Below are 57,413 nucleotides of genomic sequence, written 5' to 3'. Positions count from 1 at the left end.
CCGCCCGGATGCCGTCGAGGTCCTCGATGGTGCGGTAGACGAAACATTCGGGCCGATCGTGACCCGGCACCGGCGGCACGAAGGCGTACGAGCCGGTCGCCAGCACCACCGCGTCGTAGGCGATGGCGTCACCGTCGGAGGTGAAGACCTTGCCCGCGCCGCGATCGATGGAATCGGCCCGGACGCCCAGGCGCAGATCCACCAGTTCGTCACCGGCGTACTCGTTACCGGGCAGCGCCAACGTCGACGGATCCCACACACCCACGTAGGAGGACAGTGCGACGCGGTCGTACGCGGCGCGCGGCTCCTCGCCCAGCACCACGATCTGCCACTGGTTCTCGGTATCACGCGACCGCAGCGCCTCGACGAAACGATGGCCGACCATGCCGTGGCCGACGACCACAACGGTGCGCTGGGCGGGGATGCGCGGCACGCTCACGGGGAACCTCCTGAATTCCGGATGACCCCACGGTAGGAAACGGGTATTGCGACGATGCTGCGCGAAATGACCGTCAAATCAACGGTTGCTCACGCGCGTCGCGATCTCCCCGTGAGATACCGGCCCGTGCCCTGCTACCGGGCGTGTTGCCGCGAATGCGTTCGGGCCGAAGTGTTCCCGGCCACAGCGTCACCGAAACGCACGGTCATCGAAACCCATACGGCCCGTCCCCGCAACCCGACCGGTTCAGCGCCAGGTGTCCTCGAGCATCCGCGGCTTGCACGCCTGCCAGGCCCCGGCCAACATCACCAGCACCGCGACGGCCAGCAGCGCGAACGGCACGGTCCACCCGCCGGTCACGGTGTGCAGCACCCCGAACAGCAACGGCCCGACACAGGCCGCGCTGTAACCCACGCCCTGGCTGAATCCGGACAACGCCGCCGAACCCGCCTGCGTGCGGCTGCGCAGATTGATCAGCGTCAGCGACATCGGAAACGTGCTGGGCCCGAGCCCGAGCAGCAGCACCCACAGCACCGGCGCACTCATCGGAGCCCACAGCAGTCCGGCGAACGCGACGAAATAGCAAGCAGCACAACCGATCACGATCGGAAACGGATTGCGCACCCGGGCGGTCACGGTCGGCGCGGCCAGCGCCGCACCCAACCCGATGAACGAGAACACCGCGACCATGGTCCCGCCGAAACCCGCACTGGCCCCGGCGTCGGTGAAGATCTTGGGCAGCCAGGTGAACATGGCGTAGGTGGTCAGCGAGGTCATCCCGAACATTCCGGCCATGCCCCACGCCACCGGCGATTTCCACGCCCTGCCGTCGGCGTCCGGCTCGGGCAGCGCGGTCCGGTCGACCACCTCGCGCCCGCGCCGATCACGCAGCACCCAAAGCCACGGCAGCGCGGCGACCAGCGGCAACAACGCCCACACGCCCAGCGACACCCGCCAGCCGTCGGCATCGGCGACCGGCACCGCGATCAGGGCGGGCAGCACGGTCCCCAACTGCACCATCGTGATGTAGAGGGCGCTGAGCGTCGCGAGACGATCGGAGAAATAGCGTTTCACCAGCGGCGGGATCACGACGTTGCCGATACCCATACCGGCCAGCGCCAGCGCCGAGAACGCCAGCAACTCCCACGTCGCGGGCACCAGCGCGCGCACCGCCTGCCCGGCCGCCGCGGCCAGCATCGCCAGCAACGCCGTGCGCTCGAGCCCGAACCGGCGCACCAGTATCGGGCTGAGTACGCCCGCCGCGGCGAACATGACCGTCGGGATCATGCCGAAGACGCCGACGACGGTCGTCGAATATCCGACCTCCGCGCCGATCCGCTCGGCCAGCGGGGTGAACGCCGTCACCGCCAGACGCAGCGTGAACGCCGAGACGATGATCGCGGCGAAGACCAGCAGCCGCCCCTCGAGCAGGGAGCGACGACGTTCGGCGACGGTGTGGGCATCCGCGTGCGGCGATGCGGCGGACGCGCGGGACGGGCTTTCGGTGGTGACAGTCGGTGACACCGACAAATCATAGGATGACCGGATGATGGGAGGCAATGGATTACCCGCCGGGTACGCTGTTGCGTGTGCAACAGGTCAGGCGCACCAGCCTCATCGCCCAGGTCACCGATCAGCTTCGCGCCGAAATACGCTCCGGCCGCTGGCCCGTCGGCTCCCGCATCCCCACCGAACCGGAGCTGACCGAACTCACCGGCACCGGCCGCAACACCGTGCGCGAGGCCGTGCAGGCGCTGGTGCACGCCGGCATGCTCGAGCGTCGGCAGGGATCGGGCACCTACGTCATCGCGACCTCCGACCTCGGCGGCACCCTCGCGAAGTATTTCGCCGACGCCGTCGAACGCGACATCCTCGAACTACGTCAGGCCCTGGACACCCAGGCCGCCCACCTGGCCGCGCAACGCCGCGACGACAACGACATCGCCACCCTGCGGCATCTGCTCGACGAACGACGAAAAGCCTGGGACGACGACGATCCCGGCGCGATCCACGCCGACATCCAGTTGCACCGCGGCATCGTGGTCGCCAGCCACAACGCGGTCTACCTCGAGTTCTACGACTCGCTGCTGCCGATCATGGAACAGGGAATCCGTTCCCGCACATCCAAATCCGGCGGTTCGTACCACACCGAACACGCCGAGTTGGTGAACGCCGTCATCGCGGGCGACTCCGAACGCGCCGCCAGGGCCGCCAACTGCTTCCTCGGTTCCCTCATCGCCGAATACCCCGAACACTGACGGGTTCTACAGCAGCAGCCGGACCATATCGGCGGTGTGCGCCAGCCCGGGGAACGCCTCCGGCGTCGACCGCGGATGCAGTGCGTGCACCGCGAGCCGGAACATGACCGCTCGCAACATCATCTGCGGCCACTCCGGCAGATCCGACCACCGATGCAGCAGTCCCTCGTCCGCGCCGCCCCAGGACAGCGCGTCGACCACGATCACCCCGGCCGCCCAGGACGCGGGCCGCCAATAGGGGGTGATATCGGTCAGGCCGGGCGTGGCCGTACCGGAGAACAGCACCGTGCCGAACAGATCGCCGTGCACCAGTTGGGAAGCCGACTGCACCGGTTTGCGCAACGTGGACAGCTGCGTCAGGATCTCCAGGCTGCGCTGCCCATCGGGCGAGGTCACCGGCAGCATGCCCCCGGCCTTGAGACTGCGCAGCGGCACCTGTTCCCAGGCCGCGCGATCGGCGGCGACGAAGACGTCCACATCCATCCACGGCGCGATGGGCTGCTGCATCAGGAAACGCGGCCGCTCCAGCCGCGCGGTGGCCCGGTGCAGCCGCAGCGATACCGACACCACCTCGTCGTGCCGGGGTTCGGGGGTGCCTTCGAGGAATGTGTCAGCGCGCCAACCGGATACGACATATCGTCCGTCGGTCGCGCGGACCGGATGCGCCAGCCGCAATCCGTCCACCACCAACGTCTCACGCACATTCGCCGACCACGCCGCGCGCGCATGATCGGCGACCGGTGAGAGCACCACATCCCCGCACCGCCAGCCGCCGTCCCAATCCCCCAACCCGATCGGCGTCACCTCGCGAAGACCGAATGTGGCCCGCACGTGCTCGGGGGGTTCCACAGAAGTCACGGCCGTACCGTATACCCGCCGGGTGAACCGCTCCCGACGCCGCGCCGAGCAGTTTCCGCGTCGACATCGCGCAGCAAGAACCCCTGCTCAGGGCACCGACTCACGGCCTCGCGCCACCGGAACGCCGATCTGCCGCAACCCGCGGCGTCCGCCGCCTACCGGATGAATCTGTCCGCGGCCACCGGATCCGCTACGACCGGAGTCCCGAGCCACCTGTCACACGATCCGTCCACGGGCACCGGATCTGCCGCGCCCGAGCCGTCCCGCCGCCCACGGTGATCGCGGGCGACGGACCGGATTCAGCCCGGCTCAGTAGACCGGCAGCGAGGGATCGATCTGCTTGGCCCAGGCGATGATTCCGCCCTGCAGGTGGGTGGCATCGGAGAATCCGGCCTGCTTGAGGGCCGCGAGCGCCTCGGCCGAACGGATACCGGTCTTGCAGTGCAATACGATCGGGCGGTTCTGCGGCAGTTCGGCCAGCGCCGCACCGGACAGGATGCGGTCCTTCGGAATCAGCTGCGCGCCCTCGATCCGGACGATGTCCCACTCGACGGGCTCGCGCACGTCCACGATGGCGACGTCCTTACCGGCGTCGAGCATGTCCTTCAGCTCGCGCGCGGTGATCGTGGAACCCAGCGCCGCGGCCTGGCCCTCCTCGGACACCACACCGCAGAACGCGTCGTAGTCGATCAGTTCGGTGATCGGCGCACGTTCGGGATCCCGGCGCAACTTGATGGTCCGGTAGCTCATGTCCAGTGCGTCGTACACCATGAGCCGGCCCAGCAGCGGGTCGCCGATACCGGTGATCAGCTTGATCGCCTCGGTCACCATGATCGAGCCGATCGACGCGCAGAGCACGCCCAGCACGCCGCCCTCGGCGCAGGAGGGGACCATACCCGGCGGCGGGGCCTCGGGGTACAGGTCGCGGTAGTTGATGCCGCGACCGTCGGGGGCGTCCTCCCAGAACACCGACACCTGGCCCTCGAACCGGTAGATCGAACCCCACACGTACGGCTTACCGGCCAGCACGGCGGCATCGTTGACCAGGTAGCGGGTCGCGAAATTATCGGTGCCGTCGACGATCAGGTCGTACTGCGAGAACAGTTCCACCGCATTGTCGTTGTCGAGCCGGAACTTGTGCAGCACGACATTGATCCCGGAATTGATCTCCAGAATCGAATCGCGCGCACTGTCGGCCTTGCTGCGCCCGATATCGGATTCGCCGTGAATGATCTGCCGTTGCAGATTCGACGAATCCACCTCGTCGAATTCCACGACGCCCAGCGTGCCGACCCCGGCGGCGGCCAGATAGAGCAGCGCCGGGGAACCCAGCCCGCCCGCACCGATCACCAGCACCTTGGCGTTGCGCAGCCGTTTCTGCCCGTCCACGCCCAGATCCGGAATGATCAGATGGCGGCTGTAGCGGGCAACCTCCTCCCGGCTCAGCTCACCGGTCGGCTCGACCAGCGGCGGCAGGGGCTTCGGTGATGACACGTCCTGGACTCCTTGTATCGAATTCGCAGTAACGAAGTATGCAACACCGCCGACCGGGTCACTGTTCCCCGGGTGAGGTGGCTACCCGCGCGGGTAGGGCCACGGGTTGAAACGGCATTTCTTGCCGTCCTTGGGGACCACCCCCTGCGGGTCGAGGGCGGCGATGTCGTCGTTGCGGGTGCCGAAGGTCTGCTGCATCATCACCGGGGCCAGCCCGCCGTCCACCGCGCACGGCTGATGTTCGTGATAGCCGACGGCGTGGCCGACCTCGTGATTGATCTGGTACTGCCGGTACGAGCCGATATCGCCCTCGAAGGCCAGCGCGCCGCGCACCCACCGCACCTCCGACAGCACCACCCGGCCCAGATCGGAGTTGTAGCAGGAGGAGTCGATGGGGATGTCGAAGCCGCAGTCGGCCTCGGTGGTCTTGCGCGAGGTCAGCGAGATGCGGAAATCCGGTTCGCCCGCGTCGATCCGGCGGAAACCGAAGCGGGTGTCGTGGGTCCAGCTCTTCGGATTGGCGAGCGTCGCGTCGACCATGTGCGCCATCGACGCGTCACCGCCGTAGCCCGCGGTGTCCACACCGTCCTCGATCTCGACGGTGTAGGTGAACAGATGTTCCTGCGCGAGACCCACTTTCGCGGTGGTTCCCGGCACGATGTGCCAGGTCCCCGCGCCCGCCTCGGTGAACGCGCCGCCGTCGGGCAGCGCGCCGGTCGGCAGTCCGGCCGCGAATTTGCCGTCGCCCTTGGGCGGGACGCCGATGATGCCGCCGCGATCCGACCGCGGGCTCAGCCGCCCGACCCCGGGCAGCCCGGAACCGCCGGAGTTCCCGGCCTCCCGCACCGCGTTCACCACGACCAGCACCGTGATCACCACCAGCACCGGCAGCGCGTAGGCGCGCCAGCCGTAGGTGGACACGAAGCGCCGCACCGCGGCCCGGCCACCCTTGGCACGCGCCGGTGGCCCGCCGCCCGGCAACGCCGCGGCATGCATCGGATCCCACTGCGCCCGCAGTGGTTGCCGATCGTGATTCGCGGTGTGCCGCTCGTGTTCCCCGCCGGAAAGATCCACATCGTCCGCGACGTCCGGATCGGGCACTACCGTGCCGACGCGGCCGCGCCGAACACCGTCGTCGAATGATCCGTCCTGTTGGTCGGCCACGCCCAACAGACTCTCACAACCGCGACGCGCGCAGTGCAGGACCGGGAAGAGCGGAACGGTTGCGAGATATCTCACCACTGTGCGAGATTGCTTACGAAGACCATTTACTGACAAGTTGCCAATAGCTACCGGGATCGGCTGCGCATACCGGTCTCCGAGTTGGCCCGAGCCCAGCGACGGACAATCGGAGCGAGTATCGTTCGTGAGATACCCGTGCACACCTTTTCCGCCGGGAATCGATTGGGAGATGCCGAAATGACAGACCTCGTGGACCGGATGACGTCATCGCGACTGTCGTCCGAGACCATGGCGCCGAACAAGCGTGGAACCCGACTGCCCCGCGACGCCCGCCGGGCGCAACTACTCGCGGCGGCCAGCGAGGTCTTCGTGCTACGCGGGTATCACGCGGCGGGCATGGACGAGATCTCCCAATGCGCGGGTGTCTCCAAACCCGTTCTGTACCAGCACTTCTCGAGTAAGCTCGAACTGTATCTGGCGGTGTTGCAGAACTACATCGACGCGCTGGTCTCGAGTGTGCGCCAGGCGCTGCGTTCGACCACCGACAACAAGCAGCGCGTACGTGCCGCGGTCGCCGCGTACTTCGACTTCGTCGACCACGACACCCAGGGTTTCCGGCTGGTCTTCGAATCCGATCTGACCAGCGAGCCGCAGGTGCAGCGCCGGGTCGAGCAGGCCACCGAGGCGTGTGTGGACGCGGTGTTCGACCTGGTCGCGCACGACTCCGGCCTGGACCCCTACCGCGCCCGCATCCTGGCCGTCGGCCTGGTCGGCGCCAGCCAGATCACCGCGCGCTACTGGCTCGAGGCCGATCGCCCCATTCCGAAGGAGGAGGCCGTCGACACCACGGTGTCGCTGTGCTGGGGTGGGCTCAAGCACGTGCCGCGGCTGCCGGGCGGTTCGGTCTAAGAGGCTTCACATACGTTTCGGGGCCTCGGCACTGTGCCGGGGCCCCGAAACGTGTGCGGTTGCGATCAGACCGCGGCGAACCCCACCCGGCCGGCGGCGGCGGTGCCGATCTCCACGTAGGCCACCTTGGCCGCCTGGATCAGGAACTTGCGCCCCTTCTCGTCGGTCAGCGATACCACGCCGTCCTTGCCGGTCAGCGCACCGGACACCAGCGCCTCGACCTCTTCGGGGGTCTGCGAGCTGGTGATCACGAGCTCACGCGGGCTATCCGAGATACCGATCTTGACCTCCACGGCCAACCTCCTACTAAGTCTCAATACCGTCCTGATCAGGCTAATGCAGGGCGGGCGAGCACACGTAACGCTGTCAGCGAAACCGCGACCGCAGCTCACACGCCACGCCGAACCGATCGCATACGCCCTCGAAAAACGCAGCGCGACAAGCGATCCCGGACTCATCCGAGACCGAGCACCCGCATCCGCTCGGCGTGGCTGGTCTGCATGTGCTCGAACAGCGCGGCCACACCGTTGAGGTCACCGGTGGCCACCAGCACCAATTCGGTCAGCTCGTCGCGCTGGGCCATCACCCATTGCGCCTGGGTGATCGCCTCGCCGAGCAGGCGGCGTCCCCACAGGGTCAGCCGGTCACGCTCGGAACGGCTGGTGGCGACCGCGCGGCGGACCTCCTCCACGACGAACTGGGAATGGTCGGTCTCGGCCAGCACATCACGCACCACCGCGCCCACCTCGGGGGCCAGCGCGCTGGCCAGCACGGTGTAGAAGTCCGCGGCCAAGCCGTCGCCGACGTAGAACTTCACCATCGACTCGAGCCACGTCGAGGGGTCGGTCGAATTGTGGTACGCGTCCAGCGCGCGCACGAACGGGGCCATCGCGTCGAACACCTCGACCCCGCGATCGGCCAGGGCCCGGTTCAACGTCTCGAAATGGCCCATCTCGGCGGCGGCCATCGCGGCGACGGACACCTTGCCCCGCAACGACGGCGACAGCTTCGCCTCCTCGGCGAGCCGGTAGAAGGCCGAGATCTCGCCGTAGGCCAGGACCGCGAAAAGGTCGGTGACACCGGGATGATCAGCGGGAATGCGAACAGTGGATTCGGTCGAATCGTCCAGCGCGGCAGGCGGGTTTGCTCCCATGCCCTACACCCTAGTATCGCCCTCGGCGAGGTTGTGACAGGTCACCGCGATTTCACGGTGCTGTGCTCGAGCAGTGTCCATCGGCGGCAGCGGCTGCCGCCTCCGGGCACGGCCGGTCATGCCGCGGCGTCAGCCAGGAATTTCTCCAGGTACAGCCACGTCGTGTTGCGGGCGGCCGGGCCGGTGAGGATGCCCAGGTGGCTGCCGGGCGCGGTCTCGAAACGGACCTCGGCGGCCCCGGTGAGGGTGCGGGTGCCGTGTTCGACGGCCGCGGCCGGGGTGATCACGTCGTCCGGGCCGCCCACCAGCAGCACCGGCGCGGTCACCTCGGACAGCGCGATGCGGCGCTCGCCCAGCCGGAACTCGCCCCTACCCAGGTCGTTGGCCAGCATGCAGCGGCCCCACAGCTGGTTGTACAGGCGTCCGGGATAGCCGGGCATGCTGTCCTGGAACCGGTCGATGGTCTCCATCCGGCCCAGCGTGGCGGCGTCGGTCAGATGCGTGGCGACGAACAGCGGACGCCGCAACTCGCGCTCCCAGGACGTCACGCGGTAGGCCAGGCGCGTCAGCGGCGCGGGCACCCCGCCCGCCAGCCGGATCAGCGTGGACGCGCCGATCCCGCCGGTGAACCGCGCGACCGCGCGCACCTGCGGGACGAAATTCACCTTGTCGTAGTCCAGCGGCGCGCCGACCGCGGTGATCGAGCGGATCGGCAGCGCCACATCGGCCGCGGCGGTGAGCAACGCGAGCACCCCACCCAGCGACCAGCCGACCAGATCCACCGGCGCGCCGTCACGATCCGCGGACACCCGCCGGATCGCCTCGGGCAGGATGTCGTCGATCCAGTCCTCGAAGCCCATCCGCCGGTCCGCGAAACCGATCTCGCCGTAGTCGACCAGGTAGGGATGATGTCCGCAGTCGAGCAGGAACCGCGCCAGGCTCTGATCCGGGCGCAGGTCGAAGCAGGTGGCAGGGGCGGCCAGTGGCGGGACGAGCAGCACCGCGGATCCGGTGTCGGCCGCGACCGGTTCGCCGATGCGCTCGAAGCGATGCAGTCGGCGGTGCTCCTGATCCCACAGCACCGTGTACGGCGTCGGGGCGGGCTGCTCGATACCGTCGCCGAGGGTCAGTGCCCAGGCGTTGCGCGCGGCGAGGGTCACGGTGTCTGCCAAACTCACACCCAGCAAGATATCCCGTGACACGATGTCACACATATGTGTGATCTACCACTCTCCCGACATCGAGCCGGCCCGGCGCGGCGGCGCGCGAATTCCGTCCGATTCACGAATTATCCTGTGCCGCAGCGCACACCGCGCGGCGCGACAATAAACTCACCGAACTCCGCGACGCCCGCCGCACGCATTTCCCACGGTGCATCTCGGGCGGCGGAAGATATCACGCTACAATCTGCATGGGTAGCGGAAATTTCGACTCGTGACATCACCGCGTGACCGAGCGTAGTACCGCGGCCCGAATGGAAAATGTGCGCGCACAGATCCGCAACACCGATGCGCCGCGCCAGGTTGATACCACCACCGGTATCCCGCAGCGGCCGAGGTGGGACACACCGCGGGATATGTGGCCGAGAGTGGACCGCCGGGTCCGCCCCACACCTCGTGCGCGCGAGATGCGATACCGCGAGGAAGGCAAGAACCTGAGCAAGATCACCGTGGAAACCGAACCGGGGTTGAGCGAAAACCTGGTTACAGCAGAGCTCGACCCCACACACACCGCACCGACATTCACCGAATTGGGAGTTCGCCCGGAAATCGTCCGCGCACTCGCCGAGATCGGTATCGAACGTACTTTCGCCATCCAGGAACTCACCCTGCCGCTCGCACTGGCCGGTGAAGATCTGATCGGTCAGGCCCGCACCGGTATGGGTAAGACCTTCGGATTCGGCGTCCCGCTGCTGCACCGCATTTCCAGCGGTGATTCGGGCACCGTCGCGCTGGACGGCACACCGCGCGCACTGGTCATCGTGCCGACGCGGGAATTGTGCATCCAGGTCACCCAGGATCTGGAGAACGCGAGCAAACACCTCACCAATCAGCAGGGCCCGCTGCAGGTCACCTCGATCTACGGCGGCCGCCCCTACGAGACCCAGATCGAGGCGTTGCGCTCCGGTGTCGACGTGGTCGTCGGCACCCCGGGCCGCCTGCTGGATCTGGCCGAACAGCAGCATCTGATCCTGGGCAAGGTCGGCGTGCTGGTGCTGGACGAGGCCGACGAGATGCTCGATCTGGGCTTCCTGCCCGATATCGAGCGCATCCTGAGCATGGTGCCGGACAAGCGTCAGACGATGCTGTTCTCCGCGACCATGCCGGGCCCGATCATCACCCTCGCGCGCACCTTCCTGCACAAGCCGACCCACATCCGGGCCGAGGAGCCGCACGATTCCGCGGTGCACGATCGCACCGCGCAGTTCGTCTACCGGGCGCACGCGCTGGACAAGAGCGAGCTGGTGGCGCGGATTCTGCAGGCGTCCGGGCGCGGCGCGACGATGATCTTCACCCGCACCAAGCGCACCGCGCAGAAGGTGTCCGACGATCTGGCCGAGCGCGGCTTCGCGGTCGGCGCGGTGCACGGCGATCTCGGGCAGGTGCAACGCGAGAAGGCGCTGGACAAGTTCCGCAAGGGCCGGATCGACGTGCTGGTCGCCACCGATGTCGCCGCGCGCGGTATCGACATCGACGATGTCACGCACGTGGTCAACTATCAGTGCCCCGAGGACGAGAAGACCTACGTGCACCGCATCGGCCGCACCGGCCGCGCGGGCCGCACCGGCGTCGCGGTCACCCTGGTCGATTGGGACGAGCTGAACCGCTGGTCCAGTATCGATTCCGCGCTCGGACTGGACATTCCGGAGCCGGTGGAGACGTATTCCCGTTCCCCGCACCTGTTTTCGGATCTCGACATCCCCGAGGGCGTGACCGGAACGTTGCGCCGCAAGGTGGAGCGGGACGAGGACGCGGTCGTGGTGGAGCGCGCCGCGCGCGCACCGCGCAAGCGCAACCGCCGCCGCACCCGCGCGGGTCAGCCGATCGACGGCGTCGAAAGTGCCGAGGTGGCAACCGAAGCCGGTGATTCCGACTCCGATTCGACTGCGGCCGAACCGGATTCGACCGAGTCGGACGACGCCGCCAAGCCCGCGCGTCGCCGCCGTCGCCGCCGTTCCTCCGGTGCGAGCGCCGCCGAGAACGACGCGCAGGGCACGTCGGAGGAGTCGGCCGACACCGCGTCCGCACCGGCCGCCGACTCGGACGACCAGGCCGACAAACCGGCCCGTCGCCGCCGTCGCCGCCGCAGGCCCGCCAACGCGGACTCCACCGAGGCCACCGACGCCCCGGTCTCCGCGAGCGCCTGAGCGACAACACCGATCGAGGGGTCCCAGCTTGTTCCGGCAAGCTGGGACCCCTCGTTCCATGCGAGCCACATCACCACACACTCGGCCCGCGCCCGCGCTTCCACCGCGCTTCCTTCATCACCACACGCTCGGCCCGCGCCCGCGCTCCCCACCGCGCTTCCTTCATCACCACACGCTCGGCCCACGCCCGCGCCCGCGCTCCCACCGCGCCTCCTTCATCACCACACGCTCAGCCCGCGCCCGCGCCCGCGCTCAGCCCGCGCCCGCGCCCGCGCTCAGCCCGCGCCCGCGCCCGCGCTCAGCCCGCGCCCGGGCTCCCCACCACGCCTCCTTCATCACCACACGCTCGGCGCGCGCCCGCGCTCCCCATCGCGCTTCCTTCATCCCCGCACTCCGGGCCGCCGGATACCGCCATTCGAGCGACGTGTACTCCGCCGACGATCAACTCTTCGTTGCGCCCTGTAGTTTCGGTGAGCCCGCTGACCCGCTCGACCGCTTCCGCCGGGTACTTCGAGTCGATGAACACCCGGATCCGAGCCGGAGCGCCAGCGCGCGGAAAACCGTAGCCGCCGAACGGAAATGCGGTGGTGGGGCCGGATGCCGCGATGTCCCCATCCGGCGGGTGCGGCGGATCGACTACGCTCGCTGACGTGCTCGCACCCGAGCGGCGGACGCGCGCCGATCTCCTTGCCGCAGTCGCGATCGCCGTCGTGGTGGTGATCGCGATGGTCGTCGTGTGGTGTATCAGCGATGCGCGCGGCACGGTTTCCGAGCCCGCCACGCATGCCGCCGAACAACCCGCCGCCGCCGAGGAACTACCGGTGGCGTTGCGCGAGCTGTGGCACGCGCCAGACGGGGCCGCGGCGCGGGCGTTGACCGCGGGCGGGGTGGCCGTCGCCGGTGACGGCGGTACGGTCACCGGCTACGACCCGGTGTCCGGTAAGCAGGTGTGGAAATACCAGCGCGATATGCCGCTGTGCGGGGTGGAGGCGCAGTACGGCACCGTCATCGGCACCTATCGCGATCAGCGCGGGTGCAGTCAGACCACGATGCTCTCGGCCGACACCGGCGCCCGCCGCACCGCGCGCAGCAGCTATATGGACCGCGCGATCACCTTGACCGCGGACGGCACCTACTTCCTGGCGCAGGGTTCGGACCGGCTCGAGGTGTGGCGTTCGGATCTGGTGCGCACCCTCGAATACGGCTATGTGGACGCGCCGGTGAACGTCAAGACCCAACCGCGCTCGGGCTGCACGCTGCTGTCCTCGATCTCGGGCAGTACCCGCCTGGCGGTGCTCGAGCACTGCCCCGGTGACGGTGCGGACCGGCTGAGCGTGCTCAATCCGGCTCCCAAGGACGCGACGACCCCCGAGGAGTACGGCTCACACGTGCTGACCGAGCCCGGCGGGAACGTCGACGGCGCGCGCGTGCTCGCGGTGTCGGACAACCGGGTGCTGCTGTACCTGCCCGGAACCGGTACCACCACACCGGAATTGGCGATCTTCGACGGCACCGCGAATCTGCTGTCCACCGACCGCCTGAACGCCCCGCTCCCGCCCACCGCGACCACCACCCGCATCGGCTCGGCCTACCTGATCTACTCCGGCAACAGCGTGATCGCTTTGAACGCAAGCACATTCGACCCGCTCTGGACCGCCCCCGACGCCCTGGGCTCCCCCGCCCTGATGGCCGGTCAGATCCTGATCCCGGTGGACGGCGCGATCGCAGCCCTCAATTCCGACACCGGCGCGGAGACCACCCGAATTCCCGTGCGGCGCAGCGACTATCACAACGGTCCCATCTCCCTGGCTGTCGTCGGATCCACCATCCTGGAGCAGCGCGGCGGCCGCATCTACGGCCTCGGCCGATAATTCATCGGCTCGCGGGAGATCTGCGCACCGGCAGACTTCGCCCCTGGCGTGTCGTCGGCTCGTCACATGCAGCACCCGAAAACCTTTGCGCGGGAGATAGTTTCGATCGGATCCGAGTGAGCGCGCGTTGCACGTGCACTTGCGGGAATCCGTACCCTCGATACCGCGATACACTCGAAAACCTTTGTGCGAGATATTGTCTCGTCCGGATCCGAATGCGCGTGTCGCACGGTGCATTGCGGGAATCCGTACCTCCGATAGCGCGAACGCCCGCGCGTGGTCGTGAACCATCGCGCGGGCGTTCGGGAGACTTCGGAAAACTGTTGTGCCGTAACCCTTTCGGTCAGCCCAGGTGCGCCGACAGCAGCCAGGCGGCTACCGATTTGCGGCCGGGGCCTTCGTCCTGGATACCGCCGCCGGCGAATTCGGCGAAGGCCGCGAAGTTGTCGGGAACATTGGCGTGGATGCGGGCCGGACGGACCTCGTCGATGGTCCAGTACGCGCCGACGACCTCGCGCAACTCCTCCTCGGTCACGGCGTTGACCGGCCCCAGGGACATGGTCGCGCGATCGAAGACGAGCACGAAGTAGGACGCGCCCGGCGCCGCCGCGCGCACGATCGATTCCTGGTAGCCCTTGCGCAATTCCACCGGCATCGAGTGGAACAGGGTGCTGTCGACGATGGTGCCGAACCGGCCGTCGTAACCGGTGAACGCACTGATATCGGCGACCTCGAAACTGCTGGTGGTCACGCCGCGGGCGGCGGCCGCGGCGCGAGCGAGGTCGATGGCGGTGGGTGACAGGTCCAGGCCGACGGTGGTGAAACCACGTTCGGCCAGGTACAGCGAGGTCTCGGCCTCGCCGCAGCCCGCGTCGAGGACTTCGCCGTGGAATTTTCCGGCGTCGATGAGTGCGGCGATCTCGGGCTGCGGCGCGCCGATACTCCACGGCGGCCGGTTGCCCTGCCCGATCTCGGGTGCCTCACCCCGGTAGGCGGATTCGAACATCGCGTCATTCGATGAACTCGTCATGACCCCATTTTATGTCAACCAAGTTGATATGTGTCAATATGGTTGACATGGAAGGTCTCGAGGACAGTCCGCTCGGGTACCTCCTGTACCGGGTTGCCGCGGCGTTGCGCTCCGAGGTGGTCGCGACCGCACTGGAACCGCTGGAACTCACGTTCTCGCAATATCTCTGTCTGCGGCTGCTGTCCCAGCTCCCCGGCAAGTCCAATGCGCAACTCGCGCGCGAGGCCACCGTCTCGCCGCAGGCGATGAACAAGGTGATCCGGGAATTGCAGGAACGCGGCCTGGTCACCCGCCCGGCGACCGTATCGGCGGGCCGATCGCTGCCCGCCACCCTGACCCGCGAGGGCACGGCCCTGCTGGCACAACTCGATCCACTCGTACTCGCCGCCGAATCCCACGTGCTGGCCAAACTCAGCGCCGGTGAACGTCGCGAATTCCGCCGCCTGCTCGCCGCGGTCGGCTGACCGCAGCCACATCCGCGGCCGCGCTCCCGCTGCCGGTCATCCATATGAAGTACGGTGGCTATCGCTCAGCAACTCGAGTCGGATGCCGGGTCCGCCGCCGCCCACATCAGTGCGGGATATGAGTCTGCTGTGCATCTGCTCCAGGTCGTTGCATCCCGGACCGGCGGGGACATGCAATGGCATCGAGGTCGGGACCGCACTGCCTACGAGAGGTCATCATGAAGAGGACACTGTCCGCATCGTTCGTCGCCATCGCCGCGGGTGCGCTGCTCGCCGGACCTGTCATCGGTTCGGCCGCCGCCAACCCGGTGTTCCCGCCCGCGCCACACCAGAACAACGACTGGGGCGGGCTCAACCGCCCGGGCTACCACGACCCGCGCGACCCGTTCCACAACGACTGGCACTGCGACCGACACGGCAACTGGCACAACAACGAACACGACAACCGCGGCCACCACGACAACCGCTGCCGCACCTGGTAATCCTCAGGCAATCCCCGGGTTCCGGCGCGTTCGCCGGAACCCGGGGAGGCTCGACTCGCGTTACCCCACCGAAGCCCTCTTCGATGCCCAGGCCCGGGACCTCACCGCAGGCCGTACAGCACGGCGATGGCCGCCGAGACGAGTTCCGAGAGCAGGGGCAGCGATTCGTCCCGCCGGGGTGGGCGGGCCCACCAGCGGCCCTCGGGGGTCCGATGCCCGAAACCGGTGGGTAGCACCACATTTCCGCGATGCGGGCCGATGTCCACGCCGCGTCGTTCGAGACGGGTCAGGTGGTCGGGGGACGGATGACGATCCGCCACCACGAGGAAGGTGCGGCGAGCCGGACGGGCACGGACCAGGACCGGGCCGGGGATGCCCCGGTCGATCAGTTCGCCGAGAATCGAAACACCCAGCGGCTCAGGGGTATTGACCGCCGCGATGGAGTCGGTGAGCGGCAGTACGACGAAACCCGGTGTGGTGACGTGCACTCGGGGCAGGCCGAACAGCGATCGATAGGACGCGGCCCAATCCTGCGGTGTCACAACGTTTCCCGGCCCCGCCAGGGCGCAGTCCGGATCGTGCGGATGGCCGCGGGGACGGCACGGCAGACCCGTGTCCTCCCGGCTCACCACGCCCGCCCGCGATCGCCGCGCCACCCCGTCGCACCCTGTCCGGAACATCCCGTTCTCCCCCCTGCGCGTCCGAACGCACCGATCTCCGGCGTACCGCAGCAAAATTCGTAGATCCGCGCGTATCCGTCCACCTCGACACCCCAACCCTCGCGAGATTTCACGAGACAATAGACGCCCGAACAGACTTCGTAGTTCGATCGTATGTCGCCGACCACTCCCCCGGTGCGGATTCGAGCGAACTCGAGCGGCCGAGCAACTGATCAGCACACTTCGTCGCCCATCTCATCCTCGCACACAGGACAATTCGCCGGAATCGACCGAAGAATCATCGAATATTGTTCCCCTGCAACGTCATTCGACACCATCCGCGCGACAGCGACGAGCCGCCGACACCCGCCCCGGACCGGGCCTCACCCGCCGCCCCACCTCGTCCGGCATGATCGAGCCCATGAGTGGTTCCACGAGTGAATTCCGTTTGGTGGTGCTGCGACACGGCGAAACCGAGTGGTCGAAGGCGCACAAACACACGGGACGGACCGATATCGCGCTGACCGCCGCCGGCGAACGGCAGGCCGCGGCCGCGCGGGAGGTGCTCGCGGGACTCGCACTGACCGAACCGCTGGTGCTGTGCAGCCCCCGGCAGCGCGCGAGCCGGACCGCCGAGTTGGCCGGACTCACCGACGTGCGAACCGACGACGACCTGGTCGAGTGGGATTACGGCGATTACGAGGGCCTGACCACACCGCAGATCCGCGAATCCGCGCCGGGCTGGACGATCTTCACCGATCCGGTGCCCGGCGGCGAATCCGCCGCGCAGGTGCGGGCCCGAGCCGATCGGGTGCTGGCGAAGGTGGAACCCGAACTCCAGGTGCGCGACGTGGTGCTGGTCGGGCACGGGCACTTCTCGCGCTGCCTGATCGCGCGCTGGGCCGAATTCGAGGTGCGCGAGGCCCGCCGGTTCTACCTGTCCACCGCCGGAATCAGCGTGCTGGGCCACGAGCACGGCACCCGCACGATTCTCGCGCACAACCTCGTCCCGGCCACCACCGAAGGAGTCCGATGATCCGCCGCGCCACCCCCGAGGACGTACCCGCACTGGTCGGGCTCGTCTACGACCTGGCCGAGTACGAGAAGGCCCGGCACGAATGCGCCCTCACCGACGAACAACTGCACGCCTCCCTGTTCGGCCCCGATCCGAAGGTCTTCGCCCATGTGGCACAACGTGATTCGGGCGGCGAGGTACTCGGCTGCGCGATCTGGTTCCTGAACTACAGCACCTGGACCGGCACGCACGGCATCTACCTCGAGGACCTGTTCGTCACCCCCGAGGCGCGCGGTCTGGGCCTGGGCAAGGCCCTGCTCACCGAGCTCGCCCGCGAGGCCGTCGCCAACGGCTACCGCCGCGTGGAGTGGTCCGTGCTGGACTGGAACACCCCCTCGATCGAGTTCTACGACGCACTGGGCGCGACCCCGCAGGACGAGTGGACCGGCTACCGCCTCACCGGCGAGGCACTCACCCGACTGGCCGCGCGCTGATTTTCGCGGCACCCAGATTTTTTCTCGCGAGGTTGTCGATTCCGCCGGAGGTCGTCCGTCGAAGAGTTGAATGGTCCGAAAGGCGGGCCACACTGTTCGAAGGACGATCACCATGTCGCAGTATCTGGTCCTGATCTACCAGGACGAACGTCAGGTCACCGAGCCCACCCCGGGTAACCCGGCGATGAGCAGCCATCGGCAGTTCATGGAGGCCAACCAGTCGGCGCTGTGCGGTGGCAACGCCCTCGCCCACAGCCACAGCGCGACCAGCATCCGTCCCGACGGCGCGGGCGGTTTCACCGTGACCGACGGCCCGTTCGCCGAGACGAAGGAACAACTCGGCGGCTACTACCTGATCGAGGCGGACGATCTGGACGCCGCACTCGCGGTCGCCCGACAGGTCCCGATGGCCGAGGGCGGCGTCGAGGTACGCCCCGTACTCGTCCTGAGCTGAGCGCCTCCCCTCGACGAATTATGTTGCACTGCCACATGATTCACCAGAACCTCGAGCGGTCCCGCGGATTCGGCACGCGTGGGACCGCTCGGGGATCAACCCCGCCACCACCCGCAGTGCCGAGGTCGCAACGATGACCAACCCACCCGATACCCACGTCCTGGCGGCCGCGGCGGTCGCCGACGCGCATCGGCGGGAATGGGCGTTCGTGCTCGCGACGACCGTTCGTGTCACCCGCGATCTGGATCTGGCCGAGGAGTGTGTGCAGGACGCGTACGCCCAGGCCCTCGGAAATTGGGCGCGGCACGGCGTCCCGGCCCGCCCGGCTGCCTGGCTGACGACCGTGGCCCGCAATCGAGCCCTGGACCTGCTGCGTCACCACTCGACGATGCGCCGGGCGCTGCCGTTGCTGATCGAGGACGACCACACCGAGGACATCGCCGATGCCACCGTGACGGCGTTGACCCAGATCCCCGACGACCGGCTCCGGCTGATCTGCACCTGCTGCCACCCGGCCCTGGCCCTGGAAGCGCAGGTGGCGCTGACGCTGCGGCTCGTGTGCGGCCTGAGCACCGCCGAGGTCGCCCGCGCCTTCCTGGTCGCCGAGCCGACCATGGCCGCCCGCATCACCCGGGCCAAGAAGAAGATCGCCGCGGCCCGCATCCCCTACCGGGTGCCGGGCCCGGCCGAACTCCCCGACCGCGTCGACGCGGTGCTCACGGTCGTCCATCTGCTGTTCACCACCGGGCACACCGCACCCGCGGGCGCGGATCTGATCCGCCGCGACCTGACCGAGCGGGCCACCGACCTGGCCCGCATGCTGCACGCCCTGCTGCCCGAAAACCCTGACGTGACAGGGCTTCTCGCGCTCGTGCTGCTCACCGACGCCCGTCGCGCCGCCCGCGTCGACGCGAACGGGAGCATGCTGCGCCTGTCCGAACAGGACCGCACCCGCTGGGATCGCGCGCAGATCGCCGAGGGCATCGCGCTGGTGCGGGCCGCGCTGAACCGCACGCCGGGCCGTTACGCGCTGCAGGCCGCCATCGCCGCGGTGCACGCCGAGGCGCCCGGTTACGCGGACACCGATTGGCCCGAGATCGCCGGACTGTACGACGTGCTGATCCAGGTCTGGCCCTCACCGGTGGTGGCGCTGAACCGCGCGGTTGCGCTCGGAATGGCAGCGGGCCCCGCGGCGGGACTGACCGCGCTGGCGGAGTTGTCCACCGAACCGCAGCTGGCCGGATACGGCTATCTGCCCGCCGCCCGCGCCCACTTCCTGGCCGCACTGGGCCGCACCGGCGAGGCCCGGCTCGCCTACGACGAGGCCCTGTTGCTCACCGAGAACGCCGCCGAACGCGCGTTCCTGGCCGCGCGCGCAGCCGAGCTGGACGAGTGACCAAACGTTCGCCCACGAGGCACTCAGGGGTCGTTACGGGCCCATCGCGCGACGGCGACCTATCGTGAAACGCATGACGATCACCGTCCCGAGGGCGGCCCGCCGATGTGGCCCATGTGGCGCACCCCGCGCTGACCGCGGACCCGAATCAGCCCCGGCCCGAACCGGCCGCGGCTCGAATCAGCCCCGGCCCGAACCGATTTCAGCCCGCCGACCCGATCGACGAGTCGTACCCCTGCGCCATCCAGCGCGAGGACGGCGGCGCGAACAGCAGCCCCAGCCCGGCCAGCGCGACCAGTCCGAGCGGAATCCCGAACTGCGCCTGACCGCCCTCGAGCATGTACCAGGCCACCGGCAGCAGCAGCACCTGCGCGATCACCGCGATCGCCCGGCCCCAGCGACGTCCGCGGAACAACCCGATCCCGGCCGCGAGCACCGCGGCGCCCAGAATCAGGAACCACGCCGCGGTCCCGTACGCGCTCACCTTGCTCTGATCCACCCCCGACAGACCGCGCACGACCAGCACGATCGCCACGATCACACCGGCCACCCCCTCCAGCGCCGCGAGCGCGCCCGCACCACGCACCGTGTTCGGCACCACCGTCGGCACGTCGCCCTGCGCGACGACCTGATCGTCGTCGCGCCCGTCCGAGTTCTGCATCGCCACGCGCCCAGCCTACGACCCGGCCGAGCCGGACCACGACCAGGGAATCCGACCGCGGGCACGGCCGGGGCACGGAATTCGGACGGGCGGTCAGTAGGCTCGTCGCGTGCGGACGCTGCTGATCGTGAATCCGAATGCCACCTCCACCACAGCGGCCACCCGCGACCTGCTGGCCCATGCGCTGGAGAGCCGCACCCAACTGACCGTCGCGCACACCCAGCACCGCGGGCACGCCGCCGAACTCGCGCAGTGGGCCGCGACCAACGAGATGGACCTGATCGTCGTGCACGGCGGCGACGGCACCGTCAACGAGACGATCAACGGATTCCTGCCGCTGCCGCAGATCGATGACGGGCAGGCGTGGAAACCGCGACTGGGCGTCATCCCGGGCGGCTCGGCGAACGTCTTCGCGCGCTCGCTGGGCATCAAGCCCGATCCGGTCGCGGCGACCAACCAGCTCATCGACCTGATGTCGCTGGAGAAGGATCGCCGGATCGGCCTGGGCCTGGCCGACGATCGCTGGTTCACCTTCAGCTCGGGCGTCGGGCTGGACGCGGATGTGTGCGAGGCCATCGACGAGAGCCGCGCCAAGGGGCACGCGGCCACCCCGGTCCGTTACGTCACCACGACCGTGCGGCAGTTCTTCCGGGCCCGGCGCACCGAACCGTCGGTGACGGTGCACATTCCCGGGCAGGAACCGGTGCGCGGCGTGTACTACGCGTTCGTGACGAATACGACGCCGTGGACGTATCTCGATTCCACCCCGGTACATACCAATCCGGGCACAACATTCGAGACGGGTCTGGGAGTGTTCGCGATGCGGACGATGGGCGTGGCCTCGACCCTGTTGATCACCCGGCAACTGTTGGCCGCCGAGGGAAACCCGCAGGCCCGCAGCCTGTTTCGGGATGACGACGTGCCATCGGTGCGGATCGAGGCCGACACGCCCATAGGTCTGCAAATCGATGGCGATTTCATCGGCCGTCGCAACGTGGTGGATTTCACGGCCGTGCCGCAGGTCCTCGATGTGGTCGCGCCGCAGCCGGATGTGACCCGACACAACTGAGAAACATCCCAGTTGTGCTGCGGAAACCGGTTCGAGCGGGTAAAAAGGACTCCGCAGTCCCCGTTACCGGGGTCTTAGGCGTGAGCTTCCCCACGGTGCACCACAAAGCTATTGACATCTACGGTGTTCGTGAAAGCATTCACAAGCAACCGTGCGGAAACATTCGAGTCGCACAAGTGAACGAACCACAAACTCATGGCGTGCCTTGCGGCGCGCCCAGCAAAGGAGCAGAGGAATGGACTGGCGCCACAAGGCCATCTGTCGCGATGAGGACCCCGAGCTGTTCTTCCCGGTGGGTAACAGCGGTCCTGCACTCGCGCAGATTGCCGATGCCAAGCTGGTCTGCGCCCGCTGCCCCGTCACTGCCGACTGCCTGTCCTGGGCCCTTCAGTCCGGGCAGGACGCTGGTGTATGGGGCGGTATGAGCGAAGACGAGCGGCGCGCGCTGAAGCGTCGCAATGCGCGGACGCGTACCCGGGCCGTCGTCTAACCCACGACGGTCGGCGTTACGGCCACCGATCACACGCATCAGCCCCGGCGCGTAACGCACTTCGGCCCGGCACCCGTGAGGTGCCGGGCTTCATTGTCTCCGGGACCGGATATCTCCGGTCCGGACGGCAACTCCGGCGAGACCGCAATCCGTACATTTCGGCCAGCTGTGCACCGGAATGGCGGATACCGTGCTGGACAAAACAACCGGACGGAAATTCGGCATCGCAATGTGCCAATCCGAAAATCACCCGTGTTGTGCGCCACACGACAAGTCCCGTAAACAGGAAATTCCTGTTGACGCCCCCAAGCGCACGCCGAGCAACCTGTGTCTTTGGCCTCCGCTTCGCTCCGGCAGGTTTTCGGCGCCCGTGTGGCTCGTCGTTCAGCCCTCGAGACTCGGCCTCCGACCATGCGCTTCGAGGGCTGAACGACGAGCCGCGCCGAAAACCCTTGGAGCTGGCCTTGCAGAGCCTTTCGCTTCGCGGGCAACTACCAGGCGGACGGAGACGATTCGCCGCTGGGCACCTTGGTGGTTGCGTTGGGCTTGTCGGCTGTGGAGAGATCTACCGCGTACGACGCCCCAAGGGGACTCGCAGGACCGCATCGGTGCCGACGTCGGCACCGGGGTGCAGCCCGATCGATCCGCCGAGTTCGGCGGTGACCAGGGTGCGGACGATCTGTAGGCCCAGCCGGTCCGAACCCTCCAGGCTGAAACCGTCCGGCAGGCCGCGGCCGTCGTCGCCGATGATGACGTCCAGCCAGCGCGCGGAACGCTCCGAGCGGATCGTCACCGTACCGTTCTCACCGGCGTCGAAGGCGTGCTCGATGGCGTTCTGCACCAGTTCGGTCAGCACCATGACCAGCGGTGTCGCGCGTTCGGCGGAGAACACGCCCAGTGAGCCCTCGCGGCGGACCTTGATGCGCGCGGTGTTGACCGTCGCGACGTCGGCCATGATCGGCAGCAGCCGGTCCACGACCTCGTCGAGATCGACCTCCTCGTCCACCGACATGGACAGCATCTCGTGCACCGAGGCGATCGAGGTGACCCGGCGCACCGATTCGGTCAGCGCGAGCTGCGCCTCCTCGTTCTCGGTGCGACGCGCCTGCAACCGCAGCAGCGCGGCCACGGTCTGGAGATTGTTCTTCACCCGATGGTGGATCTCACGGATGGTGGCGTCCTTGGACAGCAGCGCGCGATCGCGACGCTTGACCTCGGTGACGTCGCGCACCAGCACCGCGGCCCCGGCCAGTTCGCCGTGCGGGCGCAGCACCAGCGTGCGCAGCAGCACCGTCGCCCCGCGCGCCTCGACCTCCATGCGACGTCCGGATTTCCCCGCGAGCGCGGCCTGGATGTCGCTGACGACCTCCTGCGCGTCGAACGGGTCGGTGATCAGCGAACGTGTCGTCTGAGCCAGATCCTGGCCGTCCAGATCGGCCTGCAACCCCATCCGGTGATAGGCCGAGAGCGCGTTGGGACTGGCGTACCGCACGATGCCGTCGGTGTCGAGGCGGATGAATCCGTCCCCCGCGCGCGGACTGGAGTGCGAACCGGTCCGATCCTCCAGCGTCGGGAAGGTGCCGTCGGCCATCATCTGGCACAGATCGTCCGCGCACGCCATGTAGGCGATCTCGAGATTGCCACGCATCTTGGTGCGCTGCACCTCGAGGTCGCGGCCCAGCACCGCGATGACGTCCTCGCCGACGCGCACCGGAATCGCCTCGTGGATCAGCCGGGTCGGATTCGGGTGGTAGACCCCCGCCTGTTCCTGATCGTTGTCGAACCGCACGATCGCGCCGCCGCGCAACGCCTGGAAGACCTGTGGATGATCGTCCCGGGAGGCCAGCGAACCGACCAGATCCTCCGGATGCACGGTCGGCGCGGTGGTGGGGCGGCACTGGGCCACGCACACCACGTCGGCCCCCTCCGCGACCGGGCCGACGCCCACCCACAGTTGCAGATCCGCGAACGACAGATCCGCCAGCAGCTGCCAGTCGCCGACGACACGTTGCAGATGGTCCACGGCCGCGCCGGGCAGATCGGTGTGCTCGGCGAGCAGATCACTCAGAGTGGACATGCTAGGAGATCACGGCGATCAGGTCGCCCTTCTGTAGGACATCGCCGGGCGCGACATTGATCGAGGTGACCGTGCCCGGCCCCTCGGCCACGACGGGGATCTCCATCTTCATCGACTCCAGCAGCACCAGGGTGTCGCCCTCGGCCACCACCGCGCCCTCCCGCGCGACGATCTGGAAGACGGTCGAGACCATCTCCGCGAGCACTTCCTCAGCCATGGCACCCTTCCGGAGTTCGACGTGACGACCAGCTGACGATATAGCCAACCACACGTGGAACAATGTCGTTCGATCAGAAGGGAGAAATCATGGGAAAGCGTGGTCGTAAGAAGCGCAGCCGCAAGGGCAACGCAGCCAATCACGGCAAGCGTCCGAACAGCTGAGCTGTAATTTCGGCGTCGCCTCCGGCGCCGCGTGTTCGCGGCCCCGAAGGCTCGTCGTTCAGCACTCGAGACTCGGCTTCGCCATGCGCTTCGAGTGCTGAACGACGAGCCGGCCGCGAACGTCGCTCGTAAGACTCGCTCCCGAGTGGTTCAGCAGGGTCGAGAACTCACCCGATATCAGAGCTCGTCTATCAGAGCTCGTCGGAACGCTCGGTGACGGTGATCGACCGGCGGATCTCCACGGTCAACCGCTCACGCAGCGAGTCCGGGGCCCGATCACCGCCGCATTTGCGGTTGAGCAGCCGCTTGAGTTTCTCCTCGAGGCCGTACGCGTCGATGCACGGCGAGCAGGTCTCCAGATGATGTTGCAGCCGTTCGCGAGTGGCCTGATCACATTCGCCGTCGATCATCAGCCAGACATCGGCGAGTACCGCCGTACAGTCCAGCTTCATATCCGCATCACCCTCGTTGTGCTCGTGCCCACTCACTGGGTGACCTCCTGACGTGCCCCGTCCCCCGCCTGGTTGCGATCGAACCCCCGCTCGTGGGCCACATCCGCGAGCAGCCCCTTGAGTTGTTTGCGGCCGCGGTGCAGCCGCGACATGACCGTACCGATCGGAGTGCCCATGATCTCGGCGATCTCCTTGTACGGGAAGCCCTCGACGTCGGCGTAGTACACCGCCATCCGGAACTCCTCGGGCAGTTCCTGGAGCGCGGCCTTGATGTCGTCGTCGGGCAGCGCCTCGAGCGCCTCCATCTCCGCCGAACGCAGACCCGTCGAGGTGTGCTCGGCCGTGGCGGCCAGCTGCCAGTCGGTGATCTCGTCGGTCGGATACTGCGCGGGCTGGCGCTGCTTCTTGCGGTAGGAGTTGATGTAGGTGTTGGTCAGGATCCGGTACAGCCAGGCCCGCAGGTTGGTGCCCTCGCGGAAGGACCGGAAGCCCTGGTACGCCTTGGCGAAGGTCTCCTGCACCAGGTCCTCGGCGTCGGCCGGATTGCGGGTCATCCGCAGGGCCGCGCCGTAGAGCTGGTCCAGCAGCGGGAGCGCGTCGCGCTCGAACCGTCGCGCCAGCTCGGCCGGATCCGCCGGGGCGGTCGGCCGCTGTGCCTCCTCGCCGGTGTCCGGCTCGTCACCGGAATCCGGAGTTTCGGCCGCACCGTCCAGGCGATCGGCCGCCAAATCGTCGTCGCTCGTCACGCCCATCCCTTCGATCGCCGTAATCACAGAATCTACCGTGATCGATACGGGCAGCGGGAATCCGGTGACGGGAGGCACCGCCACGGCGACGAGCTCCGCGGACGACGCGGTGCGCGGCGGACGTTCATCGATCAGAACCGTCACCGGCGGACTCCTTCTTTCTCACGGAATGGGATGCGTATGGCGTGCAACATGCGCCGGGGCCGCTGTGTTCCCGCTGCCGGGTGGCCGCGACGCCGGACACACCGCGCCGCTACGCCGGACACACCGCCTTGGCCCGACCGGGCGGCTCGCCTAATGTGACCGGCATGGCCGGTCCGACCCCCGCGATCCGCGCAGCGGCGAAAGCCGAAGTGGCCCATCGCGTGCACACCTATCCGCACGATCCGCGCAACGATTCGTTCGGAGCCGAGGCGGTCGCGGCGCTGGCCGAACGCCTGGGCGTGCAGGCCGGGCAGATCTTCAAGACGCTGGTGATCGAGTTGTCCGGCGGGTCGGGCGGCGTCCGGTTGGCGGTCGCGGTGCTGCCGGTCCCCACGACGCTCTCGCTCAAGGCGGCCGCCGCGGCGCTGGGTGCGTCCAAGGCCGTGATGGCGGACAAGACCAAGGCCGAACGCACCACCGGTTACGTCCTGGGCGGCATCTCCCCGCTGGGTCAGAAGCGCACGCTGCCCACGGTGGTCGACGCCTCGGCGCTGGACTGGGATCGGATGCTGTGCAGCGCCGGACGACGCGGTCTGGAGATCGAACTCGATCCGCGGGATCTGGTGCGTCTCACCTCGGCCGTGACCGCTCCGGTGACCGCGGGCTGAGCATCCACAACTCGGACATCCCGGACATAGCCCCCACTGACCTGCACCGATGGAATACCACATCGGTCACCTTGCATATCCCGACACCCTGACACATACTTGCCAAGTACAACTAGTTGGAAAACTCAAGCAATTGACCGCCTCAACCAGTGTTGCGGTTCCCCGAGGAGGGCGTCCATGGACCACGACGAGGCGATCGATCTCATCGCCCTGCAGTTGATCCGACTGGGCCGAATCCGCGAACGCACCAACGCTCAGATCGCGGCCGCCTCGCACGGAGAGATCGAGGCTGCATCTTACTCGATCATCTTCCGTCTGCTCTACGACGGCCCGATGCGTTCGGGCGCGCTGGCCGAGCTGCTGTACTCCGACGCCTCCACCATCAGCCGCCAGGCCGCCGCACTGGTCAAGCGCGGACTCATCGAACGCCGCGCCGATCCGGCCGACGGCCGGGCCAGCGTGCTGGCGGTCACCGACGCCGGGCGGGAACTCGCCACCGCGCTGCGCCAACGCCGGAACGCGATGCTGGACAACGTACTTCGGGACTGGAGCGAGTCGGAACGGATCGATCTCGGGCGGATGATGAGCCGCTTCGTCGACGACTACGAGCAGGCGCGTCCGGGGATTCTCACGCTCCCCCCGAAGGATTCCGCGACCGCGCAACCCACCGCCGACGCCCAGCGAAACGGCGACGAGTAACTCAAACACGCTGTGCCACAGGGCCGAATCGGCAAATAGCCTGCGAATCCCCCGGTTGTGCGTTTACTTGACGGGCCCGTTCCGTCGATCCGAGGATGTGATGCGCATGTTCCACAGGCAGTCCGTTCGCACCCTGATCATCGCCCTGTCCGGCGGCGTGATCCTGACGTGCGGGGTCGCCACCGCCGTCGCGGCGCCCCAGCCGAAACCCGAGTTCCCGCTCGGCACCCAGCACGAATCCCCCGCTCAGCCCGGTCCCGGCGACCTCGGCGATCAGGCCGAGAAGGCGCAGGATCTGGGCGGGGACATCGTCACGCGAATCATCGATATGGGTGCGGATCTCACCAAATGCGGCCTCAATCTGATCACCCCGAGCGTCGCCTGCAAGTGATCCCACCCGAGTCCGACCGATTTCCGGCCGCACGGACCGCGGCCCGGGAATCACAGCAGACTGATCTGGCCGGGTTGGTCCTCGACCCGGTTCAGCAGTTCGGGGCCGTTGTTCCGGACGCTGTTCACCAGAGCCGGGACCTCCCGCACCACGATGTCCGAAATCCGTTCCAGCCCAGGGGTTTCCAGGAGTTCGTGCGGTGCGGGATGATCCGGGTCGAGCCAGGCGGACCACTGTTCGCGCGGCATCATCAGCGGCATCCGGTCGTGGATGGCGGTCAGCTCGCCGATCGCGTCGGTGGTCAGGATCGTGCAGGACAGCAGCGGATCCGGCTGCGGCTGGGCGCGATCACGCCAGATCGACCACAGCCCGGCCATGTAGAGCGGGGACCCGTCGGCGCGGGACATGTAATAAGGGCGCTTGACAGCTTTGCCCTTCGCCGCCGGATCACCCGCCACGACCCACTCGTACCAGCCGTCCATCGGCACCAGACAGCGACGTTTCTTGACCGCGTCACGAAACGAGGGCGCCTCGGCCGCCCGATCGGCGCGCGCGTTGAACAGCGGTTTCCCCTTGACCGGCACACCGGGTTCGGCCGCCTTGGTCCACACCGGAATCAGCCCCCACCGCATCCGCCGGATCCGCAACCGCGCGGCCTCCTCGGGATGCTCCCGATCGTGCCGCTCGACCACCGTCAACACCTGATTGGTCGGCGCCACATTGTAATTCGGATCGACCGGCCCCTCCCCGGTCTCATCGATCGCATCCAGCTCGGCCGCCAAACGGCCCGGGTTCACCGTGGTCGCATATCTGCCGCACATTCCCCCATGCTACTGAGCACCACTACGCAAAACCCACACTCGAACCACGTCAACCACAAGATCACCCAGTTCCGCAAACCCCGTTGAAGGCCGACAGCAAAGTTCGCGGCCCGGCTCGCCGGTCGGACGCGTGGCGGGTGCGAGGAACGAGTGCCCGACACGGGGCTCAGCGGTGAGCCTCAGGGGGCCGCGAACCCGCCGGAGCGGAGCGGAGGCCGAAAATACAGTTGGCCGGAATTACATGTGATGGCGGGTGACTTCATATCTAAGCTGTTCACATCTACGCTATGAGAACTTCACACGTTCACCTTCTCACAAGGGGTCGCCGTAACCATGTCCACCACCGAGCCGACAACCGCCCGACGGACCGTGCTGACCTCGGTCAACCCGGCCACGGGCGAGGTCATCGATACGCATCCGATCGCCGATGAGGAGGCGGTGGCCGCGGCCGTCGCCAAGGCCCGTACCGCCGCCGCGAGCTGGGGTGCGCTGAGCTATTCCGACCGCAAGCGGTATCTGCTGCGGTGGTCCACCCGGCTCGTCGAGAAGTCCGACGAACTGTGCGATCTGATCCACCTCGAGAACGGCAAGACCCGCGACGACGCGTTCCTGGAATTGCTGCTGACCCTCGAGCACATCTCCTGGGCCGCCAAGAACGCCGAAAAGGTGCTCAAGACCAAGAAGGTCTCCGCCGGCGCGCTGATGTCCAACTTCGGCGCGTACATCGAGCAGCGCCCGCTCGGCGTCATCGGGGTGATCGGCCCGTGGAACTACCCGATCTACACCCCCAACGGTTCGATCGCCTACGCGCTGGCCGCCGGTAACGCCGTGGTCTACAAGCCGAGCGAATTCTCCACCGGCATCGGCAATTTCGTCGCCCAGGCGTTCGCGGAGGCCAATCCCGAACTGCCCGACGGCATCTTCACCACCATCAACGGCTACGGCGAGACCGGCGCCGCGCTGGTGCGCGCGGATATCGACAAGATCGCGTTCACCGGCTCCGCAGCCACCGGCAAGAAGATCATGGCCGCCGCAGCCGACCGGCTCACCCCGGTACTGCTCGAATGCGGCGGTAAGGACGCGGTCATCGTCGCGGCCGATGCCGACGTCACCGCCGCCGCCGACGCGGTCGCCTACGGCGCGACCATGAACAGCGGCCAGACCTGCGCGGGCGTCGAGCGCGTCTACGTGGACGCCTCGGTCCGGGACAAGTTCGTCGCCGAGGTCAAGCGCATCCTCACCGACGTGCACCCGGGTTCGGACGGTAAGGCCGCCTACGGCCCGATGACCATGCCCAGCCAGATCGATATCGTGCGCCGCCACATCGAGGACGCGCTGAAGAACGGCGGCACCGCGGTGCTCGGCGGCCTGGACTCGATCAAGGGCGCGTTCATCGAGCCGGTCGTGCTGGTCGACGTGGACGAGGATTCCGCGGCCGTGCGCGAGGAGACCTTCGGCCCGACGGTCACCATCCGCACCGTGAACAGCATCGACGAGGCCATCGACCTGGCGAACGACTCCACCTACTCGCTGGGTTCGACGGTGTTCTCCCGCAAGCACGGCCTCGAGATCGCCCGCCGCATCAAGGCCGGCGCCACCTCGGTCAACTCGGTGCTCGGTTTCGCGGCCATCTCCGCCCTGCCCTTCGGCGGCGGCCGCGACTCGGGCATCGGCCGCATCCACGGCGCGCCCGGCATGCTGGAATTCACCACCCCGCACTCGATCGCGGTGCAGCGCTTCGCGATTCCGGGCATGGCGCTGATGAGCTACTCGCGCACCGCGAGCACCATGAAACTGCTGCGCCGGGTCGTGCCGATCCTGCACGGCCGCAACAAGTAGCTGTGTTGGGGTGGCCGGTGGAAAATCACCGGCCACCTGTGGGTCGAGATATCATCTGGGCATGTCCAGCCCTTTCGTCGAGCACGACCTCCCCGACACCATGACGTGGGAGGAACTGGAACGTCTTCCGGAAGAGGTCGCTTCGCAGATCGAGTTGTGGGGCGGTCATGTCGTGTGGGCACGCAGAGGGCCTGGTGAACATCAGGTATTCACAGGGAGACTCTGGAATGCGCTCGAACGCTGTGCACGCAAGGACATGACCACTCAGGACGAGCACTGCTGGCGTGCGAACTTCGAAACCAACGTCTTCTTCCGGAAGACCGACAAGAACGACTTCATGACCCCGGACTTCCTGGTGCACCGCTGTCTCGGTGCCCCGTACCAGGACCTCCACGCCGACGATATCTTCTTGGTCGGAGAGGTACTTTCTCCTTCCAACCGTCCCAAGGAAATCAACGCCAAACGCAGGCGCTACGCCGACGGCGGGATCCCCTGGTACTGGGAGGTCATCCTGGCCGACGACGCCAGCGCGATTGATACAGTGGCGATCTTCGCCCTCGAGACAGCCCCGGGATCACTCCCAGAAGGAGTGCGAGCCCTCCACAAGGCCAACTACATCCTCGTCGGCGAATGGACCCACGACGAGGAAAACGGCGTCGAGTTCACGCACCCGTTCCCCATCTCCATCCCGTGGTCCGAACTCGAATTCTGACCGCGGCCACGATCGGTGAAATCTCATAAGCCCGCGGCGATTTCCGTGCCGCGGGCTTGTGCGTTCACTGCGAGTTCGTGACCATGCGCATCCCGAATCAATCGATAGGACAAGATGGTGGGGTGAGTCTCTGGCCAGCGCCCCATACCGAGCACCCCGTCCATGCGACCGTGACCCTGCCCGGGTCCAAATCCATCACCAATCGGGCCCTGATCCTCGCCGCGCTCGCCGATCGCCCCTCGACGATCACCGGTGCGCTGCGCAGCCGCGACACCGATCTCATGATCGCGGCGTTGCGGGCGATGGGCGCCGAGATCAGCGGTGACGCCGACACTCTCGCCGTCACCCCGGCCGAACTGACCGGCGCGTCCGTCGACTGCGGGCTCGCCGGGACCGTCATGCGATTCCTGCCCCCGGTGGCGGCGCTGGCGAGCGGCGACGTCGCGTTCTCCGGCGACGATCAGGCCGCCGCGCGGCCGCTGCGCACCATTCTGGACGCGTTGCGCGGGCTCGGCGTCGCCATCGACGGGGACGCCCTGCCGTTCACGGTGCACGGCGGCGGTGCGCTGCGCGGGGGCTCGGTGACCATCGACGCGTCGGGTTCCTCGCAGTTCGTCTCCGGGCTGCTGCTGTCCGCGGCCCGCTTCACCGAGGGGCTGACCGTGCGGCACGAGGGTGCGCCGCTGCCCTCGATGCCGCACATCGAGATGACCGTGCAGATGTTGCGCCAGGCCGACGTCGAGGTCACCGCGCCCACCGATCCACGGCGCGAACAGATCTGGACGATCGCGCCCGGACCGATCCACGGGGTGGACTGGGAGGTCGAACCCGACCTGTCCAATGCGACGCCGTTCCTGGCCGCGGCCGCGGTGACCGGCGGTGAGGTGACCATTCCGCACTGGCCGCAGCTGACCACGCAGCCGGGTGACGTCATCCGGGAGATTCTGGTGCGCATGGGCGCGGAGGCGCGGCGGGCGCACGGCAAACTCGTGGTGCGCGGGCCCGAGCAACTGGCCGGGATCGATATCGATCTGCACGATGTCGGCGAGCTGACGCCGACGGTGGCAGCCCTTGCGGCACTTGCCGATTCGCCGTCGCGGCTGCGCGGTATCGCGCATCTGCGCGGGCACGAGACCGATCGGCTGGCGGCGTTGTCGACCGAGATCAACCGGTTGGGCGGCAAGGTCACCGAGACCGACGACGGGCTGTCCATCGAACCGACGCCCCTGCAGGGCGGGCAGTGGCGTTCCTACGCCGACCACCGGATGGCCACCGCGGGAGCGATACTCGGGCTGCGGGTGCCGGGTGTGCGGATCGAGGACATCGGGACCACCGCCAAGACCCTGCCGGATTTCGTATCCCTCTGGGAGACAATGCTTTCCGGTGACGGGGCGGGTGCTGCCGACGGCACGGCAGGGTCGGCGCACTGAAGCGGCGCGAGTACGACGAGTCCGATGTCCGGGTACGCCCGGGCAGGGGCTCGCGTCCGCGCACCAAGACCCGTCCCGAGCATCGGGACGCGCGCGCCGCGATGGTGACCTCGGTGGATCGCGGGCGCTGGAGTTGTGTGCTGGACGGGGATCCGGAACTGCCGATCGTCGCGATGCGGGCGCGCGAACTGGGCCGCACCCCGATCGTGGTGGGCGATCAGGTCGACGTGGTCGGTGATCTGTCCGGTAAACCCGACACGCTGGCCCGCATCGTGCGGGTGGCCGATCGCGCGACGGTGTTGCGGCGCACCGCCGATGACACCGATCCGTTCGAGCGGATCGTGGTCGCCAATGCCGAACAGCTGTTCATCGTCGTCGCGCTGGCCGATCCGCCGCCGCGCACCGGTTTCGTCGAACGCGCCATGGCCGCCGCGTATGCCGGTGGGCTGCAACCGATCCTGTGCCTGACCAAACACGATCTGGCCGCCGAATCCGAATTCGCCTCCGCCTTCGACGATCTGGACCTGACCATCGTCTACGGCGGCCGCGACGACCCCCTCGACGCGGTCCACGACCTGCTGCGCGACAAACTCACCTGCCTCCTCGGCCACTCCGGCGTCGGCAAGTCCACCCTGGTCAATCGTGTTGTCCCCCAAGCGGATCGAGCCGTAGGCGACGTCTCCGGCGTAGGCAAGGGCCGCCACACCTCCACCCAGTCCCTGGCCCTGCCCCTCACCGACGGCGGCTGGATCATCGACACCCCCGGCATCCGCTCCTTCGGCCTGGCCCACATCACCCCCGACGACGTCATCCAAGCCTTCGCCGACCTCGCGGAAGCCATCGAAGACTGCCCCCGAGGCTGCACCCACCTCGGCCCCCCCGCCGACCCCGAATGCGCCCTCGACACCCTCCCCGGCAAAGAACGCCGAGTAGCCGCCATCCGCCTCCTACTCGTAGCCCTCAACTCCAACGACCCCTGGGTCGTCGGCAACGGCTAGGCACAGCGTCAATGCCGGACTCACCGCATTCGTGTGCAGATCACACGGCATTTCGGTTGCCGCGGAGCCGATCAGGACCTCGGCACCGGTCGCCGATGATCACGAGATGGCTGCCGGGAACCATTCAGAATTCGAGTTCCGACCAGGGAATGCGGATGGGATAAGGGAAGGCGAATTCTATGGCGTCGCTGCTCTTCGGCGACCATTTACCTGCCAGGAGGTAGTTGGCACGATGCAGGGGGTGCGCTCCGGCCGGGAGAGGACCGTGGGAGGTCTCCAATGCATAGGCTCGGACGGTCTCGATCGCGCTTGTGGCTTGCTGCAAAGCCACCTCCCAATACCAGGGGATACCCGCCTTGGCATAACGAGCCTTCTTGTCGTCCATGTCGGTCTGCGTATTCGAAGGGGACAGGACCTCGCCGACCAACAGTACGTCCTCGGCGCGCACATCTTGATAAGGACGTTGGAGACACCGGTGTACCAAGAAGTCCGGCGTGACGAAGTCCGATTTTCCGGACCGACCGAAGAAGACATTCGTCTCGGTGTGCACTCGCCAGCACTGCTCCGGATCACCGGACATGTGTTCACGGGCACAACGCCGTAGGCCACTCCATATCAGGTTGGTGAACTCCTGATGCTCAGCGGGCCCGCGCCGAAGCCACACCACCCTGCCATCCCACAACTCGATCTGCGCAGCGATCTCCTCCGGGAGACGCGCAAGCTCCTCCCAGGTCATGCACTCGGGAAGATCGGGCAGGCCGACATGTGGACTCGACATGGCCTCATCGTACCGGCGGAAATCAACCGGGCAGCGCCACTCGTCACGACGTCTGGGACCAGCGACCACGCGGAGAAACGCAAACGCCCGCTCCGGAAACGGAACGGGCGTCTGTGAGATGTGGAATCAGTGGCGGCGCTTGGATTTCGGGCCGCGGTCGGCTCGGGACTCGTTGCGGGCGGCCTCGCGGCGTTCGCGGCGGGTCATGCCGGCGTCCTCGGTGGCGCCGTATTCCTGGGCGTCGCTGCTGCGGGCGGCGTGGCCGTCCTCGTCGGGGCCCGAGTAGCTCAGGCCGCGGGGGGCGGAGTTGTCGATTCCCTTGGCGCGCAGGGGGGCCGGGGCCGCGGTGCCGTTGGTTTGGGGGGCGTCGACGAGGGCGCCCACCGGGGAGCGCAGGCCCTGGCCGATCGGGGCGTCCTGCGGGGGCTCCACCTCGAACTTCACGTTGAACAGGAAGTGGACCGACTCCTCCTTGAGGCCCTCGAGCATCGCGGAGAACATGTCGTAACCCTCGCGCTGGTACTCGACCAGCGGATCGCGCTGGGCCATCGCGCGCAGGCCGATGCCCTCCTTGAGATAGTCCATCTCGTAGAGGTGCTCACGCCACTTGCGGTCCAGGACCTGCAGCAGCACCTGATGCTCGAGGGCGCGGGTGCTGCCGTCGCCGGCCAGGTCGTCGATCTCCTTCTCCCGCTGCTCGTACGCGTTGTGCGCGTCGTCGAGGATAGCCTCGAGCAACTCCTCGCGGCTCAGCTCGCCGATCTCGTCGTGCTCGTTCTCGCCGGTCAGATCCTTGTAGTCGAGGGTGATCGGGTACAGCGACTTCAGCGCCGTCCACAACTTGTCCAGATCCCAGTCCTCGACGTAGCCCTCGGCGGTCGCGCCGTTGACATAGGCGGTGACCACATCGGTGATCATCTCCTGGACCTGGCCGTCCATATCCTCGTTGCCCAGGATGCGCTGCCGCTCGTCGTAGATGATGGTGCGCTGCTGGTTCATCACCTCGTCGTACTTCAGCACGTTCTTGCGGATCTCGAAGTTCTGCTGCTCGACCTGGGTCTGCGCGCTCTTGATCGCGCGCGAGACCATCTTGGCCTCGATCGGCACATCGTCGGGCAGGTTCAGGCGGGTCATGATCGACTCCAGCGTCGCGCCGTTGAACCGCCGCATCAACTCGTCACCCAGCGACAGGTAGAACCGCGACTCCCCCGGATCGCCCTGCCGACCGGACCGGCCGCGCAACTGGTTGTCGATACGCCGCGACTCGTGCCGCTCGGTGCCCAGCACGTACAGCCCACCGGCGTCGCGCACCGCCTCGGCGTCCTCGTCGACCTCCTGCTTGACCTGCTCGAGCGCCGAATGCCAGTGCGCCTCATACTCTTCCGGCGTCTCGACCGGGTCCAGCCCCTGCCGGCGCAGCAGCAGGTCGGCCAGGATGTCCGGGTTGCCGCCGAGCACGATGTCGGTACCACGACCGGCCATGTTCGTCGCGACGGTGACCGCGCCCGGCCGCCCGGCCTCGGCGACGATCTCCGCCTCCTTCTCGTGGAACTTGGCGTTGAGCACGTTGTGCGGGATGCCGCGTTCGGTCAGCAGCTTGGACAGGTACTCCGACCGTTCCACCGAGGTGGTACCGATCAGGACCGGCTGCCCCTTCTCGTACCGTTCGGTGATGTCGTCGGCGACCGCGGAGAACTTGCCCTCCTCGGTCTTGTAGATCAGATCCGCCTGATCCTTGCGCAACATCGGCTTGTTGGTCGGGATCGGCACCACACCGAGCGAATACGTCTGGTGCAGCTCGGCCGCCTCGGTCTCGGCGGTACCGGTCATCCCGGACAACTTGTCGTAGAGCCGGAAGTAGTTCTGCAGCGTGATGGTGGCCAGCGTCTGGTTCTCGGGCTGGATCTCCACGCCCTCCTTGGCCTCGATGGCCTGGTGCATGCCCTCGTTGTAGCGGCGGCCCACCAGGATGCGGCCGGTGAACTCGTCGACGATGATGACCTCGCCGTTGCGGACGATGTAGTCCTTGTCCCGGGCGAACAGATCCTTTGCCTTGAGGGCGTTGTTCAGGTAGCTGATCAGGGGCGAGTTCGCCGCCTCGTACAGGTTGTCGATGCCCAGCTGATCCTCGACGTACGCGACGCCGGTGGTGCTCACGCCGACGGTGCGCTTCTTCAGATCGAACTCGTAGTGGTACCGACCCTCGATCTCCGCCGCGCGACTCTGCCGCTCCTGGCTGGTCATCGCGGTGGTATCGATACCCTTCATCTCCGGCGCCATGCGCGCGAACTCGGTGTACCACTTGGACGCGGTGACATCGGCCGGGCCGGAGATGATCAGCGGGGTGCGGGCCTCGTCGATGAGGATGGAGTCGACCTCGTCGACGACGGCGAAGTTGTGGCCGCGCTGCACCAGATCCTCGCGCGAATGCGTCATGTTGTCGCGCAGGTAGTCGAAGCCGAACTCGTTGTTGGTGCCGTAGGTGATGTCCGCCGCGTAGGCCACCTTGCGCTCGGCGGGGGTCATCCCGGACAGGATCACCCCGACCTCGAGGCCGAGGAACCGGTGCACGCGGCCCATCCACTCCGAGTCGCGCTTGGCCAGATAGTCGTTGACGGTGACCACGTGCACGCCGTCGCCGCCGAGGGCGTTGAGGTAGGCGGGCAGCACACAGGTCAGGGTCTTGCCCTCACCGGTCTTCATCTCCGCGACGTTGCCGATGTGCAGGGCGGCGCCACCCATGATCTGCACCTTGTAGTGCTTCTGGTTCAGCACCCGCATGGACGCCTCGCGGGCCACCGCGAACGCCTCCAGCAGGGTCTGATCCAGGAAATCCCGCTTGACCCGCAGCACGACGCGTTCCTGCTCGGCCTCGTCCTCGACACCCTCGAGGGCGTCGGTGATGTCGTCGGCGAGACGGTCCCGGAACTCCTCGGTCTTGGCCTGCAACTCGGCGTCGCTGAGATCGGCGAACTCCTCTTCCAGAGCCAGGACCTCGTCTGCGAGCTTGGAGAGCCGCTTGACGGTGCGACCCTCACCAATACGTAGCAACCTCGTCAGTGTCAGCGCAGGCACGGGTCTCGTCAGTCCTCTGGTCGGTGGTTGTCGTTCGGTCGGCATCGCCGATGCGCGGATGCGCGGCAAGGTTCATGGTAATGCGCGGCCCATGGTATGCGTCGCGCGGCGGAGCCAGCAGGATCCGCCGGTGGAAGGGGTGCGAGCGTCCGGACGGGGCTCCGGACGCGCTCAGCGCAGGCGTAGCGCGGTCAATCGGCACTCGCCGCGTTTCGCGGTGATGCGGGCCGCGACCGCGAATCGGCGACCACCGCGCTCGTACCCGCCGAAGACCTCCGCCGCACCCGTTCCGTCGGGCACCACACGCACCCCGACCAGCACCGCCGCACCCAATCGGCGATCGCCGCCGCCGGTGCGCACAAGCGTCTGCACCGCCGCGATCACAGCGGGTTCGGCCAGCGGGCGCAGCTGTGCGGCACTGCGGCGGCCGTCCAGCACCTCGAATACCAAACGCAACGCCCGCTCGGCGAATTGCTTTGCCGCCGAATGGTTTTCATCCACAACCGGCGCTGCCGCACGCGCCGCCGAACGCCCGTCGTGCGGTGTGCGACGAGCCACGGCATACCGCCGCGCGGCCCCAATCGGGTGCACCACCGACTCCACGATCGGCCCGGCCGGACCGCTGGACCGCGCCGGAATGCCCCCTGCGCACTCCAACGGCGGTTCGAAGGCCGGAACCTCCGCCAGCGACCGATCCGCACCGGCCGTCCCGGTGTCGTTCCGAGATCCGAACATTCCGCCTTCCCCCTGCTTGTCGGGTCCCCTGGACACGGATCGAAACAGCATGCCACGTGCGACGTCGCCGGTACAGGATTTCCCGTCGGTACCGCGACATGTCCCACACCCGGCACCGAACCGTTCGGAGCGCATCACAATGGAGCGAGTATCGAAAGGGGTACCGGTCAGCGTGATCACGAGACTGTCACCGCAGGACGCATCGTTCTACCGACTCGAGACGAGCAGCAATCCGATGCACATCGGATCGCTCGCGATCATGCGCGCGACCCCGGCCGAGGGCCCGTGCGGACCGCTGGACCACGACCGGCTGCTGGAACTGGTCGCCAGCCGGCTGCCGCTGGTGCCGCGCTACCGGCGCAAGGTCCGCGAGGTCCCGCTCGAACTCGGCCGCCCGGTCTGGGTGCAGGACAGCCGATTCGACCCGGCCTACCACGTGCGCCGCGCCGGCCTGCCCGCCCCCGGCACCGACGAACAACTGCTGGAACTGGTCGCGCGGCTGTCCTCGCGACCGCTGGACCAGACCCGCCCGCTGTGGGAGATGTATCTGATCGAGGGCCTGTCCGGGGATCGCTGCGCGATCTTCACCAAAACCCATTCCGCGCTGGTGGACGGCAGTTCGGCCTTCGAGATCGGGCACGTCATCCTGGACAACTCGCCGTATCCGCGCGAGGTCGCCGCCGAGGCGTGGGTCACCGGACACGAACCGGGCGAGGCCGAACTGCTGGCCATGTCGGTGATCGATCTGGCCACCCAGCCCGCCGAGGCGCTCGAGGTGCTGCGGCGCGCCGGAACCGACGCCTTCTCGTTCGTCGACGCCGCGGGAAAGGCGGCCGGACGGGTGGTCACCGCGGTCCGCACCGCCGCGAGCGGGACGCCGGTGAGCCCGTTCAACGCGCCCACCTCCCGTAACCGCCGTTTCGAGGTGGTGTCCACCGATCTCGACGACTACCGCACCATCCGCCGCGGCTTCGACTGCTCCATCAACGACGCCATCCTGGCCGTGGTGACCGGCGCGCTGCGCATCTTCATCCAGTCCCGCGGCGAGGTGCTCACCGAATCGGCGGCGGTGCGCGCGGTGGTGCCGATGTCGGTCTATGTCGAAGGGCGGCACGGGGATCGGCCGCGACCCACCAGCGAGGTCTCCTCGTTGCTGATCGATCTGCCGGTGGGCGAACCGAATCCGGTGATCCGGCTGTCGCACATCGCGCACGCCACCGAGCCGAATTCCCGGCACAAGCGCGGGGTGCGGGCGCGTACGCTCGTGCACATGGCGGGTTTCGCCCCGGCGAGCCTGCACGCGATGAGCGTGCGTGCGGCGAGTACGTTCGCCGAGCACACGTTCAATCTGGTGATCACCAATGCACCTGGTCCGCAGCAACCGATGTACATCGGCGGCGCGCGGATGCTGGAGATGTATCCGGTGTCGCCACTGCTGCGCAACCAGGCCACGAGTATCGGAATCACCTCGTACGACGGACGGGTGTTCTACGGTCTCAACGCCGATCGCGATGCGATGGCCGATATCGGTGTGCTGTCCGCGGCGGTGCACGAATCCATGGAGGAGATGCTCGGTGCCTGCGTCCAGTGAAGCCGCGGCCGGAAAAGGCAAACTGCGGGTCTACATCCCGGCGACCGTTCCGATGCTCCGGGAACTGGTGGCCGAGCGGGAGATCCGCGCGATCAACGACACCGCGTTCGCGGTCACCCCGGCGTTGCGCGAGGCGTACGCGTCGGGTGACGACGAGGAACTGGCCGAGGTCGCGATGATCGAGGCCGGTCGCGCCGCACTGCGCCTGCTGGCCCAGGAACGCGAGGCCGCGCTGCTGGCCGACGAGACCGCCGCGGACTCCGACGAGGACGGCGGCGACTACTCCGCCCCCGTCTACCGCCGCGCGGTGATCGCCGCCGACGTCACCGGCGCGACCCTGCGCCCCGACCTGGACGACGCCGTGGTCCGGCTGTCCGCGGCCGTCACCTACAAGCAGATCGCCTCGGTGCACGTCGACCTGGCCGACGCCGAACCGGCGATCGCCAAGGCGGTGGATGTCATCGATGCCGCCGACATCGGCGACGAGGACGCCGAATTCGTCCTCGGTGACGCCGAGGACCACCAGCTCGCCTGGTACGCCGCCCAGGAACTCCCGTTCCTGTTGGATCTGCTGTAATTTTGGCCTCCGCTCCGGCGGGTTTTCGGCGCAGGTGTGGCTCGTCGTTCAGCCCTCGAGACTCGGCCTCCGACCATGCGCTTCGAGGGCTGAACGACGAGCCGCGCCGAAAACCCTTGGAGCTGGCCTTGCAGAGCCTTTCGCTTCGCGGGCAACTACCAGGCGGACAGAGACGATTCGCCGCTGGGCACGTCCGAAGTTACGTTATGCGGTGCCGTGATTGATCTCAGCCAAAAATCCACCGCTAACCTACGATGCCGTAACCTTGCCTGCGACAGATGCGTCGCACCATTGATCACAGGGAAATGAGCATTCGCACGATGGTCTCGAAATCGGTACAGGGCGTTCGGGCATGGCTGGAGGCCCCGGTCGCCGAGGCGAAGATGGCCGGACGCACCCGGCTCAACGCGTTGCGTGGCGTGGCCGCCCGCGTCACGACGCCGCTGCTGCCGGACGACTATCTGCACCTGATCAACCCGCTGTGGTCCGCGCGCGAGCTGCGCGGCCGCATCGTTGATGTGCGCAAGGAGACCGCGGACGCGGTCACCCTGGTGATCAAGCCGGGCTGGGGATTCGACTTCAAGTTCACCCCCGGCCAGTACATCGGCATCGGCGTCCTGATCGAGGGCCGCTGGCACTGGCGTTCCTACTCGCTGACCTCGCCGCCCGACTGGAGCGATACCGAGGGCGGGAAGAACTCGCAACGGGTGATCTCCATCGCGGTCAAGGCGATGCCGGAGGGGTTCCTGTCCAGCCATCTGGTCAACGGCGTGCCCGAGGGCACGATCGTGCGGCTGGCCGCGCCGCAGGGCGGATTCGTACTTCCCGAGCCGCCCCCGGCGAAGGTGTTGTTCCTCACCGCGGGCAGCGGCATCACCCCGGTGATGGCGATGTTGCGCACGATGGACCGGCGCGGCGCGGTACCCGACGTGGTGCACATCCATTCCGCCCGCACCACCGAGGACGTGATGTTCGGCGAGGAACTGCGCCGCATGCACGACGCGCACCCGAGCTTCACCTCGCACGTCAACCTGACCGGCGAACAGGGCAAGTTCGATCTCACCTCCCTGGACGAGCTGTACCCGGACTGGCGCGAGCGGCAGACCTGGGCGTGCGGCCCGCTCCAGATGCTCAACGACATCGAAAGTCACTGGGCCGCAGCGGATGTCAGCGACAATCTGCATGTCGAGCGATTCGAGGTGGAACGTTCCGCGGTCGGCGAGGGCGGCACGGTCACCTTCGCCCGCAGCGGCCGCACCGTCGCGATCGACGGCGCCACCACGCTGATGCAGGCCGGTGAGGACGCGGGCGTGCAGATGCCGTTCGGCTGCCGGATGGGCATCTGCCAGACCTGCGTGGTCACCATCACCGACGGCCACGCGCGTGACCTGCGCAACGGCACCGAACACCAGGCCGGGGAGAAGATCCAGACCTGTATTTCCGCGGCCGCCGGGGACTGCACACTGGACGTGTGAACACTATTCACCGAAACCCGATACCCTCGGTGGCATCCCGGTGCACCGCGCACCCCCACCCCTGACGCGTGGAGCGAATCGAGGCAACTCAGCACAGTGGCAATCACCGATATCAAGGCGTTCGCTCATCTGACGGAAACGGATATCGAGACCCTGGGACAGGAGCTCGACAGCATCCGGCGCGCCGTCGAATCATCGCTGGGCGAGAACGACGCGAAATACATCCGGCGGTCCATTCGCGCCCAGCGCATCCTGGAGACCGCCGGACGGGTCACCCTGTTCGCCGGTAAACGGCGCACGGCGTGGCTGGCCGGTACGGCCTTGCTGACGATTGCCAAGATCATCGAGAACATGGAGCTCGGGCACAACATCAGCCACGGGCAATGGGACTGGATGAACGACCCGGAGGTCCACTCCACCACCTGGGAGTGGGATATGACGGGCACCTCCGGACAGTGGAAGCGCGCGCACAACTACTCGCACCACACCTACACCAATGTGCTGGGTAAGGACGACGACCTGGGTTTCGGCATCCTGCGCATGACCCGCGACGAGCAGTGGCGGCCGATCCACCTGATCCAGCCGCTGGCGAATCTGGTGCTGGCCGCGACCTTCGAGTGGGGTATCGCACTGCACGACCTGAAGGCGGAGAAGGAACAGCTGGGCGTTCCGCCCATGCAGGTGCTGTCCGAGCCGAACAAGGCGTTCGCGCGCAAGGCCGGTCGGCAGGTGGCCAAGGATTTCGTGTTCTATCCCGCGTTGAGCGGCCCGGGCTGGAAACGCACCATGCAGGCCAATGCCACCGCGAATCTGCTGCGCAATCTGTGGGCGTACGCGGTGATCTTCTGCGGCCACTTCCCGGACGGCGCGGAGAAATTCACCGAGGAGCAGTTCGCGAGCGAGACCCGCGGCGAATGGTATCTGCGGCAGATGCTGGGCAGCGCGAATTTCACCGCGGGCCCGGCGATGGCGTTCATGAGCGGCAACCTGTGCTACCAGATCGAACATCATCTGTTCCCGGACATTCCGAGCAGCCGCTATCCGGAGATCTCGGTCCAGGTGCGCGAACTCTGCGACAAATACGATCTGCCGTATACCACCGGTTCGCTGGGCAAACAGTATCTGCTGGCCTTCCGGACCATTCACAAGCTGGCGCTGCCGGACCGATATCTGCGCCGCACCGCCGACGACGCCCCGGAAACCTCGTCCGAACGCAAATTCGCGGCGCTGTCCCGGCACTGGCCCAGCGCGGAAACCCGTATCGATCCCGAAACCGGTGAACGTCGCGGTCTGCGATCGGCGATGGCCGAGGCGAAGGTGGCATTGCGGGAGCGCGCCCGGCAGGAGAAACAGGCCCTGCGCGAAGCCAAACTCGCACTGCAGGACAAAGCCCGCCAGGAACAACAGGCATTGCTCGAAGCAACCCAGGCGTGGCAGGACAAAGCGCGCCAGGAGCAACAGGCATTGCGCGAGGCCACCCAGGTTCTCCAGGACAAGGCGCGCGAGGAGCGGCGGCAGTTGCGGCGGCGCGCGTTGCGGGAGCGGGCGCTGTGGCGGGTACGCCGTCGGCAGCGGTCGCGACGGGACCGTTAAGCATATCCTGGTCACATTCACAATGCGGCGTACGCCACAGTTGTGAATCGATCCCGAGACAACCTACGGACCCGTAACCTACGGTAGTGTAACCCGCATGGCGATCTCGGATGTCAAGGAATACGCGCACCTCACCCCGGAGGATGTCGAAGCAATCGGTGTCGAGCTGGATACCATCCGGCGTGAAATCGAAGCCTCCCGTGGACAGCGCGATGCCCGCTACATCCGCAATGTGATCCGGCTCCAGCGTGCGCTCGAGATCAGCGGGCGTGCGGTGTTGTTCGCGGGCTTCCTGCCGCCCGCGTGGCTGGCCGGGGTGGCCCTGCTGGGCACGGCCAAGATCATCGAGAACATGGAGATCGGCCACAATGTCATGCACGGCCAGTGGGACTGGATGAACGATCCGGAAATCCACTCGGCGGCGTGGGAATGGGACAATGTGGGCCCGTCCGCGCACTGGAAGATCACGCACAATTTCCTGCACCACAAGTACACCAACGTGCTGGGCATGGACGACGACATCGGCTACGGCCTGCTGCGCGTCACGCGCGATCAGCGGTGGTCGCCGTTCTATCTCGGGCAGCCGGTGTACAACCTGCTGTTGCAGATGTTCTTCGAATACGGCGTCGCGATCCAGCATCTGGAACTGGGTAAGGTCGCCAAGAAGAAGTGGGACGCCGACAGCCCCGAGCGCCTGCAATTCGAGGAGGATCGCCGCCTGGTGCTGAAGAAGGTCGGCAAACAGGTCGCGAAGGATTACGTGATCTTCCCGCTGCTGACCGGTCCGGCGTTCCTGTCCACGCTCTCGGCCAATGTCGTCGCCAATATCATCCGCAATGTCTGGACCAACGCGGTGATCTTCTGCGGCCACTTCCCCGACGGCGCCGAGAAATTCACCAAGGCCGATATCGACGGCGAGACCCAGGGCGAATGGTATCTGCGCCAGATGCTGGGCAGCGCCAACATCTCCGGCGGCCCGGTCCTGCATTTCATGACCGGTAACCTCTCACACCAGATCGAGCACCACCTGTTCCCGGATCTGCCGAGCAACCGGCTCGCCTCGATCGCGGTGCGGGTGCGCGCGCTGTGCGACAAATACGATCTGCCCTACACCACCGGTTCGATGCCGGTGCAGTACGGCAAGTCGTGGCGCACCATCATCAAGCTCTCGCTGCCGAACAAGTACCTGCGCCGTTCCACCGACGACGCCCCCGAGACCCGCTCCGAACGCGCCTTCGGCGGCGTCGCCGAGATCGATCCGATCACCGGCCGCCGACGCGGTCTGCGCACCGCCCTGAAGCAGGGCCGCAAGCGCATCGCCGAAGCCCGCCGCGCGGTGCCTGCCCGCCTCCCCGCGACTTCAGCGGGCCGTTGAGCACGGGGAGACATTCGCGTCGGGCCGACAGTTGAGAGCAGGGTCGAGTTTCGGGCGTACCCGGGAGGTACCCATGTTCTCCCGAAATCAGTTGTCGCCCATGGCAAGACAATCTCGCATGAACGCCGATGACGTCCGCGATTCGCCCTGCTCGGTAATCTTCCGAGCAGGGCGTTCGTGCGAAGCGGGTACTTCCGCGGACAGGTCGCGGCGACCGTGCTGCGTTCGGCAAGGGTTTGGCGCAGTGGGATTTCTCGTCTCTGGTTGACTTGTGCTGTTTGGACAGGTGTCGGCGAGATTGGCGATGGTGTGGTTACTGAGCACGACATTTACGAAGTGATCCGGAGGCGGCGCGATGTGCGGGCCGAGTTCACCGGGGAGGTCCTCGACGACGACACCCTGATGCGGATCCTCGATGCGGCTCATCGCGCGCCGAGCGTCGGCAATTCGCAGCCGTGGGACTTCATCGTCGTCCGTGATCCGGACACGCTGACCCGTTTCGCCGCGCACGTCGCGGACAAGCGCGTCGAGTTCGGGGAGTCGCTACCGCCGGAGCGCGCGCGAACCTTCGAACCGATCAAGATCGAGGGCATCACCGAGAGCGGCACCGGCATCGTGGTCACCCACGACGACAGCCGGGGCGGCCCGCACATCCTGGGCCGGGCGACAGTCCCCGAGACCGGGCTCTACTCCACGATTCTCGCGATCCAGAACCTGTGGCTGGCCGCGACCGCCGAGGGCGTGGGCGTCGGGTGGGTCAGTTTCTACGACGCGCCCTTCCTCACCGAACTCATCGATCTTCCGCCCGGCATCCGCCCGGTCGCCTGGCTGTGCGTCGGCGCGGTGCACGAATTCCAGGAGACTCCCGATCTGGAACGTTTCGGCTGGCGCGAGCGCCGCCCGCTGCGCGAGGCCGTGCACTGGGAGAAGTTCGCTCCGGACTCGTCCGTCTGAATATCGCTGCCCCCCAAGGACTTTCCGCACGGAGAAGCGAACGATGCGAGGCCGGGCACCCGAAAGTGCGCGGCCTCGTCCGGTTACACCCGCTCGAGTACGGCCGAGGCCCCGATCCCGCCGGCCGCGCAGATACCCAGCAGCGCGAAGCTTTTGTCCGAGCGCGCGAGTTCGTTCGCCATCGTGGTCACCATGCGGGCACCGGTCGCACCGAAGGGATGTCCGAGGGACACCGATCCACCGTGCACATTCAGCGTGTCCGGATCGATCTCGCCGACCGCGGTATCCCGATCGAGCCGCGTCTTGGCCCAGTCCTCACTGGCCAGGGCCGCCAGCACCGAGAGCGTCTGCGCGGCGAAGGCCTCGTGAATATCGACGAAATCCACATCGCCCAGGGCTATTCCGGCCTTGTCCAACGCCCGCGGCATCGAGATGGCCGGACCGATCAGCACCTGATCGCGCGGATCCACGCTGACGTAACTCCACGACCGGAATGCCGCGAGCGGCGTGAAACCCAGTGCGCGCGCGGCATCCTCGCTCATCAGCAGCACCGCGGACGCGCCGTCGGTGAGCGGGCTGGCATTGCCCGCGGTGACCGTGCCGTTCTTCGCGAACACCGGCTGGAGGGTGGCCAGCTTCTCGACACTGGTGTTCGCGCGCACCAGACCGTCGCGGGTGACCGTCTTACCTTCCGGCGTAAGGACATCCAGCACTTCGTCGTCGAATCGGCCGGAGTCGATGGCCGCGGCGGCACGGTGATGCGACCGCGCCGCGAACTCGTCCTGGGCCGCACGACCGACGCCGTGGATGGCCGCCATCTTCTCCGCCGACTCCCCCATCACCTCACCGGTGGTGCGCTCGGCGATCTTCGGCCGCCGCGGTAGGAGATCGGTGAACGGCGCGAGCTGCGCGACGGCCGAGAGATAGTCCTTCGGCTTGGGTTTGCCCAGCGCCAGCGGTGCACCCGCGTGCACCAGCTTCTGCGGCAACTTCACCTCGGCATTGCTGGTGGAATCGCTGCCGCCCGCGATCATCACGTCGTATTCACCGCGTTCGATCGCGGCGACCGCCGTGGTCACCGCCTGCAATCCGGACGCGCAGGCGCGGGTCACCGTATGCCCCTCGCAGCCGGGATCCAGGTCCAGATCCAACGCGATCTCCCGCGCGATATTCGGTGCGGCGCCGGGCAGGATCACCCCGCCCCACACGATCGCCTGCACCGCCGCCTTGGGCAGTCCGGTCCGGGACAGCAGCCCGGCGACCGCGGTATCGGCCAGATCGATCGAATCCATCCGCGTGTAATCGGTGAACGCCCGCACGAACGGCGTCCGCACCCCGGACACGATCACGGCACGGCGAGTTGCGCTGGTGGCCATGCGATTTCCTTTCGAGAGATGCACCCCGGCCCCGAACCTACTCCGAAGTAAGAAGAAAATCGATACACCGCGTCACAGAAAACTCCGGCCCCGAGCACGCTCTGTCCCGGACACACCGAAGGGCCGGCGACATCGATGTCGTCGGCCCCTGGCCACCACTCCCCGGGGGAAGCGCCCCGAGGGTACGGACCCGGCTCTACGCGAGCCTGATCAGGCCGTAATCGAAGGCATGGCGGCGGTACACGACCGAGGGACGGTCGGACTCACGATCGTGGAAGAGGAAGAAATCGTGCCCGACCAGTTCCATCTGATACAGCGCGTCGTCCACGGACATCGGGGCGGCGGGGTGCACCTTGGTGCGCACGATATGGCCGGGACCGGCGTAATCGTCCGGATCCATCTCCTGCTCCGAGGCGGCGCCATCGGTGATCGGACGGCCCAGCGATCGATCCCCCAGATCCGCGGTCGCCTCGGCCACCGACACGGGCGTCTTCTCCCCGTAGTGCACCCGGCGACGATCCTTACCGCGACGCAGGCGGCTCTCCAGCTTGTCGGCCGCCTGCTCGAGGGCGGCGTAGAAACTGTCCGCACAGGCTTCCGCGCGCACGATCGGCCCCTTGCCGCGTGCGGTGATCTCGACGCGCTGACAGCTCTTGCGCTGGCGGCGATTACGTTCGTGGAAGAGCTCGACATCGAACAGATAGATCGACGGGTCGAAACGCTCGAGCCGGGAGAGCCTGTCCGCCACATGAATTCGGAAATGATCGGGAACCTCGACGTTGCGGCCCTTCACCACGACGTCGGCACTGGGGACTTTGGGCTGTTCCTCGGGTTCGGCTCGGTCGAAAGCGGCTGAGTCAGCGCTCGCACCGAAGCGGGCCGAGGCATCTGCTTCTTTCACTGAAGGTCGTGAAGTCGTCACGCGTACCTCCCGGATCTGGCCGCACACACGAGTCGTGCGCGGCGGGTATCAAACTCGCATCGAGAGGTGCGTGCGGCGGGCGATGGCTGACACGGCGGCGGTCGCGAGACTCGTTGCACACACCGGAGAACTCGATACGAAAGTCGCTCGAGGCGCCACCTCCAACCTCTGATATCGGGGTGTCAGATCGCTCTGATGGCCACGCTATTACGCCGGAGAGCTGTCCGCCAGTATTCACGCAAATTTTGCCCACTCACACAGCGCAAGTCACCATGACAGCGCGCACGCCGATGCCCGCGGCCGCCAGCGCACGGACGGATTCGCCCGCGGTGGCACCCGTCGTCAGGACGTCGTCGACCAGTACTACCTCGGCATTCGTCGCCGAAACGGCAGCGCGCAGGGACTCGGCGCGAGCTGTGATCCGACCGCGCAGATTGGCTCTGCGCGCCCCGGGACCCAGGCCCACCGAATCCCGTACGGCACGGTGCATTCGCAGCGCTGAAGCCACTTGGCAATCGTGCAGCAAACCCGCCGCGATGCGGGCCACCCGGGTGACCGGATCACCTCCGCGACGGCGGGCGGCGGCCCGTCTGGTGGGTGCCGGAACCAGGATCAGCGACCGACGCGGATCCCGAAGTGTAGCCAGCCCCCTGGCCAATGCCAACCCGAGCGGCGGCGCGAGATCTCGTCGTCCATGCTCCTTGACGGCGATCACCGCCCGGCGGCCCGCGCCGGAGTACCGGCCCAGCGCCCAGCACGGCACCCCCGGATCGGTGCGCGGGCGCACCCGCACCGGTCCACCGGACAGACTGCGCGCGCATCCGGCGCACCAGACGTCACCATGTACCCCACATCCCCCGCACGTGCGCGGCAGGATCAAATCCAGCAGCATCCGCATCGGCCCAGTCTGCCGACGTTTTCCGGACTCGCCAACACCTTCGGTATCGGCCCAGGTGCAACGGGTGCGAACGAAACGACCGGACTACGCCGGGTGCCGAGCACGACCGGCGACGCTCATTCCGGCAGCACCGCGATCGAATTCGCCCCGAGCCCCTGCACCTCACGCCAGAACCGGTCCGCGGCGGGATCGCTGGATTGCAGCTGCATCATCGCTCGCGCATCGGTCAGATACAGCTTGTCCGGCGCGGTGGTCACCACCCGCACCGGCGGCGTCAGATTCTGACTCGGCAGCGATTCCAGATTCGTGCTGTCGATGAAGACCGATTCCAGCGGGTTCACGCTGCCCTCGCGCGCGACGACGAGTTGCTCCGGGGACAACCAGTCGATCGATACCGCCGCGGTACTGAGATTCACCGCGACCGGCGTCGGCGACCGCAACGCGTAACGCCCGTCCGGGAGCCGGACCACCAGGGCCAGATACACCTTGCCGTCGGCGATGATCGCCGCGCGGGCGCCGTCCCGCGAGACCCGCAGTTCGGTGATCGGCAGCCGGGGTACCGGATCGGTGCTGTTCGGTTGTGCCACAGTGAGATCGGAGATGTCGACGTCCTGTTTGGACAGGTTGCCGGTGTCGGGATCGTGCACCGCGCGGATCACCCGGTTGCCGTCGATCACCGTCCACACCGACCGGCCGTCCTGCGTCCACGACGGCCGGGTGAACGAATTCCCCTCCGCCACCGGGAATCTGGTCGTGCCGTCGTAACTGCCGATGACCAGGATGCGGCGCGGCGACGGCGCCGGACGCCCGCTGTCGGCGACCGCGGCGATCAACTGCCCGTCATCGGACAGACCGACCGCCTGCAGATTGCGCACCGTCCCGAAATAGCCCGGCACCGGCGCGATCTTGTTCTGTTCGAGATCCACCGAGACCAGCGTCCCGTCCCGCAGCGCGTGCAGACCGAGCCGGCCGTGCTGATCGGACGCGGGATTCACCGCCCGCACATCGTTCATCGACCAACCTGTGTCGGCGTATCGGGCATCGAGCGGTTTCCCGTCCGCCAGCAGCATGTACGGACCCAGGATCTCGGCCTCGGCCAGCGTCAGCACCACCTGCGCGGCCAGCAGTTCCTTGTCGTGCGGATCCAGTGCCGCGGCGCCGGAGAAGTCCATCCGCACCCCGCCCAGTCCGACCCCGACGTTGGCGGTGTCACCGTTGGCCTTGGTGATCGCGCCGTGCAGCGTCACCGGCGCGGCGAGCAGATTGCGGACCACCGAGGTCAGTTGCCGCTGCGGACCACCGGCCAGCAGCGCCAGGATCCGCTGGGTGAGCTGTTCCTTGGTGGTGTAGATCCAGCGCAGATCGGGCACCATCGCGGTACCCGCGCTGTTCGGGAAGTACAGCGGGACACGTTGATAGGTCTTGTAGAACGCGTCCTTGGCCACCACGACCTCGGGCGGCAACTGGGAGATGCGCCAGTCGTCGCCGACCTTGGTCATCTTGATCTGCGACTCGTACGCCTTGTCGGTGGCGCGGAACGAGCCGTCGGCGTTCAACTCGCCGACCTTCCGGCCCCGGATCTGGTACGTCGCGGTATCGGAGGTCTGGGACAGATGCAGGGTGTCCGGCATGTCCACGATCACGGTTCCGGCGGTGTCGTCCCAGGCCAGGGCCGCGGCGGGGGTCAGGTACAGCCGTGCGGCTCCGTGCCGGTTGGTGGGATCGGCGGTGGCCGTGAGGAAGTCACGCACCAGCAGATCGGGATCGCGCCCCGGTACCGGCGCTGCGGGGCCGGTGCTGGTGGTCTGGCGATCGATCGTGCCCAGCGCCTGCGGGGCGGAGGAGTCCGGCAGATTCGCGCACGCGCCCAGCAGCAGCGTGGCACCGAGGATCAGGCACAGGACCGCACGTAGCCGGGTCCGGCCGCGGCGGCGGCCCCGAGAACGTCGGCTCATGACTTGCTGTCCGCGTCGTCGCCGGAATTCCGTTGAGTCCCTGCGGTTTCGGAGTTCGTCGTCGTATCCGCCGACGACTCGGCGCCCGACGCCGCCACTGCCTCGGCCGTACCCGCTCCGGAATCTGCGGAGCTCGAATCCGATTCCGTGTCAGGTGAATTCGCTACTTCCGAGTTCGAACCCGACTCCGCATCAGCCGCACCCGACACTTTCGAATCCGATTCCGGATCAGACGAACTCGACACCTCGGCATCCGGATCCGATTCCGCACCAGGCGAATTCGACTCGTCCGAACTCGAATCCGACTCCGTGTCAGGCGAGCTCGAAACCTTCGAACTCGAGTCCGCTTCGGTATCGGCCGACGACGCCTCCGACACCGAATCAGGTTCGGGGTCGGACACATTCGGTAGCAACTCCGAATTCGGCTCGGTCAGCACGGCTTCGGACCGAATGGCGTCGGACGGCACCGTGATCACATCTCCCAGATCCGAGCCATCCACCTCCTCGCCGAACGCCGATTCCGCGCGTTCGGTGAGTTCCAGCTGCGCGGTGCGTCGCTTGGGCGGTTCCAGCGGCAGCGGGCTGACGCCCATCTTGCGGCCCCGGACCAGCGGCAACGTCAGCCGGAAGCTCGCGCCCGCGCCCAGCTCGCCCCACGCCTCGAGCTTGCCCTCGTGCAGATTGGCGTCCTCGACGCTGATCGACAGGCCCAGACCGGTACCGCCGGAACGACGCATCCGCGAGGGATCCGAGCGCCAGAACCGATTGAACACCAACTTCTCCTCGCCCGGCCGCAGCCCGACACCCTGATCGCGCACCACGATCGCGACGGAATTGACCTCGGCGTCCCCACGCATGCGCAGCAGCACCGGTTTGCCCTCGCTGTGATCGATCGCGTTGGCCAGCAGGTTCCGCAGCACGCGCTCGACGCGTCGCGGGTCGACCTCGGCGACCAGCGGTTCCTCGGGCAGATCCACGACCACCTCGACGCCGGATTCCTTGGCCAGATGCCGCACCGTGGAGATGGCCGCCCGCGCGCACATCCGCACGTCCAGCGATTCGACCTGCAATTCGGCCACACCGGCGTCGTGGCGGCTGATCTCGAGCAGGTCGTTGAGCAGACCCTCGAACCGGTCCAGCTCGGTGACCAGCAGTTCGGCACTGCGGGCCAGGGCCGGATCCAGCTCGTCACTCGAGCCGTGGATCAGGTCGGCCGCCATGCGCACGGTCGTCAGCGGGGTGCGCAGCTCGTGGCTGACGTCCGAAGTGAACCGCCGCTGTAGATTGCCGAACTCCTCCAACTGGGTGATCTGGTTCGACAGGCTCTCGGCCATCGCGTTGAACGAGATCGCCAGTTTGGCCATATCGTCCTCGCCCCGGACCAGCATCCGCTCCTTGAGCCGCCCGTCGGCGAACCGGCCCGCGATCCGCGCGGCCGACCGGATCGGCAGTACCACCTGCCTGGTCACCAGCATCGCGATCGCGGCGAGCAACACCAGCAGCACACCGCCGCCGATGAACATCGTGCCGCGCATCAGCGACAGACTGCGGTCCTCGTTGGTGAGCTGGAAGATCAGATACACCTCGAGCGTCGGCACCGCGGTGCTGGGACTGCCGATGACCAGCACCCGGCCGTGATAGCCGTCCAGATCCGACACCGTCGCGAACTGATAGCTGACCTGCCCCTGCCGCACGAAGCGGCGCAGTTCGTTGGGTACCTCCTGGACCGGGCCCGCGGAGATCTCCTGCATGTTCTCCCCGACCATCACCAGCGCGGAGTCGAAACTGCCCGCCTCGCTGCCGGATGGCCCGCTGTTGCCGATCGACAGCGCACTGCGCGCCGACTGCAACCTGGTCGCCTGGGTATTCGAGTCGCGCGCCCCGGAGATCTGGCTGTCCACCGTCGCGCGGGCACGCGCCATCTCCTCGACGGCCGCGGCGATCTTGCCGTCGAGGAGCCGGTCGGTGATCTGACTGGTCAGCACCACACCGAGAATGGTGATCACGATCAGCGACAGGGTGAGCGTGGACACGACGACACGCAATTGGAGCGAACGTCGCCAGACATGGCCCAGCGACTCTCCGACGGTCTTGAACCACGCCACCATCGCTGCCAGCAACCGCTCGACGCGGTTTCTGGAGCGATCGATCACGGCGGTCCGGCCTTGTAGCCCACCCCGCGGACGGTCAGTACGATCTCGGGATTCTCGGGATCCTTCTCGACCTTGGCCCGCAACCGCTGCACGTGCACGTTCACCAGGCGGGTGTCGGCGGCGTGCCGGTAACCCCAGACCTGCTCCAGCAGGACCTCACGGGTGAACACCTGACGCGGCTTGCGCGCCAACGCCACCAGCAGGTCGAATTCGAGCGGGGTCAGCGAGATCTGCTGACCGGCCCGGGTGACCTTGTGCGCCGGGACGTCGATGACGATGTCGGCGATGGACAGCAGCTCCGCGGGCTCCTCCTCGGTGCGGCGCAACCGCGCGCGCACCCGGGCCACGAGCTCCTTGGGCTTGAAGGGCTTGACGATGTAGTCGTCCGCGCCGGACTCCAGCCCGAGCACGACGTCGACCGTGTCGGTCTTCGCCGTGAGCATGACGATCGGTACACCGGAATCCGCTCGCAGCACACGGCATACGTCGATGCCGTTCATGCCCGGCAGCATCAGATCCAGCAGCACCAGATCCGGGCGTAGCTCCCGGACCGCGGTCAGCGCCTGTGTGCCGTCGCCGACGGTGTGAGGGTCGAAACCCTCGCCGCGCAAGACGATCGTGAGCATCTCCGCGAGCGCCATATCGTCGTCGACGACCAGAATCTTCGGCTTCATAACTACTATGGTGTCATCTCTCCGGCTCGGAACGGGCAACCACGCCAACACTGGAACGTATCCGACGCACATCCAACCCTATCGGGCAATAATTTTCGACAGACGCGCGGCCAGTATCGCCGGATCGTCCTGCGGTGCATGGCGGCACCACGGGCCGTGCCAGTGTGATTCGGCCATCACACGATAGACCTCGCCGGTGCGTTCCTGTAACCCGCTGTCGCGCTCGTAGGCGTCCAGCGCTCGCGCACTGTCGAGTTCGCCGCGGCGACGGGCACGTTCGGCGGCGAGTTCGACCGGCACCGCCAGCAGCACATGTTCGTCCGGGACAGGCAATTCGAAGCGCCCGAACTCCAATTCCTCGATCCAGGAGGCGATCTCGCCGTCCAGGGATTGTCCGGTCCGCGCTGCGCTGTACGCGACGTTCGAGGCGACATACCGATCCAGCAACACGATGTCGTTGTCCGCCAACAGCTTCGACAGGTCCTCGCGCGCCTGGGCCCGATCCAGCGCGAACAGCAACGCCATCGCGTTCACCGATCCGGCCACATCCCCGTGCCGCCCCCGCAACGCCTCCGCCGCCAGATCCGCGTGCACCGATTTCCCGTATCGCGGAAAAGCCATGGTCCCCACCCGAACCCCGCGCCCGGTCAGCCCGCCGACCACCGTATCGATGAGCGTGCGCTTGCCGGCCCCGTCCAGGCCCTCCACCGCCACCAGTACTCCCATGCGCAGCAGATTACCGCCCACCCCCGACAGAAATCCCACCCCGGTCAACTGCCTCAGCGAGTCGGTTCGTCCAGACGATCCCAGTTGAGCTTGACCTCGATCGGCCCGCCGATCACGGTGACCGCCTCGGCACGGTCATACTTCTGGTGCGGGCGATACATGCCCAATCCCGCCGGATCCCGAGATCCGGCGGGACGTTCCGTTCTCAATACCGGTAGTGCTCGGGCTTGTAGGGGCCCTCGACGTCCACGCCGATGTATTCGGCCTGGTCCTTGGTCAGCTTGGTGAGCTGGCCGCCCAGGGCCTCGACGTGGATGCGGGCGACCTTCTCGTCCAGGTGCTTGGGCAGCCGGTAGACCTCGTTGTCGTACTGCTCCGGCTTGGTCCACAGCTCGATCTGCGCGATGACCTGGTTGGAGAAGCTGTTGGACATCACGAACGATGGGTGGCCGGTGGCGTTGCCCAGGTTCAGCAGGCGGCCCTCGGACAGCACGATGATGGACTTGCCCGAGTCGCCGAACGTCCACTGGTCGACCTGCGGCTTGATGTTCAGGCGGGTCGCGCCCGAACGCTCCAGGCCGGCCATATCGATCTCGTTGTCGAAGTGGCCGATGTTGCCCAGGATGGCCTGGTCCTTCATCGCCTTCATGTGGTCGAGCAGGATGATGTCCTTGTTACCCGTGGAGGTGATGACGATGTCGGCGTTGCCGATCGCCTCGTCCACGGTGACCACGTCGAAGCCGTCCATCAGCGCCTGCAACGCGTTGATCGGGTCGATCTCGGTGACCTGGACGCGCGCGCCCTGACCGGCCATCGACTCCGCGCAGCCCTTGCCGACGTCGCCGTAACCGCAGATCAGCACCTTCTTGCCGCCGATCAGCACGTCGGTGCCGCGGTTGATGCCGTCGATCAGCGAGTGGCGGGTGCCGTACTTGTTGTCGAACTTGGACTTGGTGACCGAGTCGTTCACGTTGATCGCCGGGAACACCAGCTCACCCGCGGCGGCGAACTGGTACAGCCGCAGCACGCCGGTGGTGGTCTCCTCGGTGACGCCCTTGACCGAGTCGGCGATCACGCCCCACTTGCTCTTCTCCGTCTCGAACCGCTCGCGCAGCAGGTTCAGGAACACGGTGAACTCGGCCGAATGCTCCTCGTCGGCGGGGGGCACCACGCCCGCCTTCTCGAACTGCGCGCCGCGCAGCACGAGCATGGTGGCGTCGCCACCGTCGTCGAGGATCATGTTCGCGGGCTCACCGGGCCAGGTGAGCATCTGCTCCGCGGCCCACCAGTACTCCTCGAGGCTCTCGCCCTTCCACGCGAACACCGGCACACCCTGCGGCTCGTCCTCGGTGCCGTGCGGGCCGACGACCACGGCCGCGGCCGCGTGATCCTGGGTGGAGAAGATGTTGCACGAGGCCCAGCGCACCTGCGCGCCGAGCGATACCAGCGTCTCGATCAGCACCGCGGTCTGCACGGTCATGTGCAGCGACCCGGAGATGCGCGCCCCCTTCAGCGGCTGCACCTCCGCGTATTCGCGACGCAGTGCCATCAGGCCGGGCATCTCGTGCTCGGCGAGTCGAATCTCCTTGCGGCCGAACTCGGCCTGCGACAGGTCCGCGACCTTGTAATCGATCCCGTTGCGGCTGTCGGCAGTCATCATGCTGCTCACTGCGGTCGTCATCTGCCTCTCCTGGTCGGCGTATACGCAGAAGAGACTAGTACGAATCCTGCGTACACGGTACGCATGGTCGTTCACCTGCGGATCGAGCGTACGAACAGCGCTCAGGCGGCGGCCGGGCGGCCCTCTTGCGCGGCCAGGATCCGGCGGCGTTTGCGCGGGGCGATATTGGCCCGCGCGACGTCACCGCCGTAGTGCGCCAACACCTTCGGATCCATCACGCGCCGCCACAGCGGCGGCACCGCGGCCAGCAGGAGCATCCCGGCGTAGCCAGCGGGCAACTGCGGGGCCTCCTGCGAACTGCGCAGCGTCTGGTACCGGCGTCCCGGATTCGCGTGGTGATCGCTGTGCCGTTGCAGATGGAACAGGAAGATGTTGGTGACCAGCCGGTCGCTGTTCCAGCTGTCGGCGGGCGAGCAGCGCGCCCACGATCCGTTGGGCCGCCTGGCGCGCAGCAGACCGTAGTGCTCGACGTAGTTGACCGTCTCCAGCAGCCCGGCCCCGATCACCGCCTGTAGCAACAGATACGGCAGGATCATCGGCCCGAAGGCCAGCAGCAGACCGCCGAACAGCACCACCGTCATGGCCCACGCCTGCAGCACGTTGTTCTGCACGTGCCACCAACGTAAGTCCTTGCGCCGCAAGCGTTCCCGCTCGATCCGCACGGCCGAGCGGAAGCCGCCCAGCACGCTGCGCGGCAGGAATTCCCACAGCGACTCGCCCAGCCGGGCGCTGGCGGGATCCTCCGGGGTCGCCACCCGGGCGTGGTGGCCCTTGTTGTGCTCGACGTAGAAGTGGCCGTACCCCGACTGCGCGAGCGCGATCTTCGCCAGCCACCGCTCGGCATGTTCGACCCGATGCCCGAGTTCGTGCGCGGCATTGATGCCGATACCGCTGACCAGCCCCAATGTCGTTGCCAGCCCCAGTTTGTCGACGATGCTCAGCTCGTCGCGAGCCCACAGATACGCCGCGATACCCAGCCCGAACAGCTGGATCGGCAGGAACAGGTAGGTGCACCAGCGGTAGTAGCGATCCTTGGACAACGCCTCGTAATCCTCATCGCGCGGATTACTGCCGTCCTCGCCGACGACCCAGTCCAGCACCGGAATCGCGAGCAGCACGATGATCGGCCCGATCCACCAGAACACCCGTAATCCGGTGTGCAACACCAACTGTGAGGGCAGCAGGGCACAACTGGGCGCGATGAGCCCAAGCACCCACAGGTATCGCTTGGGGTCGGGCCTACCCGAGCGATTGCCGACCGATTGCACGTTTGCCCCGCTAAAAGACTCACTGGAACGACTGCCAGTAGATAGGTACAGACATTACGCGTGTTACACAACGTCTCAGGGCGGATGAGTGGTGACCGTTACATACATTGAACGGATCGGACCCCTGCCCGGCCATTCTTTCGTCATGCCCCGGCCATCACCGCATACGGCAGGCGAACATCCGGCCGCACCCGACGCGCACTCCGCACGTCGGCCCGGCAGTTGCCGACGTAACCACGCCGACCAGGGTGGTCGAACCGATCTTCCGATGGCACAACAAGATTCGATTGCATCGCGATCACTCACCGCCGCCAGACGTAGCGAACCTGCGGACGCCCCGCACGGCCGTAATCGGTCCGCCGCCGCACCGCACCCGCCGTCGCGAGTTGCTCGAGGTAACGCCAGGCGGTAACGCGGGAGACCCCGACCGACCGCCCAGCATCGGACGCCGAGAGCCCGTCGGGCGCGGCCCGCAACGCCCCGGAGATCTGTTCGAGCGTCTGC

Annotated in this window: 55 protein-coding genes and 1 pseudogene (2 of these 56 cut by a window edge); 26 read left to right on the top strand and 30 right to left on the bottom strand. The window is 67.3% G+C overall.

Features of this window, described 5'->3' with window-relative positions; translation table 11 throughout:
- A protein-coding gene (gene nirB, locus NRB20_RS15465) for a nitrite reductase large subunit NirB (RefSeq protein ID WP_406603835.1) crosses the window boundary here: on the bottom strand, positions 1-433 show its 5' portion. The gene continues 2,090 nt to the left of window position 1, outside the view; 433 of the gene's 2,523 nt are visible here — the first part of the coding sequence; the start codon lies at positions 431-433; its stop codon lies beyond the left edge, outside the window.
- 252 nt (positions 434-685) lie between these two features.
- Entirely contained in the window at positions 686-1,855 is a 1,170-nt protein-coding gene (locus NRB20_RS15460; RefSeq protein WP_406603834.1) for an MFS transporter, read from the bottom strand.
- A gap of 173 nt (positions 1,856-2,028) precedes the next feature.
- On the opposite strand from NRB20_RS15460, the gene NRB20_RS15455 reads away from it, so the two are divergent.
- Positions 2,029-2,697 carry a FadR/GntR family transcriptional regulator gene (locus tag NRB20_RS15455; RefSeq protein ID WP_319944951.1) on the top strand — a complete coding sequence of 223 codons (669 nt, stop codon included), beginning with the start codon at positions 2,029-2,031 and terminating at the stop codon, positions 2,695-2,697.
- Between the two features lie 6 nt (positions 2,698-2,703).
- Here the strand turns inward: NRB20_RS15455 and NRB20_RS15450 are convergent, their stop codons facing one another.
- From NRB20_RS15450 to NRB20_RS15440, 3 genes are all read right to left on the bottom strand, one after another.
- A complete protein-coding gene (locus NRB20_RS15450) occupies positions 2,704-3,555 on the bottom strand; it encodes a TIGR02569 family protein (protein ID WP_319944950.1) in 852 nt (283 codons plus the stop codon).
- A gap of 309 nt (positions 3,556-3,864) precedes the next feature.
- Positions 3,865-5,049, bottom strand: coding sequence for an adenylyltransferase/sulfurtransferase MoeZ (gene moeZ / locus NRB20_RS15445; RefSeq protein WP_319944949.1), 1,185 nt, complete (start codon positions 5,047-5,049; stop codon positions 3,865-3,867).
- 81 nt (positions 5,050-5,130) lie between these two features.
- The gene (locus NRB20_RS15440; RefSeq protein WP_406603833.1) at positions 5,131-6,288 is read right to left on the bottom strand and encodes a DUF3152 domain-containing protein; all 1,158 of its coding nucleotides are present in this window, start codon (positions 6,286-6,288) and stop codon (positions 5,131-5,133) included.
- 180 nt (positions 6,289-6,468) lie between these two features.
- Between NRB20_RS15440 and NRB20_RS15435 the strand changes: the two genes are divergently transcribed.
- A complete protein-coding gene (locus NRB20_RS15435) occupies positions 6,469-7,140 on the top strand; it encodes a TetR/AcrR family transcriptional regulator (protein WP_153410732.1) in 672 nt (223 codons plus the stop codon).
- 65 nt (positions 7,141-7,205) lie between these two features.
- On the opposite strand, the gene NRB20_RS38125 is transcribed toward NRB20_RS15435, so the two are convergent.
- The 3 genes from NRB20_RS38125 to NRB20_RS15420 all read right to left on the bottom strand — a co-directional run bounded on the left by NRB20_RS38125 (position 7,206) and on the right by NRB20_RS15420 (position 9,471).
- A complete protein-coding gene (locus NRB20_RS38125; RefSeq protein WP_319944948.1) occupies positions 7,206-7,433 on the bottom strand; it encodes a DUF3107 domain-containing protein in 228 nt (75 codons plus the stop codon).
- 161 nt (positions 7,434-7,594) lie between these two features.
- Entirely contained in the window at positions 7,595-8,293 is a 699-nt protein-coding gene (locus tag NRB20_RS15425) for a ferritin-like fold-containing protein (protein ID WP_153410730.1), read from the bottom strand.
- A 116-nt stretch (positions 8,294-8,409) separates the two neighbouring features.
- Positions 8,410-9,471, bottom strand: a complete 1,062-nt coding sequence (locus NRB20_RS15420) for an alpha/beta fold hydrolase (protein ID WP_319944947.1) — start codon at positions 9,469-9,471, stop codon at positions 8,410-8,412.
- A gap of 449 nt (positions 9,472-9,920) precedes the next feature.
- Here NRB20_RS15420 and NRB20_RS15415 point away from each other — a divergent pair, with 449 nt between their 5' ends.
- The gene (locus tag NRB20_RS15415; RefSeq protein ID WP_153410862.1) at positions 9,921-11,660 is read left to right on the top strand and encodes a DEAD/DEAH box helicase; all 1,740 of its coding nucleotides are present in this window, start codon (positions 9,921-9,923) and stop codon (positions 11,658-11,660) included.
- Between the two features lie 252 nt (positions 11,661-11,912).
- On the opposite strand, the gene NRB20_RS38905 is transcribed toward NRB20_RS15415, so the two are convergent.
- Positions 11,913-12,044, bottom strand: coding sequence for a hypothetical protein (locus tag NRB20_RS38905; protein ID WP_264766346.1), 132 nt, complete (start codon positions 12,042-12,044; stop codon positions 11,913-11,915).
- Between the two features lie 266 nt (positions 12,045-12,310).
- Here NRB20_RS38905 and NRB20_RS15410 point away from each other — a divergent pair, with 266 nt between their 5' ends.
- Positions 12,311-13,531: an Rv3212 family protein gene (locus NRB20_RS15410; RefSeq protein ID WP_319944946.1), complete on the top strand. Its 1,221-nt coding sequence runs from the start codon at positions 12,311-12,313 to the stop codon at positions 13,529-13,531.
- A gap of 343 nt (positions 13,532-13,874) precedes the next feature.
- On the opposite strand, the gene NRB20_RS15405 is transcribed toward NRB20_RS15410, so the two are convergent.
- Positions 13,875-14,561, bottom strand: coding sequence for a class I SAM-dependent methyltransferase (locus tag NRB20_RS15405; protein WP_194289858.1), 687 nt, complete (start codon positions 14,559-14,561; stop codon positions 13,875-13,877).
- 47 nt (positions 14,562-14,608) lie between these two features.
- Between NRB20_RS15405 and NRB20_RS15400 the strand changes: the two genes are divergently transcribed.
- Together NRB20_RS15400 and NRB20_RS15395 are read left to right on the top strand one after the other, a co-directional pair.
- Entirely contained in the window at positions 14,609-15,025 is a 417-nt protein-coding gene (locus tag NRB20_RS15400) for a MarR family winged helix-turn-helix transcriptional regulator (RefSeq protein WP_153410860.1), read from the top strand.
- Positions 15,026-15,243: 218 nt separating this feature from the next.
- Complete coding sequence (locus tag NRB20_RS15395; RefSeq protein WP_153410727.1) at positions 15,244-15,507, top strand: hypothetical protein; 264 nt, start codon at positions 15,244-15,246, stop codon at positions 15,505-15,507.
- Between the two features lie 101 nt (positions 15,508-15,608).
- On the opposite strand, the gene NRB20_RS15390 is transcribed toward NRB20_RS15395, so the two are convergent.
- Positions 15,609-16,187, bottom strand: coding sequence for a hypothetical protein (locus tag NRB20_RS15390; RefSeq protein ID WP_153410726.1), 579 nt, complete (start codon positions 16,185-16,187; stop codon positions 15,609-15,611).
- A gap of 400 nt (positions 16,188-16,587) precedes the next feature.
- Here NRB20_RS15390 and NRB20_RS15385 point away from each other — a divergent pair, with 400 nt between their 5' ends.
- From NRB20_RS15385 to NRB20_RS15370, 4 genes are all read left to right on the top strand, one after another.
- The gene (locus tag NRB20_RS15385; RefSeq protein ID WP_194289857.1) at positions 16,588-17,202 is read left to right on the top strand and encodes an acid phosphatase; all 615 of its coding nucleotides are present in this window, start codon (positions 16,588-16,590) and stop codon (positions 17,200-17,202) included.
- On the top strand, positions 17,199-17,675 hold the full coding sequence (locus NRB20_RS15380; RefSeq protein WP_153410724.1) for a GNAT family N-acetyltransferase: 477 nt from the start codon (positions 17,199-17,201) through the stop codon (positions 17,673-17,675). The genes NRB20_RS15385 and NRB20_RS15380 overlap by 4 nt, the downstream gene beginning before the upstream one ends.
- A gap of 112 nt (positions 17,676-17,787) precedes the next feature.
- Entirely contained in the window at positions 17,788-18,129 is a 342-nt protein-coding gene (locus NRB20_RS15375; protein ID WP_153410723.1) for a YciI family protein, read from the top strand.
- A 133-nt stretch (positions 18,130-18,262) separates the two neighbouring features.
- Positions 18,263-19,525, top strand: a complete 1,263-nt coding sequence (locus NRB20_RS15370; protein WP_153410722.1) for an RNA polymerase sigma factor — start codon at positions 18,263-18,265, stop codon at positions 19,523-19,525.
- A gap of 202 nt (positions 19,526-19,727) precedes the next feature.
- Here the strand turns inward: NRB20_RS15370 and NRB20_RS15365 are convergent, their stop codons facing one another.
- The gene (locus NRB20_RS15365) at positions 19,728-20,186 is read right to left on the bottom strand and encodes a hypothetical protein (protein ID WP_153410859.1); all 459 of its coding nucleotides are present in this window, start codon (positions 20,184-20,186) and stop codon (positions 19,728-19,730) included.
- A gap of 109 nt (positions 20,187-20,295) precedes the next feature.
- Between NRB20_RS15365 and NRB20_RS15360 the strand changes: the two genes are divergently transcribed.
- On the top strand, positions 20,296-21,255 hold the full coding sequence (locus NRB20_RS15360) for a diacylglycerol/lipid kinase family protein (RefSeq protein WP_319944945.1): 960 nt from the start codon (positions 20,296-20,298) through the stop codon (positions 21,253-21,255).
- 235 nt (positions 21,256-21,490) lie between these two features.
- Entirely contained in the window at positions 21,491-21,745 is a 255-nt protein-coding gene (locus NRB20_RS15355; RefSeq protein WP_040827274.1) for a WhiB family transcriptional regulator, read from the top strand.
- A 565-nt stretch (positions 21,746-22,310) separates the two neighbouring features.
- On the opposite strand, the gene NRB20_RS15350 is transcribed toward NRB20_RS15355, so the two are convergent.
- Both NRB20_RS15350 and NRB20_RS15345 read right to left on the bottom strand, forming a co-directional pair.
- Entirely contained in the window at positions 22,311-23,822 is a 1,512-nt protein-coding gene (locus NRB20_RS15350; RefSeq protein ID WP_153410721.1) for a sensor histidine kinase, read from the bottom strand.
- Between the two features lies 1 nt (position 23,823).
- Positions 23,824-24,039: a biotin/lipoyl-binding carrier protein gene (locus tag NRB20_RS15345; RefSeq protein ID WP_153410720.1), complete on the bottom strand. Its 216-nt coding sequence runs from the start codon at positions 24,037-24,039 to the stop codon at positions 23,824-23,826.
- 89 nt (positions 24,040-24,128) lie between these two features.
- Between NRB20_RS15345 and NRB20_RS39575 the strand changes: the two genes are divergently transcribed.
- The gene (locus NRB20_RS39575; RefSeq protein WP_110293457.1) at positions 24,129-24,203 is read left to right on the top strand and encodes a 50S ribosomal protein bL37; all 75 of its coding nucleotides are present in this window, start codon (positions 24,129-24,131) and stop codon (positions 24,201-24,203) included.
- Between the two features lie 191 nt (positions 24,204-24,394).
- On the opposite strand, the gene rsrA is transcribed toward NRB20_RS39575, so the two are convergent.
- Together rsrA and NRB20_RS15330 are read right to left on the bottom strand one after the other, a co-directional pair.
- Positions 24,395-24,655 carry a mycothiol system anti-sigma-R factor gene (rsrA, locus tag NRB20_RS15335; RefSeq protein WP_153410857.1) on the bottom strand — a complete coding sequence of 87 codons (261 nt, stop codon included), beginning with the start codon at positions 24,653-24,655 and terminating at the stop codon, positions 24,395-24,397.
- 32 nt (positions 24,656-24,687) lie between these two features.
- Complete coding sequence (locus NRB20_RS15330) at positions 24,688-25,401, bottom strand: sigma-70 family RNA polymerase sigma factor (protein WP_406603832.1); 714 nt, start codon at positions 25,399-25,401, stop codon at positions 24,688-24,690.
- A 308-nt stretch (positions 25,402-25,709) separates the two neighbouring features.
- Here NRB20_RS15330 and ybaK point away from each other — a divergent pair, with 308 nt between their 5' ends.
- From ybaK to NRB20_RS15315, 3 genes are all read left to right on the top strand, one after another.
- Entirely contained in the window at positions 25,710-26,213 is a 504-nt protein-coding gene (gene ybaK / locus NRB20_RS15325) for a Cys-tRNA(Pro) deacylase (protein WP_153410719.1), read from the top strand.
- A 177-nt stretch (positions 26,214-26,390) separates the two neighbouring features.
- Positions 26,391-26,912, top strand: a complete 522-nt coding sequence (locus tag NRB20_RS15320) for a MarR family winged helix-turn-helix transcriptional regulator (protein ID WP_153410718.1) — start codon at positions 26,391-26,393, stop codon at positions 26,910-26,912.
- Positions 26,913-27,018: 106 nt separating this feature from the next.
- A complete protein-coding gene (locus NRB20_RS15315; RefSeq protein WP_153410717.1) occupies positions 27,019-27,303 on the top strand; it encodes a hypothetical protein in 285 nt (94 codons plus the stop codon).
- A gap of 50 nt (positions 27,304-27,353) precedes the next feature.
- Here NRB20_RS15315 and NRB20_RS15310 read toward each other — a convergent pair whose 3' ends face one another.
- Complete coding sequence (locus NRB20_RS15310; protein WP_153410716.1) at positions 27,354-28,124, bottom strand: SOS response-associated peptidase; 771 nt, start codon at positions 28,122-28,124, stop codon at positions 27,354-27,356.
- Positions 28,125-28,457: 333 nt separating this feature from the next.
- On the opposite strand from NRB20_RS15310, the gene NRB20_RS15305 reads away from it, so the two are divergent.
- From NRB20_RS15305 to rsgA, 4 genes are all read left to right on the top strand, one after another.
- Complete coding sequence (locus tag NRB20_RS15305) at positions 28,458-29,963, top strand: aldehyde dehydrogenase family protein (RefSeq protein ID WP_153410715.1); 1,506 nt, start codon at positions 28,458-28,460, stop codon at positions 29,961-29,963.
- A gap of 61 nt (positions 29,964-30,024) precedes the next feature.
- Positions 30,025-30,675, top strand: coding sequence for a Uma2 family endonuclease (locus NRB20_RS15300; RefSeq protein WP_153410714.1), 651 nt, complete (start codon positions 30,025-30,027; stop codon positions 30,673-30,675).
- 83 nt (positions 30,676-30,758) lie between these two features.
- Positions 30,759-32,105 carry a 3-phosphoshikimate 1-carboxyvinyltransferase gene (gene aroA, locus NRB20_RS15295; protein WP_153410855.1) on the top strand — a complete coding sequence of 449 codons (1,347 nt, stop codon included), beginning with the start codon at positions 30,759-30,761 and terminating at the stop codon, positions 32,103-32,105.
- The gene (rsgA, locus tag NRB20_RS15290) at positions 32,102-33,103 is read left to right on the top strand and encodes a ribosome small subunit-dependent GTPase A (RefSeq protein WP_153410713.1); all 1,002 of its coding nucleotides are present in this window, start codon (positions 32,102-32,104) and stop codon (positions 33,101-33,103) included. Before aroA ends, rsgA begins: the two co-directional genes overlap by 4 nt.
- A gap of 124 nt (positions 33,104-33,227) precedes the next feature.
- On the opposite strand, the gene NRB20_RS15285 is transcribed toward rsgA, so the two are convergent.
- From NRB20_RS15285 to NRB20_RS15275, 3 genes are all read right to left on the bottom strand, one after another.
- Positions 33,228-33,881, bottom strand: coding sequence for a Uma2 family endonuclease (locus NRB20_RS15285; RefSeq protein WP_227833499.1), 654 nt, complete (start codon positions 33,879-33,881; stop codon positions 33,228-33,230).
- A gap of 126 nt (positions 33,882-34,007) precedes the next feature.
- Entirely contained in the window at positions 34,008-36,956 is a 2,949-nt protein-coding gene (gene secA, locus NRB20_RS15280) for a preprotein translocase subunit SecA (protein WP_406603827.1), read from the bottom strand.
- A gap of 171 nt (positions 36,957-37,127) precedes the next feature.
- Positions 37,128-37,691, bottom strand: coding sequence for an Rv3235 family protein (locus NRB20_RS15275; protein ID WP_153410711.1), 564 nt, complete (start codon positions 37,689-37,691; stop codon positions 37,128-37,130).
- A gap of 172 nt (positions 37,692-37,863) precedes the next feature.
- On the opposite strand from NRB20_RS15275, the gene NRB20_RS15270 reads away from it, so the two are divergent.
- The 6 genes from NRB20_RS15270 (at position 37,864) to bluB (ending at position 45,256) form a co-directional block, all read left to right on the top strand.
- Positions 37,864-39,282 carry a WS/DGAT/MGAT family O-acyltransferase gene (locus NRB20_RS15270; protein ID WP_319944944.1) on the top strand — a complete coding sequence of 473 codons (1,419 nt, stop codon included), beginning with the start codon at positions 37,864-37,866 and terminating at the stop codon, positions 39,280-39,282.
- 52 nt (positions 39,283-39,334) lie between these two features.
- Positions 39,335-39,859, top strand: a complete 525-nt coding sequence (locus tag NRB20_RS15265; protein WP_194289866.1) for a DUF6912 family protein — start codon at positions 39,335-39,337, stop codon at positions 39,857-39,859.
- Between the two features lie 305 nt (positions 39,860-40,164).
- On the top strand, positions 40,165-41,334 hold the full coding sequence (locus NRB20_RS15260; RefSeq protein ID WP_406603826.1) for a ferredoxin reductase: 1,170 nt from the start codon (positions 40,165-40,167) through the stop codon (positions 41,332-41,334).
- Positions 41,335-41,430: 96 nt separating this feature from the next.
- Positions 41,431-42,927 (top strand): fatty acid desaturase family protein, encoded by a 1,497-nt coding sequence (locus NRB20_RS15255; RefSeq protein ID WP_319944943.1) that lies wholly within the window; start codon positions 41,431-41,433, stop codon positions 42,925-42,927.
- Between the two features lie 97 nt (positions 42,928-43,024).
- The gene (locus tag NRB20_RS15250) at positions 43,025-44,302 is read left to right on the top strand and encodes a fatty acid desaturase family protein (protein WP_153410709.1); all 1,278 of its coding nucleotides are present in this window, start codon (positions 43,025-43,027) and stop codon (positions 44,300-44,302) included.
- Between the two features lie 309 nt (positions 44,303-44,611).
- Positions 44,612-45,256, top strand: a complete 645-nt coding sequence (bluB, locus tag NRB20_RS15245) for a 5,6-dimethylbenzimidazole synthase (protein ID WP_319944942.1) — start codon at positions 44,612-44,614, stop codon at positions 45,254-45,256.
- Between the two features lie 83 nt (positions 45,257-45,339).
- On the opposite strand, the gene NRB20_RS15240 is transcribed toward bluB, so the two are convergent.
- The 10 genes and pseudogenes from NRB20_RS15240 to NRB20_RS15195 form a co-directional block, all read right to left on the bottom strand.
- A complete protein-coding gene (locus NRB20_RS15240; RefSeq protein ID WP_153410707.1) occupies positions 45,340-46,632 on the bottom strand; it encodes an acetyl-CoA C-acyltransferase in 1,293 nt (430 codons plus the stop codon).
- Between the two features lie 196 nt (positions 46,633-46,828).
- Complete coding sequence (hpf, locus tag NRB20_RS15235) at positions 46,829-47,428, bottom strand: ribosome hibernation-promoting factor, HPF/YfiA family (RefSeq protein ID WP_319944966.1); 600 nt, start codon at positions 47,426-47,428, stop codon at positions 46,829-46,831.
- Between the two features lie 379 nt (positions 47,429-47,807).
- Positions 47,808-48,452 carry a ComF family protein gene (locus NRB20_RS15230; RefSeq protein WP_153410706.1) on the bottom strand — a complete coding sequence of 215 codons (645 nt, stop codon included), beginning with the start codon at positions 48,450-48,452 and terminating at the stop codon, positions 47,808-47,810.
- A gap of 116 nt (positions 48,453-48,568) precedes the next feature.
- On the bottom strand, positions 48,569-50,407 hold the full coding sequence (gene lpqB / locus NRB20_RS15225; RefSeq protein ID WP_153410705.1) for an MtrAB system accessory lipoprotein LpqB: 1,839 nt from the start codon (positions 50,405-50,407) through the stop codon (positions 48,569-48,571).
- Between the two features lie 542 nt (positions 50,408-50,949).
- Positions 50,950-52,515 (bottom strand): annotated as a pseudogene (gene mtrB, locus NRB20_RS15220) (MtrAB system histidine kinase MtrB); the annotation flags it as partial.
- Positions 52,516-52,556: 41 nt separating this feature from the next.
- Positions 52,557-53,234, bottom strand: a complete 678-nt coding sequence (gene mtrA / locus NRB20_RS15215; RefSeq protein WP_067675951.1) for an MtrAB system response regulator MtrA — start codon at positions 53,232-53,234, stop codon at positions 52,557-52,559.
- Positions 53,235-53,312: 78 nt separating this feature from the next.
- Complete coding sequence (locus tag NRB20_RS15210; RefSeq protein WP_153410704.1) at positions 53,313-53,960, bottom strand: dTMP kinase; 648 nt, start codon at positions 53,958-53,960, stop codon at positions 53,313-53,315.
- A gap of 205 nt (positions 53,961-54,165) precedes the next feature.
- Positions 54,166-55,641 carry an adenosylhomocysteinase gene (gene ahcY, locus NRB20_RS15205; protein ID WP_153410703.1) on the bottom strand — a complete coding sequence of 492 codons (1,476 nt, stop codon included), beginning with the start codon at positions 55,639-55,641 and terminating at the stop codon, positions 54,166-54,168.
- A gap of 101 nt (positions 55,642-55,742) precedes the next feature.
- Positions 55,743-56,855 (bottom strand): alkane 1-monooxygenase, encoded by a 1,113-nt coding sequence (locus NRB20_RS15200; RefSeq protein ID WP_319944941.1) that lies wholly within the window; start codon positions 56,853-56,855, stop codon positions 55,743-55,745.
- A 356-nt stretch (positions 56,856-57,211) separates the two neighbouring features.
- Positions 57,212-57,413: the final stretch of a response regulator gene (locus tag NRB20_RS15195; RefSeq protein WP_153410701.1), read on the bottom strand. It continues 491 nt past the right edge of the window; the window shows 202 of its 693 coding nt (coding positions 492-693); its start codon lies beyond the right edge, outside the window; its stop codon occupies positions 57,212-57,214.

The sequence above is a fragment of the Nocardia macrotermitis genome, from assembly GCF_009604405.1.
GTDB classification, from domain to species: Bacteria; Actinomycetota; Actinomycetes; order Mycobacteriales; family Mycobacteriaceae; genus Nocardia; species Nocardia macrotermitis.
This window is presented reverse-complemented; position numbering and strand designations above follow the sequence as displayed.

Bases quoted from the DNA above. Each gene is read 5' to 3' on its own strand.
- aroA (WP_153410855.1), top strand. From the start codon at position 30,759: ATGCGCATCCCGAATCAATCGATAGGACAAGATGGTGGGGTGAGTCTC.
- NRB20_RS15415 (WP_153410862.1), top strand. From the start codon at position 9,921: ATGCGATACCGCGAGGAAGGCAAGAACCTGAGCAAGATCACCGTGGAA.
- NRB20_RS15210 (WP_153410704.1), bottom strand. From the start codon at position 53,960: ATGGGAGTACTGGTGGCGGTGGAGGGCCTGGACGGGGCCGGCAAGCGC.
- NRB20_RS15395 (WP_153410727.1), top strand. From the start codon at position 15,244: ATGAAGAGGACACTGTCCGCATCGTTCGTCGCCATCGCCGCGGGTGCG.
- NRB20_RS15400 (WP_153410860.1), top strand. From the start codon at position 14,609: ATGGAAGGTCTCGAGGACAGTCCGCTCGGGTACCTCCTGTACCGGGTT.
- rsrA (WP_153410857.1), bottom strand. From the start codon at position 24,655: ATGAAGCTGGACTGTACGGCGGTACTCGCCGATGTCTGGCTGATGATC.
- NRB20_RS15300 (WP_153410714.1), top strand. From the start codon at position 30,025: ATGTCCAGCCCTTTCGTCGAGCACGACCTCCCCGACACCATGACGTGG.
- NRB20_RS15365 (WP_153410859.1), bottom strand. From the start codon at position 20,186: ATGCAGAACTCGGACGGGCGCGACGACGATCAGGTCGTCGCGCAGGGC.
- NRB20_RS15385 (WP_194289857.1), top strand. From the start codon at position 16,588: ATGAGTGGTTCCACGAGTGAATTCCGTTTGGTGGTGCTGCGACACGGC.
- NRB20_RS15315 (WP_153410717.1), top strand. From the start codon at position 27,019: ATGTTCCACAGGCAGTCCGTTCGCACCCTGATCATCGCCCTGTCCGGC.
- NRB20_RS15355 (WP_040827274.1), top strand. From the start codon at position 21,491: ATGGACTGGCGCCACAAGGCCATCTGTCGCGATGAGGACCCCGAGCTG.
- NRB20_RS15405 (WP_194289858.1), bottom strand. From the start codon at position 14,561: ATGACGAGTTCATCGAATGACGCGATGTTCGAATCCGCCTACCGGGGT.
- NRB20_RS15320 (WP_153410718.1), top strand. From the start codon at position 26,391: ATGGACCACGACGAGGCGATCGATCTCATCGCCCTGCAGTTGATCCGA.
- NRB20_RS15265 (WP_194289866.1), top strand. From the start codon at position 39,335: ATGCTCCGGGAACTGGTGGCCGAGCGGGAGATCCGCGCGATCAACGAC.
- NRB20_RS15375 (WP_153410723.1), top strand. From the start codon at position 17,788: ATGTCGCAGTATCTGGTCCTGATCTACCAGGACGAACGTCAGGTCACC.
- NRB20_RS15370 (WP_153410722.1), top strand. From the start codon at position 18,263: ATGACCAACCCACCCGATACCCACGTCCTGGCGGCCGCGGCGGTCGCC.
- NRB20_RS15230 (WP_153410706.1), bottom strand. From the start codon at position 48,452: ATGCGGATGCTGCTGGATTTGATCCTGCCGCGCACGTGCGGGGGATGT.
- NRB20_RS15435 (WP_153410732.1), top strand. From the start codon at position 6,469: ATGACAGACCTCGTGGACCGGATGACGTCATCGCGACTGTCGTCCGAG.
- NRB20_RS15310 (WP_153410716.1), bottom strand. From the start codon at position 28,124: ATGTGCGGCAGATATGCGACCACGGTGAACCCGGGCCGTTTGGCGGCC.
- mtrA (WP_067675951.1), bottom strand. From the start codon at position 53,234: ATGAAGCCGAAGATTCTGGTCGTCGACGACGATATGGCGCTCGCGGAG.
- NRB20_RS15425 (WP_153410730.1), bottom strand. From the start codon at position 8,293: ATGGGAGCAAACCCGCCTGCCGCGCTGGACGATTCGACCGAATCCACT.
- NRB20_RS15285 (WP_227833499.1), bottom strand. From the start codon at position 33,881: ATGTCGAGTCCACATGTCGGCCTGCCCGATCTTCCCGAGTGCATGACC.
- ahcY (WP_153410703.1), bottom strand. From the start codon at position 55,641: ATGACGACCGCAGTGAGCAGCATGATGACTGCCGACAGCCGCAACGGG.
- NRB20_RS15240 (WP_153410707.1), bottom strand. From the start codon at position 46,632: ATGGCCACCAGCGCAACTCGCCGTGCCGTGATCGTGTCCGGGGTGCGG.
- NRB20_RS15260 (WP_406603826.1), top strand. From the start codon at position 40,165: ATGAGCATTCGCACGATGGTCTCGAAATCGGTACAGGGCGTTCGGGCA.
- NRB20_RS38905 (WP_264766346.1), bottom strand. From the start codon at position 12,044: ATGAAGGAAGCGCGATGGGGAGCGCGGGCGCGCGCCGAGCGTGTGGTG.
- ybaK (WP_153410719.1), top strand. From the start codon at position 25,710: ATGGCCGGTCCGACCCCCGCGATCCGCGCAGCGGCGAAAGCCGAAGTG.
- NRB20_RS15305 (WP_153410715.1), top strand. From the start codon at position 28,458: ATGTCCACCACCGAGCCGACAACCGCCCGACGGACCGTGCTGACCTCG.
- NRB20_RS15345 (WP_153410720.1), bottom strand. From the start codon at position 24,039: ATGGCTGAGGAAGTGCTCGCGGAGATGGTCTCGACCGTCTTCCAGATC.
- lpqB (WP_153410705.1), bottom strand. From the start codon at position 50,407: ATGAGCCGACGTTCTCGGGGCCGCCGCCGCGGCCGGACCCGGCTACGT.
- NRB20_RS15350 (WP_153410721.1), bottom strand. From the start codon at position 23,822: ATGTCCACTCTGAGTGATCTGCTCGCCGAGCACACCGATCTGCCCGGC.
- NRB20_RS15390 (WP_153410726.1), bottom strand. From the start codon at position 16,187: ATGTTCCGGACAGGGTGCGACGGGGTGGCGCGGCGATCGCGGGCGGGC.
- NRB20_RS15250 (WP_153410709.1), top strand. From the start codon at position 43,025: ATGGCGATCTCGGATGTCAAGGAATACGCGCACCTCACCCCGGAGGAT.
- NRB20_RS15275 (WP_153410711.1), bottom strand. From the start codon at position 37,691: ATGTTCGGATCTCGGAACGACACCGGGACGGCCGGTGCGGATCGGTCG.
- NRB20_RS15380 (WP_153410724.1), top strand. From the start codon at position 17,199: ATGATCCGCCGCGCCACCCCCGAGGACGTACCCGCACTGGTCGGGCTC.